General features: G+C 59.8%; 38 protein-coding genes (2 of these 38 running past the window's edge). 17 read left to right on the top strand and 21 right to left on the bottom strand.

The genetic code is table 11. The features are described 5' to 3' along the window. A protein-coding gene (locus ACYYKW_RS10445; protein WP_394506525.1) for an MDR family MFS transporter crosses the window boundary here: on the bottom strand, window positions 1-642 show its 5' end (the start). 876 nt of this gene lie to the left of the window's left edge; 642 of the gene's 1,518 nt are visible here — the first part of the coding sequence; it begins with the start codon at window positions 640-642; its stop codon lies off the left edge, out of view. A 76-nt stretch (window positions 643-718) separates the two neighbouring features. Further along, a complete protein-coding gene (pobA, locus tag ACYYKW_RS10440; RefSeq protein ID WP_464990069.1) occupies window positions 719-1,912 on the bottom strand; it encodes a 4-hydroxybenzoate 3-monooxygenase in 1,194 nt (397 codons plus the stop codon). 177 nt (window positions 1,913-2,089) lie between these two features. Here pobA and ACYYKW_RS10435 point away from each other — a divergent pair, with 177 nt between their 5' ends. Continuing rightward, complete coding sequence (locus ACYYKW_RS10435) at window positions 2,090-2,974, top strand: helix-turn-helix domain-containing protein (protein ID WP_090285771.1); 885 nt, start codon at window positions 2,090-2,092, stop codon at window positions 2,972-2,974. Between the two features lie 136 nt (window positions 2,975-3,110). Here ACYYKW_RS10435 and ACYYKW_RS10430 read toward each other — a convergent pair whose 3' ends face one another. Together ACYYKW_RS10430 and ACYYKW_RS10425 are read right to left on the bottom strand one after the other, a co-directional pair. Beyond that, complete coding sequence (locus ACYYKW_RS10430) at window positions 3,111-3,287, bottom strand: hypothetical protein (RefSeq protein WP_016773438.1); 177 nt, start codon at window positions 3,285-3,287, stop codon at window positions 3,111-3,113. A 218-nt stretch (window positions 3,288-3,505) separates the two neighbouring features. After that, window positions 3,506-4,411 (bottom strand): LysR family transcriptional regulator, encoded by a 906-nt coding sequence (locus ACYYKW_RS10425; protein ID WP_231990199.1) that lies wholly within the window; start codon window positions 4,409-4,411, stop codon window positions 3,506-3,508. A 114-nt stretch (window positions 4,412-4,525) separates the two neighbouring features. Here ACYYKW_RS10425 and ACYYKW_RS10420 point away from each other — a divergent pair, with 114 nt between their 5' ends. Both ACYYKW_RS10420 and ACYYKW_RS10415 read left to right on the top strand, forming a co-directional pair. Continuing rightward, on the top strand, window positions 4,526-5,404 hold the full coding sequence (locus ACYYKW_RS10420) for an MBL fold metallo-hydrolase (protein WP_464990068.1): 879 nt from the start codon (window positions 4,526-4,528) through the stop codon (window positions 5,402-5,404). A gap of 45 nt (window positions 5,405-5,449) precedes the next feature. Then, on the top strand, window positions 5,450-6,064 hold the full coding sequence (locus ACYYKW_RS10415; protein WP_093098854.1) for an NAD(P)-dependent oxidoreductase: 615 nt from the start codon (window positions 5,450-5,452) through the stop codon (window positions 6,062-6,064). A 211-nt stretch (window positions 6,065-6,275) separates the two neighbouring features. Here ACYYKW_RS10415 and ACYYKW_RS10410 read toward each other — a convergent pair whose 3' ends face one another. Then, on the bottom strand, window positions 6,276-7,157 hold the full coding sequence (locus ACYYKW_RS10410) for a LysR substrate-binding domain-containing protein (protein ID WP_464990067.1): 882 nt from the start codon (window positions 7,155-7,157) through the stop codon (window positions 6,276-6,278). 227 nt (window positions 7,158-7,384) lie between these two features. On the opposite strand from ACYYKW_RS10410, the gene ACYYKW_RS10405 reads away from it, so the two are divergent. Together ACYYKW_RS10405 and ACYYKW_RS10400 are read left to right on the top strand one after the other, a co-directional pair. Further along, window positions 7,385-9,022: a 5-guanidino-2-oxopentanoate decarboxylase gene (locus tag ACYYKW_RS10405; protein WP_464990066.1), complete on the top strand. Its 1,638-nt coding sequence runs from the start codon at window positions 7,385-7,387 to the stop codon at window positions 9,020-9,022. After that, window positions 9,022-10,470: an aldehyde dehydrogenase family protein gene (locus ACYYKW_RS10400; protein WP_464990070.1), complete on the top strand. Its 1,449-nt coding sequence runs from the start codon at window positions 9,022-9,024 to the stop codon at window positions 10,468-10,470. The genes ACYYKW_RS10405 and ACYYKW_RS10400 overlap by 1 nt, the downstream gene beginning before the upstream one ends. Before the next feature lie 208 nt (window positions 10,471-10,678). Here the strand turns inward: ACYYKW_RS10400 and ACYYKW_RS10395 are convergent, their stop codons facing one another. Further along, a complete protein-coding gene (locus ACYYKW_RS10395; protein WP_090285754.1) occupies window positions 10,679-11,608 on the bottom strand; it encodes an AraC family transcriptional regulator in 930 nt (309 codons plus the stop codon). A 336-nt stretch (window positions 11,609-11,944) separates the two neighbouring features. Between ACYYKW_RS10395 and ACYYKW_RS10390 the strand changes: the two genes are divergently transcribed. Both ACYYKW_RS10390 and ACYYKW_RS10385 read left to right on the top strand, forming a co-directional pair. Then, complete coding sequence (locus ACYYKW_RS10390) at window positions 11,945-12,298, top strand: antibiotic biosynthesis monooxygenase family protein (protein WP_093098867.1); 354 nt, start codon at window positions 11,945-11,947, stop codon at window positions 12,296-12,298. A gap of 43 nt (window positions 12,299-12,341) precedes the next feature. Next, window positions 12,342-12,584: a hypothetical protein gene (locus ACYYKW_RS10385; protein WP_016773447.1), complete on the top strand. Its 243-nt coding sequence runs from the start codon at window positions 12,342-12,344 to the stop codon at window positions 12,582-12,584. A 4-nt stretch (window positions 12,585-12,588) separates the two neighbouring features. On the opposite strand, the gene ACYYKW_RS10380 is transcribed toward ACYYKW_RS10385, so the two are convergent. From ACYYKW_RS10380 to ACYYKW_RS10345, 8 genes are all read right to left on the bottom strand, one after another. After that, the gene (locus ACYYKW_RS10380) at window positions 12,589-13,218 is read right to left on the bottom strand and encodes a flavin reductase family protein (RefSeq protein ID WP_093098870.1); all 630 of its coding nucleotides are present in this window, start codon (window positions 13,216-13,218) and stop codon (window positions 12,589-12,591) included. 238 nt (window positions 13,219-13,456) lie between these two features. After that, window positions 13,457-13,690, bottom strand: a complete 234-nt coding sequence (locus ACYYKW_RS10375; protein WP_336355308.1) for a hypothetical protein — start codon at window positions 13,688-13,690, stop codon at window positions 13,457-13,459. 382 nt (window positions 13,691-14,072) lie between these two features. After that, on the bottom strand, window positions 14,073-15,392 hold the full coding sequence (locus ACYYKW_RS10370; protein ID WP_090285740.1) for an MFS transporter: 1,320 nt from the start codon (window positions 15,390-15,392) through the stop codon (window positions 14,073-14,075). Between the two features lie 382 nt (window positions 15,393-15,774). Then, a complete protein-coding gene (locus ACYYKW_RS10365) occupies window positions 15,775-17,103 on the bottom strand; it encodes a sigma-54-dependent transcriptional regulator (RefSeq protein WP_464990065.1) in 1,329 nt (442 codons plus the stop codon). Then, window positions 17,103-18,863 (bottom strand): ATP-binding protein, encoded by a 1,761-nt coding sequence (locus ACYYKW_RS10360; RefSeq protein WP_464990064.1) that lies wholly within the window; start codon window positions 18,861-18,863, stop codon window positions 17,103-17,105. The genes ACYYKW_RS10365 and ACYYKW_RS10360 overlap by 1 nt, the downstream gene beginning before the upstream one ends. A gap of 88 nt (window positions 18,864-18,951) precedes the next feature. After that, the gene (locus tag ACYYKW_RS10355; RefSeq protein ID WP_464990063.1) at window positions 18,952-21,654 is read right to left on the bottom strand and encodes an RHS repeat domain-containing protein; all 2,703 of its coding nucleotides are present in this window, start codon (window positions 21,652-21,654) and stop codon (window positions 18,952-18,954) included. Further along, window positions 21,651-26,114 (bottom strand): SpvB/TcaC N-terminal domain-containing protein, encoded by a 4,464-nt coding sequence (locus ACYYKW_RS10350; RefSeq protein ID WP_464990062.1) that lies wholly within the window; start codon window positions 26,112-26,114, stop codon window positions 21,651-21,653. Before ACYYKW_RS10350 ends, ACYYKW_RS10355 begins: the two co-directional genes overlap by 4 nt. Before the next feature lie 200 nt (window positions 26,115-26,314). Further along, on the bottom strand, window positions 26,315-27,838 hold the full coding sequence (locus ACYYKW_RS10345; RefSeq protein WP_090285728.1) for a fumarate hydratase: 1,524 nt from the start codon (window positions 27,836-27,838) through the stop codon (window positions 26,315-26,317). Between the two features lie 435 nt (window positions 27,839-28,273). Between ACYYKW_RS10345 and ACYYKW_RS10340 the strand changes: the two genes are divergently transcribed. The 3 genes from ACYYKW_RS10340 to ACYYKW_RS10330 are packed head-to-tail and all read left to right on the top strand — an operon-like array spanning window position 28,274 to window position 31,085. Then, window positions 28,274-29,380 carry a GGDEF domain-containing protein gene (locus ACYYKW_RS10340; RefSeq protein WP_093098887.1) on the top strand — a complete coding sequence of 369 codons (1,107 nt, stop codon included), beginning with the start codon at window positions 28,274-28,276 and terminating at the stop codon, window positions 29,378-29,380. Beyond that, window positions 29,373-30,308, top strand: a complete 936-nt coding sequence (locus ACYYKW_RS10335) for an iron-sulfur-binding ferredoxin reductase (RefSeq protein WP_464990061.1) — start codon at window positions 29,373-29,375, stop codon at window positions 30,306-30,308. Before ACYYKW_RS10340 ends, ACYYKW_RS10335 begins: the two co-directional genes overlap by 8 nt. A 27-nt stretch (window positions 30,309-30,335) precedes the next feature. After that, the gene (locus tag ACYYKW_RS10330; RefSeq protein WP_464990060.1) at window positions 30,336-31,085 is read left to right on the top strand and encodes an enoyl-CoA hydratase-related protein; all 750 of its coding nucleotides are present in this window, start codon (window positions 30,336-30,338) and stop codon (window positions 31,083-31,085) included. Window positions 31,086-31,345: 260 nt separating this feature from the next. Here the strand turns inward: ACYYKW_RS10330 and pyk are convergent, their stop codons facing one another. After that, a complete protein-coding gene (gene pyk, locus ACYYKW_RS10325) occupies window positions 31,346-32,797 on the bottom strand; it encodes a pyruvate kinase (RefSeq protein WP_090285716.1) in 1,452 nt (483 codons plus the stop codon). 172 nt (window positions 32,798-32,969) lie between these two features. Between pyk and ACYYKW_RS10320 the strand changes: the two genes are divergently transcribed. From ACYYKW_RS10320 to ACYYKW_RS10290, 7 genes are all read left to right on the top strand, one after another. Next, window positions 32,970-33,356, top strand: a complete 387-nt coding sequence (locus ACYYKW_RS10320) for a tetratricopeptide repeat protein (RefSeq protein WP_464990059.1) — start codon at window positions 32,970-32,972, stop codon at window positions 33,354-33,356. Window positions 33,357-33,585: 229 nt separating this feature from the next. Continuing rightward, window positions 33,586-33,945 carry a PilZ domain-containing protein gene (locus ACYYKW_RS10315; RefSeq protein ID WP_093106512.1) on the top strand — a complete coding sequence of 120 codons (360 nt, stop codon included), beginning with the start codon at window positions 33,586-33,588 and terminating at the stop codon, window positions 33,943-33,945. A 684-nt stretch (window positions 33,946-34,629) separates the two neighbouring features. After that, the gene (locus ACYYKW_RS10310) at window positions 34,630-38,544 is read left to right on the top strand and encodes a hypothetical protein (protein ID WP_464990058.1); all 3,915 of its coding nucleotides are present in this window, start codon (window positions 34,630-34,632) and stop codon (window positions 38,542-38,544) included. Window positions 38,545-38,771: 227 nt separating this feature from the next. Beyond that, on the top strand, window positions 38,772-43,433 hold the full coding sequence (locus ACYYKW_RS10305) for a Tc toxin subunit A (protein WP_464990057.1): 4,662 nt from the start codon (window positions 38,772-38,774) through the stop codon (window positions 43,431-43,433). An 82-nt stretch (window positions 43,434-43,515) separates the two neighbouring features. Continuing rightward, entirely contained in the window at window positions 43,516-48,018 is a 4,503-nt protein-coding gene (locus ACYYKW_RS10300) for a Tc toxin subunit A-related protein (protein ID WP_464990056.1), read from the top strand. Then, a complete protein-coding gene (locus tag ACYYKW_RS10295; protein ID WP_464990055.1) occupies window positions 48,015-50,840 on the top strand; it encodes a hypothetical protein in 2,826 nt (941 codons plus the stop codon). The genes ACYYKW_RS10300 and ACYYKW_RS10295 overlap by 4 nt, the downstream gene beginning before the upstream one ends. A 45-nt stretch (window positions 50,841-50,885) precedes the next feature. Further along, window positions 50,886-51,611, top strand: a complete 726-nt coding sequence (locus ACYYKW_RS10290) for a hypothetical protein (RefSeq protein WP_464990054.1) — start codon at window positions 50,886-50,888, stop codon at window positions 51,609-51,611. Between the two features lie 40 nt (window positions 51,612-51,651). Here the strand turns inward: ACYYKW_RS10290 and ACYYKW_RS10285 are convergent, their stop codons facing one another. The 6 genes in view from ACYYKW_RS10285 to ACYYKW_RS10260 are tightly spaced (each overlapping or abutting the next) and all read right to left on the bottom strand, a layout consistent with a single transcriptional unit that may run on beyond the window. Then, on the bottom strand, window positions 51,652-52,983 hold the full coding sequence (locus ACYYKW_RS10285; RefSeq protein ID WP_464990053.1) for a DUF58 domain-containing protein: 1,332 nt from the start codon (window positions 52,981-52,983) through the stop codon (window positions 51,652-51,654). Further along, window positions 52,980-53,981: an AAA family ATPase gene (locus ACYYKW_RS10280; protein ID WP_464990052.1), complete on the bottom strand. Its 1,002-nt coding sequence runs from the start codon at window positions 53,979-53,981 to the stop codon at window positions 52,980-52,982. Before ACYYKW_RS10280 ends, ACYYKW_RS10285 begins: the two co-directional genes overlap by 4 nt. Further along, window positions 53,978-55,141, bottom strand: a complete 1,164-nt coding sequence (locus ACYYKW_RS10275; protein ID WP_464990051.1) for a DUF4350 domain-containing protein — start codon at window positions 55,139-55,141, stop codon at window positions 53,978-53,980. The genes ACYYKW_RS10280 and ACYYKW_RS10275 overlap by 4 nt, the downstream gene beginning before the upstream one ends. Next, window positions 55,138-56,685, bottom strand: a complete 1,548-nt coding sequence (locus ACYYKW_RS10270; RefSeq protein WP_464990050.1) for a DUF4129 domain-containing protein — start codon at window positions 56,683-56,685, stop codon at window positions 55,138-55,140. Before ACYYKW_RS10270 ends, ACYYKW_RS10275 begins: the two co-directional genes overlap by 4 nt. Beyond that, on the bottom strand, window positions 56,672-57,649 hold the full coding sequence (locus ACYYKW_RS10265; protein ID WP_464990049.1) for a stage II sporulation protein M: 978 nt from the start codon (window positions 57,647-57,649) through the stop codon (window positions 56,672-56,674). Before ACYYKW_RS10265 ends, ACYYKW_RS10270 begins: the two co-directional genes overlap by 14 nt. Continuing rightward, on the bottom strand, window positions 57,646-57,671 hold the 3' end of the coding sequence (locus ACYYKW_RS10260) for an RDD family protein (RefSeq protein WP_464990048.1). The gene runs 700 nt beyond the window's last position; only the last 26 of its 726 coding nucleotides appear in the window; the start codon falls outside the window, past its right edge; the stop codon is at window positions 57,646-57,648. Before ACYYKW_RS10260 ends, ACYYKW_RS10265 begins: the two co-directional genes overlap by 4 nt.

Raw genomic sequence — 57,671 nt, 5'->3', positions numbered from 1 at the left:
CAGACCGATGATCATCAGCACCGTACCGAGGTAGTCGATCACCGGTTTGCGCTGCGGTATCGGCAAACCGCGCAGGTTGCGCCGTGCCACCCACCAGGCACCGAGGCCCAGCGGCAGGTTGATCAGAAACACCCAGCGCCACGACAGGTATTCGGTCATGTAGCCGCCGAGCACCGGTCCGGCAACACTCGCTACCGCGTACATGCTGCTGAAATAGCCCTGATAACGGCCCCGTTCACGCGGCGGCACGATGTCGCCGATGATCGCCTGACTCACCGAAATCATCCCGCCAGCGCCGATGCCCTGAAGAATGCGCGCCAGCACCAGTTGCTCCATGCTCTGCGCCATGCCGCAGAACAGCGAAGCCAACGTGAACAGGCCCATGCCGAACAGCATCAGTTTGCGCCGCCCGTACAGATCGCCGAGCTTGCCGTAGATCGGCACCGCTACGGTCATCGCCACCATGTAACCGGAAATCACCCAGGCCAGCAGGCTGACGTCCTTGAACTGGGCAGAGATGGCCGGCATCGACACAGCGACGATGGTCTGGTCGAGCGCGCCGAGAAAGATCGCCATCATCAGGGCGACCAGCACGCTGCGAATGGCCGGTTTGGGTATTTCAGGCGGGTTCAGAGTGGTCACGGAAAACCTGCAGGCAATGATTGACCCGCAAGGGCATGGCGAGCGGGGATGCTCGCCAGTGTAAGTCGGTAGGAAGCTATTCGATAGCCTCGTACGCAAGCCCGACGTAATTTTCCGCGATGGTTTTGCGCCCGGCTTCCGAGTCAACGAAATAGTCCAGTTCCGCGGCGCAGATGCGCTGGTTGAACGCGTCGTGATCGTCGAAGCGGTGCAGCATCGAGGTCATCCACCAGGAAAAGCGCTCGGCTTTCCACACGCGGCGCAGGCAGACTTCTGAGTACTTCTCCAGCAAGTCGGTGCGCCCGTCGCGGTAAACCTTGAGCAGAATATTGAACAGCGTGCTGACATCGCTGGCCGCCAGGTTCAGGCCCTTGGCGCCGGTGGGGGGGACGATGTGCGCGGCGTCGCCGACCAGAAACATCCGCCCGTATTGCATCGGCTCGACGACAAAGCTGCGCAGCGGCGCGATGCTTTTTTCGATCGACGGACCAGTGACCAGTTTCTCCGCCAGTGCGCTCGGCAAGCGGTTTTTCAATTCGTCCCAGAAGCGCTCGTCACTCCAGTCCTCGACGTTGTCATCAGCCGGCACCTGCACGTAATAGCGGGTGCGCGTCTGCGAACGCATGCTGCACAAGGCAAAACCGCGTTCGTGACGGGCGTAAACCAGCTCGTCGTGTACCGGCGGGGTGTCGGCAAGAATACCCAGCCAGCCGAACGGATAAACCCGCTCGAAGACCTTCAGGCAATCGGCCGGAATCGATTGCCGGGCGACCCCGTGGAAACCGTCGCAACCGGCGATGTAGTCGCAATCGACGCGCCAGGTTTCGCCATCCTTTTCAAAAGTGACGAACGCTTCGTCGCTTTTCATGCCGTGCGGAACGACATTGCTCGCCTGATAAATCGTCGGCGCGCCGGCCTCCCGACGAGCGGCCATCAGATCGCGGGTGACTTCGGTCTGGCCGTAGATCATCACGCTCTTGCCGCCGGTCAAAGCGTGCAGGTCGATGTGCACCTGGCGTCCGTCGAGGGCCAGTTCGAAACCGCCATGGACCAGTCCTTCGGCGTCCATGCGCTGACTCACCCCGGCCTGACGCAACAGCTCTACCATGCCTTGCTCAAGCACGCCGGCGCGGATGCGCCCGAGCACATAGTCGGGTGTTTGCCGTTCGAGAATAAGGGTGTCGATGCCAGCGTTGTGCAGCAACTGGCCGAGGAGCAAACCGGACGGGCCGGCGCCGATGATCGCGATTTGGGTTTTCAGCGTTTTCATTGTTTTTATGGCTCGCAAGCGTCACGCGGCAAACGCCGGTGAGGGTTTTTTATGGATCGAGTGCTTGCATTTTTCCCTTGCGGGTCTGTCAATTGAAGGTGAAAACTGAGCCGATACCTGTACATTCTGCCAATCGGTGCGATTATCGCCCACAACCCCGAGGCCTGGATTGAAGTGATGAACAAGCCTGAGCTGCCTTCGATTCCCGTGTTCAAGCTCTACGGTGAAAGCCTGGACTGGCCGACCCCTGACTTGCTGCACTGTGAAACCATTTCCTCACGCAGTCGCGAACACGAGTGGGAAATCAAACCCCATCGCCACGCCGATCTGTGCCAGTTGCTATTCGTTTTCAAAGGTCAGGCAGAGCTTGAAATCGAGGGTCAGCGCACGCAATTGCAAACCCCGGCGATCCAGGTCCTGCCACCGCTGTCGGTGCACGGCTTTCGTTTTTCCGAGGACGTTGAGGGCTTCATCGTTACCCTCGCCACACCGCTGATTAACCACTTGCAGGCACAACTGGGCGATTCGGTGCACGCGCTGGCCAGCGCCGAGCATTACCCGGCCGGTGCGGACGGCGACTACCTCAACAGTCTGTTCAGCGCCTTGCAGGCCGAGTACAACAGCCATCAACCCGCGCGGGAAATGCTCATGCATTCGCTGGTCAGCGTGATCATGGTCTGGGTCAGTCGCCAGGCGATCGTGCGTCACAAAGCCAGTCAACGGCCGCAACGTCAGCGCGAATACCTCAATGGCTTTATTCAGTTGGTCGAGGAAACCTATCGCCAGCATGTAAAGGTCGAGGATCTGGCCCATCGCCTGGGCATTTCCGTCTCGCACCTCAACGGCACCTGCCGCGAACTGGCCGGGCAACCGGCGTTGCAGATCATGCACGAGCGCCAGTTACTCGAAGCCAAACGCTTGCTGACCTACACCAGCATGACCATTTACGAGATGTCGGAGCTGTTGGGGTTTTCCGACCCGACCAACTTCACACGCCTGTTCCGGCGCCGGGTGGGGATATCCCCGAAAGCGTTTCGTGATCGGCTGAAGGCCGAGCAGTAATCCTGCCAACATCACCAGACCGTGTGGGAGCTGGGTTGCCAGCGATAGGGGCGGATCAGGCGCCTGCAATGCTGAATGTCAGCCTGCAATCGCTGGCAAGCCAGCTCCCGCAGGGGCTCAATTCAAGCCCGACCCATCAGCGCAATGCATTGAGCGTCGCATTGTGCGGTATGCAGCGCTCGTAATTGCAGCTCGCGTACTCGCGCGGCAGCTGACGCAACTGTTCGACCCGCCAGGCCGCGGTGCCGTACAGCGCCAGCGTGGCGGCGCAGGTGATGAAAATAGCGGCGTATCTTTTTGTTTTGATGTTCATGGCGATGACCTCTGAACGACATACCCTGCGGTATTACTTTCAGCATAGGTCAGCGGCGCGGAGTTGCCAGCGAGTACGCCTGAGGTTTTACCCCGTCATTCAGAACACTGATATCCCCTGTAGGCCTTCGCCTGCTCGCGATAGCGGTGAATCAGTCACTCATTCATCAGATGACAGTCCGCTATCGCGAGCAGGCTCACTCCTACAGGGAATCGGGTTTACAAGCCAGTGTCCCATTGCGGATTTTCGGGAAAGCGTTCCACCAGGAAATCCAGCAGGCTGCGCAGTGCCGCCGGCATGTGTTTGCGTGAGGCGTACACGGCATAGATGTTCATTTGCCGTGGTTCGGCGTGGGGCAGCAGGCGCACCAGTTCGCCGCTGTGAATATGCACCCCTGCCTGATAGGTCGGCAGCATCGCCACTCCGGCGCCGGCCAGTGTCGCGCGCAGCAGGGTGCTGGCCTCGTTGGCGCTGATGTTGCCTTGCACCGGCACCGAAACCGCTTCGCCATCCTCTTCGAAATGCCACAGGCTTTTGCCGAAATACGAATGGGTCAGGCAGTTGTGCCGACTCAACTCCTCGACCTGCACAGGCGCCGGGTGCTCCTGCAGATAAGCCGGCGCCGCGCAGACCACCGAACGGCACACAGTCAGGCGGCGGGCGATCAGGTTGGGATCGAGATCGTTGCTGGTGCGAATCGCCAGGTCGATGCGCTCATCCACGAGGTTCACCGTGCGATCGAGCATTTGCAGATCGATGCTCACCCCCGGATAGCGCTGGACGTAGACCGCCATCGCGTCGGCCAGTTGCGCCTGACCAAACGAGGTGCTCACGCTGATCCGCAGCAGCCCGCGCGGCGCGGCGTCAGGTTCGCTGACGGCGGCCTGCATGTCGCTCGACAGTTCAAGCATTTGCCGACAGCGCGGCAGGATCTCGTTGCCGGCGGCGGTCAGGCTCAATTTGCGCGTGGTGCGGTGCATCAGGCGCGCGCCGACCCAGTCTTCCAGCTCCGCCAGATAGCGCGACACCACCGGCCGCGACAGGTCCAGATGATCGGCCGCCGCCGACTGGCTGCCCAGATCGACCACACTGACGAACACCCGCATTGCTTGTAGCCGATCCATGATTTGCCCGCTTTCAGAAACAAACTATGTTCAAGCATCGCATTTTTTGTACTGAGTCAGGCAACTAAGCTCTGTCCCATCGCCAGCAACGGCATTCGCACAGCGGAGCAACAGATGATCGGCTTCACCTCACTTAAACGCGTTGTACTCGCCACCGCAGTCCTCGGTTTCGCCGCGCACGCAGCGGCGGCCAACCTGACTCTCGACGTCTACAATCCGGGCACCCAGGCTATTTTTCCGGTGACCTCGGTGCTGGTCAGCGGCGAAAAAGAAGCCATTCTCGTCGACGCACAGTTCGGTAAATCCCAGGCGCAACACGTGGTGGAAAAGATCCGCGCCAGTGGCAAGCAACTGACCACGATTTACATCAGCCATGGCGACCCGGATTACTACTTCGGCCTCGACACGCTGACCCAGGCCTTCCCGCAGGCCAAGGTGCTGGCCTCGCAGCCGACCGTCGATCACATCAACCAGACCGTCGCCGGCAAACTGGCGTTCTGGGGGCCGAAAATGGGCGCCGACGTTCCGGCGAAAACTATCGTGCCCGGGGTACTCAAGGGCGACAGCCTGATGCTCGAAGGGCAGAAATTGCAGGTGATCGGCCTGCAAGGCAAACAACCGGATCGCAGCTTCGTGTGGATTCCCTCGCTCAGGGCCGTGGTCGGTGGCGTGGTGGTCGCCGAGAACATTCATGTGTGGATGGCCGACACCCAGACCGCGCAATCCCACGCTGATTGGCTGGACACGCTGGATTCAATCGAAAGCCTGAAACCGGCCACGGTTATCCCGGGCCATTACCTGGGCGACAGCAGTCGTTCGCTGGCCAGCGTCAAGTTCACCGCCGACTACATCAAGGCATTCGACGCCGAAACCGCCAAGGCCAAGGATTCGACGGCACTGATCGCCGGGATGAAGCGACGCTACCCGTCGCTCGGCGAAGAAAGTTCGCTGGAACTCAGCGCCAAAGTCGCCAAGGGCGAAATGGCCTGGTAAGCCGAATCCGCATACGCAGCAATCTCAAGCCAACTGGAGAACATCATGAGCAAAATCGCAATCATCGGTGCCACCGGCCGTGCCGGCAGCCAATTGTTGGAAGAAGCCCTGCGCCGTGGGCACAGCGTTACCGCTATCGCTCGCGATACGTCGAAGATCGGCAGCCGTGCCGGTGTGGTCAGCAAGAATGTCGATGTGCTCGATGCGACGGCGCTGCAGGACGCAGTGGCCGGTCACGATGCGGTGATCACTGCCGCGCATTTCGCCACCGTGCCAGCGACTGCGATCGTCGGGCCGCTGAAAAGCGCTGGGGTGAAACGCCTGCTGGTGGTCGGCGGTGCCGGTTCGCTGTTGTTGCCAGATGACACGCGGGTGATCGACAGCGCAGGGTTTCCGGCCGAGTACAAAACCGAAGCCAGCGCCGGGGCGGCATTTCTTGAGGCGTTGCGTCAGGAGAGTGATCTGGACTGGACGTTCCTGTCGCCGTCGGCGGAATTTGTCGAAGGTGAGCGCACGGGCACGTTTCGTGTCGGCAAGGATCATTTGCTGGTGAGCAGCGAAGGGCGCAGCTGGATCAGTTTTGCCGATTATGCGATTGCGTTGATCGATGAGTTGGAAACGCCGGAGCATGTGCGTCAGCGGTTTACTGTGGGTTATTGACTGAGGTGACGCTGAGAGACTGGTCTGGCTTCAGATCTTTTCCCCCTCACCCCAGCCCTCTCCCCCAAAGGGGGCGAGGGGGAAGGGAGCCGATCTTCATGCTTTTCCAGGCCTGAGTTCGACTCGCTGTTGCAGGTCGGCGCAGCTAGACCAAACAACACGGTCAGTCCCCTCTCCCTCTGGGAGAGGGTTAGGGTGAGGGGAAAAGGCTTCAGCGCAAATGCGCCTGCTCAACCAGCCAAAGCATCAACTCCTCCAGCTGCGGCGACGGCTGCGCTCCGCCAGGCAGCACCACGTAATACGCCAGCCCCGTCTTGACCTTCAACTCAAATGGCATCACCAGCCGCTCGGCACGCAAGTCATCGCCGATCAGCGACCAGTCCCCGATCGCCACGCCCGTGCCATGCGAGGCCATCGACATCGCCTGATCCAGCGTCTCGAAATGCTGGCCGCTGCCCAAGTTGCTCAACAGCAAACCCGCCGCATCGAGCCACACCGACCAGTCGTGAATGTCGTGAGTGGGGTGCAACAACAGATGCTTCTGAAGATCCGACGGCGAATTCAGCGCGGGTGAACCGTTGAGCAGCTGCGGCGAGCAGACCGGTGTCAGTTGTTCGTCGAACAAGTGCAGGGCGCCCGGCGAATGGTCCGGTGGCGGGCCATAGATCACGGCGGCATCGAACTGCTCGCGCTGAAAATCAACACCGTGTTGCAGCGAGGCCGTCAGTTTCACCGGCACGTCCGGACGTTCTTTTTGCCACTGCAGCAGGCGCGGCAGCAGCCAGCGCATCACGCAGCTCGGTGCCTTGAGTTGCAAAGTCTGATGCTTTAGCCCGATCTGCTCGGTCGCTTCGCTGATGAGCCCGAAGACTTTCTCCACCTGCGGCAGCCATTCACGTCCTTCGGCCGTCAGCGTCAGCCCACGGGCCAGACGGATGAACAACGGATAACCGAGCTGTTCTTCCAGCCCGGCGATCTGCCGACTCACCGCACCCTGAGTAATGTGCAACTGCTCGGCGGCGCGGGTGAAGTTGCAGCACTGCGCCGTGATCAGAAACGTATGCAGCGCGGGCAGGGGAGGCAGTCGTTTCATGGGAATCCAAGGTATGACGTGAGGACATGGCTAGTATGACTTTTAATCGATTGTTGCCGCTAGCGGCCGACCGTTCAATGAGCCCCAGTAAACGGCTTTCTGTAGGAGTGAGCCTGCTCGCGATAGCGGTGTGTCCGTCACACAGTTGTTAGCTGACACACCGCTATCGCGAGCAGGCTCACTCCTACAAGGGACCGTGTTTTCAGCGAACAACAAGGGCAATCGACATGGCGACGTGTGGCGAAGTACTGGTCAAGTTACTCGAAGGTTACGGAGTCGAGCAGGTGTTCGGCATTCCCGGCGTGCATACCGTGGAGCTGTATCGCGGGCTGGCCCGTTCGAGCATCAACCATGTCACCCCACGGCATGAGCAGGGCGCCGGTTTCATGGCCGACGGCTATGCACGCACCAGCGGCAAACCGGGGGTGTGTTTCATCATCACCGGCCCGGGCATGACCAACATCACCACGGCGATGGGCCAGGCCTACGCCGACTCGATCCCGATGCTGGTGATCTCCAGCGTGCAGAGTCGCCACCAGTTGGGCGGTGGACGCGGCAAGCTGCACGAATTGCCGAACCAGAGCGCACTGGTCGCTGGCGTTGCTGCGTTCTCTCACACCTTGATGTCGGCCTCGGAATTGCCGGGGGTGCTGGCGCGCGCATTCGCCTTGTTCCAGGCCGGCCGCCCGCGTCCGGTGCACATCGAAATTCCGTTGGACGTGCTGGTCGAAGACGCCGATGAACTGCTCGCCAGCCTGCCGGTACAGATCGATCGCGCCGGTGCCGCGCCGGCCGCCGTCAGCCGCATGACCGAGCTGCTGGCCACGGCGCAACGGCCGCTGATCCTGGCCGGTGGCGGCGCCATCGACGCCGCTGCCGAACTCGGCAAGCTGGCCGAATTGCTCGACGCACCGGTGGCGCTGACCATCAACGCCAAAGGCCTGCTGCCTTCAACGCATCCGCTGTTGATCGGTTCGACGCAAAGCCTGATCGCCACCCGCGCGCTGGTCGCCGATGCCGATGTGGTGCTGGCGATCGGCACCGAACTGGCCGAGACCGATTACGATGTGACCTTCGCCGGCGGTTTCGAGATTCCCGGCAAGCTGCTGCGCATCGACATTGATGCCGATCAGACCGTGCGCAACTATCCGCCGTACGTTGCGCTGGTCGCCGACTCGCGCAACGCCGCGCAAGCCTTGCTCAGCGCTTTGTCGCACAAAGCGTTGGCCGAGCGCCGCAACGATTGGGGCCAGGTGCGCGCGGCGCGTTTGCGTGAAGAGCTGGCAGCGAGTTGGGACACACCGACCCTGGCGCAGACGCGTTTCCTTGAAACCGTACTGCAGGAATTGCCTGACGCGGTATTCGTCGGCGATTCGACGCAACCGGTATACACCGGCAACCTCACCTTCAACCCTGAACGCCCGCGACGCTGGTTCAACTCGTCAACTGGTTACGGGACTCTTGGTTACGCTTTGCCGGCGGCCATTGGTGCCTGGCTCGGTGGGCCACTTGAGAAAGGCATCCGTCCCCCAGTGGTGTGTCTGATCGGCGACGGCGGTCTGCAATTCACCCTGCCGGAACTGGCTAGCGCCGTCGAAGCGCGTACGCCGGTGATCGTCCTGCTGTGGAATAACCAGGGCTACGAAGAGATCAAGAAATACATGGTCAACCGCGCCATCGAGCCGGTCGGTGTCGACATCTACACGCCGGACTTCATCGGGGTGGCCAAAGCCCTCGGCTGTGCCGCCGAAGCGATCAGCTCGGTAGCGCAATTGCGCAGTGCGCTGCGTACGGCTACCGACCGGCAAGGCCCGACCGTGATCGAAATCGACCAGAACCAGTGGATGCAGGCGGTGGCCCAATGATCAATTTTCCAACCACACTCGACGGTCTCTACATCAACGGCCAATGGTCCGCCGGCCGCGAGCACTTACGGGTGATCAACCCGGCAACCGAAGCGCTGCTGACCACGGTCAATGGTGGTGACGAACTCGCGGTCGATCACGCCGTTACCGCGGCGGTAGCGGCATTCAAGGACTGGTCGCAAACCACTGGCGCCGAGCGCGCTGTGATCCTGCGCAACATCGCCAACGGCGTGCGCAACGGTCGCGGGCACTTGATGAACCTGCAATCGAGCAACAACGGCAAGCCGCTGTTCGAAGCGGCGATCGACGTCGACGATGTCATCGCTACGTTCGAGTATTACGCCGATCTGGCCGAAGGCCTCGACGCGCAGCGCGACACCAATGTGCCGCTGCCCAGCGATGATTTCAGTGCACGTCTGCGCCGCGAGCCGTGCGGTGTGGTCGGGCTGATCGTGCCGTGGAATTTCCCCATGGTCACCACCGCCTGGAAACTCGCCCCGGCGCTGGCTGCCGGTTGCTGCGTGGTGCTCAAACCCTCGGAGGTCACGCCGCTGCCGGAGCTGGAGCTGGCGGCGATCATCGCCGAGTCCGGCTTGCCCAACGGCGTATTCAATCTGGTTTGCGGCACCGGCCTGGCCGTCGGCGCGCCGCTGTCAGCGGATCCGCGCATTGCCAAAATCTCGTTTACTGGCAGCAACGCGGTCGGCGTGCAGGTAATGCAACGCGCGGCGGAAACGGTGAAGGGCGTGAGCCTGGAGCTGGGCGGAAAATCTTCGCTGCTGGTGCTCGAAGACGCTGATCTGGAGCTGGCGGTGGAGCTGGCCTGTGGTGGCGGTTTCTTTAATGCCGGGCAGATGTGCTCGGCCACCAGTCGCGTGCTGGTCGCCGATGAACTGGCCGATGAATTTCTCGAGCGTTTGCAGCAGCGTGCGCAAGCGATTCGCGTGGCCGACCCGTTCGAGGCGGATGTGGAAATGGGCGCGCTGGTCAATCAGGCGCAATACCAGCGCGTGCTCGGGCACATCGATCGCGGCCTCAGCGCCGGAGCCAAGCTGGTATGCGGTGGCAATCGTCCGGCGCACCTGCCGCGCGGGTTTTTTTTGCAGCCGACGGTGTTCACCGAAGTGCCCCTCGACAGTGCGCTGTGGTGCGAAGAGATTTTCGGCCCGGTGTTGTGCGTGCGCAGTTTCAGCAGCGAAGACGAGGCGATTGCGCTGGCCAACGACAGCCCGTTCGGCTTGGTCGCCAGTGTGGTGACGCGTAACGCCGAGGCCGCCGAACGGGTGGCCAACGCCTTGCAGGCCGGGCTGGTGTGGCTCAACGCGCCGCAGGTGATTTTCCCGCAGACGGCGTGGGGTGGTTACAAGCAGAGCAGCATCGGCCGGGAGTTGGGACCGTGGGGGTTGGCGGCGTTTCAGGAGATCAAGCACGTGGTCCGGGCGGTGTAGGAGCCTACCCTCACCCCAGCCCTCTCCCGGGGGGAGAGGGAGCCGACGCAGGTGTCTGGCGCTATACATCGACCTGAAAAACCGGGTCGATTATGGATGCGCCAAAATACTTTCAGGTCGGTGTACATCTGCAATACCCCCCAATCAGTCCCCTCTCCCCCTGGGAGAGGGCTAGGCGGGCGGCGTTCCGATGAGGGCTCTTGAAGGTTCACACCGAAAGCCGCAACCGCGCCAGATCCCGCAACGGCGGCGCGCCAAACAGGCGGCTGTACTCGCGGCTGAACTGCGACGGGCTTTCATAGCCCACGCGATACCCCGCCGCCGACGCCTCCAGCCCTTCAGTCAACATCAAGCGCCGCGCTTCCTGCAAACGCAACTGCTTCTGATACTGCAACGGACTCATCGCCGTCATCGCCTTGAAACGGTGATGCAAGGTCGAGACGCTGAGGTTCACTTCTTTGGCCAGGTCATCGATGCGCAGCGGCTGCTCGAAGTTGCCGTTGAGCCATTTGATCGCTTGGCTGATGCGATGGCTCTGGCTGTTGGCAATCGCGATTTCGTACAAGCGATGGCCCTGCGGGCTGCGCAATAGACGGTAGAGAATCTCGCGACGAATCAGCGGCGCGAGCATGGCGATGTCTTTCGGTGCATCGAGCAGTCGGGCCAGACGCAGCACCGCGTCGAGCATCGAACTGTCGATGCGCTCTACGTACAGGCCACGTCCGGTCGGGCGGGTCGGTACGCCCATCGGGCCGGCATCGGCGATCAGCGCGGTGATTTCGGTCGGGTCGATATCCAGGCGCACGGCGAGGATCGGTTCGTCCGGCGAGACATTGACCACGCGCCCGCTCAGCGGCATCGAAACCGATACCACCAGATAATTCAGCGGGTCGTAATTGAAGAATTCGTCGGCCAGCCGCACCTCTTTGCGCCCCTGCGCCATGATGCACAGCGCCGGTTGCGCGAGCACCGGGGCGAAGTCGTGGGATTTGGTGTGACGCGACATGAACAGCGAGCCAATGGCGGTCTGGTAGCTGCCATCGTCGCTGGTGTTGCGGCGGATGATCGCCGCCAGCTCCGCGCGCTGTTTTTCCATGTCAGCGGTGGGTTCGGCTTGAAAACGATCGAATGACGTCATGCGCGGCATCCTCGGCAGGTGAGGTGGAATGCAGCAGAGCATAAGTTTGTGCAAGCGCGAGCGGTAGACACATTCTGTCAAATGCTTGCCTGATTCTGCCGGCACTTGCCTGGCTGCCCAGCCACAGCAGGACGCAGCCCGGCAAACTTGCTTGATACGCCGTATGACAAGCCTGTTACACGGATTTACAGCTTGTTACAGGTGCAGCGCGCAGCCACGCAGGATTGGGCAACTCGTCGACAGGAATCGACTAACGGCGCAAATGGCTCGGCGCTTAATCTTTGCTTCAGTCGCAGCCCGTCCCTGGCTGCTACGCGATTTCATGGAGGGTTGATCATGTCCAAGCAGATGCCTGTCAGTCATATGGCCTTCGTTCGTGCTCAAGCCGGGCGTTCGGCGGAACTCGGTGTGCGCCTGAGCGCGTTGATCGAAGTCTCACGATCGGCACCCGGTTGCCTGAGTTTTTCCTTGCAACAATCGCAGTGCGATCCAGAGCTGTGGCTGGTGTCCGGGTTCTGGAGCAGTCAGCCGATGATGACCGCCTATTTCAATAGCCCATCGATGGAAGTCTTCGCCGAGCTGGTGCAGGACCTGGTGGTCAACAGCCTCGATTTTCACACCTTCCGCGACGTCTCGGCTGCACAAGCCCTGCGCCAGTGCCCGGCGCCGGTACACAAACTCGTCGGTTGAGGGTTTAATGGCCGGCTTATCTGTCTGAGCCGGGATGTGTGACATGGCACGTAAAGAGTTCGAACGCTTCGAAGCGGTTTCCGCAGTGGTCCCCGTCGAGTTGGGCGGCAACAAGGGTTATTACGCGGCAATCGCGGTCAAGGCCCTGGTCGATGGCGGTGCGCCACGCTTTCACAAACTGCTCGATGAGCAAGTGTTCCCCGGTGCCATTGCCGCCGACGACGCCGCGATCAATGAGCTGGACAAACTCAAGGGCGTCACTGATGACGCCGAGTTGATCTGGTAAGCGCTTACTTGCCCGCGCCCGGACGCCACATCTTGAACAGCGCCTCCGGCCCCAACTGGAAATAGTCCGCCGGCCCGCCGCCGCGCAGAATCGGTTGCGCTGCGGCGGTGTCGTAGATGCCGTCTTTCAGCAACCACTTGGCGATGTGCACGGCGACCACTTCGCCGAGGATCAGCCAGCTCGGCACCGTTTCGCCATCGGCGCGCTGCAGCTGAATGATCTGCGTGACCTTGCACTCGAAGGACACCGGACTTTCCGCCACGCGCGGCACGGCGATCACCTTCGACGCTACGGTCGTCAACCCCGCCAGTTCGAACTCGTTCACCTCAGGCGCGACCATCGCGCAGCTCTGGTTCATCTGCTCGGCCAATGGACGCGTGGCGAGGTTCCAGGCGAATTCGCCGGTCTGCTCGATGTTGTTCAGGCTGTCTTTGCGACCGACGCTGGAAAAGCCAATGATCGGCGGAATGTAGTTGAACGCATTGAAGAAACTGTACGGCGCCAGGTTGAGCTGACCTTCGGCATTCTGCGAGGAGATCCAGCCGATGGGCCGCGGACCGACGATGGCGTTGAACGGATCGTGGGGCAGGCCGTGGCCGTTGGCGGGTTCGTAGAAGTGGATGTCATCGGGCATGGCGGGCGGTCCTGCGAAGTGTTTTTCGAGCGCTACATAGTGCAAGCCCACGTCGCAGATTTCCAGCCAGATGCAAATCCCTGTGGGAGTTAGCCTGCTGGCGATAGCGGTGTATCAGTCACCAGATGCATCGGCTTGCTTATAGCTTTCGCGAGCAGGCTCGCACACAGGGTATGTTTGCAATACCCGGAAATGAGCAAGCCCGGGCGAGGCCGGGCTATGTGAGGACTGCTGATAATCAGCTGATTGCGTCTGCAGTACCGGTTTTGTCGAAACCATCGGCGGCGACGGTTTTACCGATGTTGGTTTTATCGAAACCGTCAGCGGCATAGGTGCCGGAGTGGCTGGTTTCGACGGCTGCGGTGGCGCCGGAAATGAAGTCGGCGGATTTGGTTCTGTCCGAACCATCGGCAGCGAAGGTGTTGGCAGCCAGTACGGACAGGGTCAGGGCGAGCATCAGTCGGGTTTTCATGGCGGTTACTCCGGATGGGTTGGCGTGTGTGTCCTGCATGGGTTTTATGCTACGCCAATTAATTTGATTGATAAGCGCAAATTAATGCTAAAAACCATCTATTAACTTGATGTTAAGAGCGGCGCATGTTTTTCGCTTTTGTCTCAGGAGCGAGCCTCGCGCAGGTCATCGATCAGGTAGGGGCAGGATGTGGTGGCGGGATTAATTAGCGATTAATCGATTTCAGGGGGAGGTTGATTCTTAAGCCTGTAGATCGTGGAGCCCTATCGCGAGCAGGCTCACTCCTTCAAGGGATTGGTGTCGACCACCGATCCAGTGTGGGAGCGAGCCTGCTCGCGATGGGGCCATCAACGCCACCGTTGCAGTGGCGCTGTTAACCCGATCAGTCAGTCACAATCCGCGAATGCTTCTGGGTGTCCTTCATGGTGATGTACACCAGCAACGACACGGCAATGCACGCGGTCACGTACCAGTAGTAACCGGTTTCCATGCCGATGCTCTTGAACCACAGCGCGATGTATTCGGCGGTGCCGCCGAAGATCGACACGGTCAATGCGTACGGCAGGCCGACACCCAGGGCGCGGATCTCGGTCGGGAACAGTTCGGCTTTGACCACCGCGTTGATCGAGGTGTAGCCGCTGACGATGATCAACGCTGCCATGATCAGGAAGAACGCGCCCCACCAGGTCTGGATGGTGTGCAGGGTCATCAGGATCGGCACGGTGAAGATCGTCCCCAGGACACCAAACGCGATCAGGATCGGACGACGACCGATCTTGTCCGACAGGCCACCGATGATCGGTTGCAGGCACATGAACAGAAACAGCGTGGCGGCGGAAATGGTGGTCGAGTCGGAAATGCTCATGCCCACCGTGTTGACCAGGTACTTCTGCATGTAGGTGGTGTAGGTGTAGAACGCCAAGGTGCCGCCCATGGTCAGGCCGACCACGGTCAACAGCTCTTTGGGATGGCGCATCAAGGTGCGCATGGCGCTTTCTTTGGACTTCTCTTTTTTGGTGAACGACTCGGTTTCTTCCATGCCGCGACGCAGGTAGAGGGCAACCACGGCACACAACGCGCCGATGGCGAACGGGATGCGCCAGCCCCACGCATACAGCTGCTCAGTGGTCAGCGTATTTTGCAGCACGATGAGTACGCCCAGCGCGATGAGCTGGCCGGAGATCAGGGTCACGTACTGGAAGCTGGAGAAGAAGCCGCGACGTTCTTTGGTGGCCATTTCCGAGAGGTAAGTGGCCGAGGTGCCGTATTCGCCACCGACCGACAGGCCTTGCAGCAGACGGGCGAACACCAGCAGGATCGGCGCGCCGATGCCGATGGTTTCGTAGTTCGGGCTCAGCGCAATCAGCAGCGAGCCGAAGCACATCAGGTACACCGAGGCCATCAGGGCTTTCTTGCGGCCGACCTTATCGGCGTACATGCCCATCAGCCAGCCACCGATCGGACGCATCAGAAAGCCGACGGCGAAGATCGCTGCAGTGTTCATCAATTGCGCAGTGGTGGAACCGGCGGGAAAGAAGGTTTTCGCGAAGTACAGCGAGAAGGCGGCATACACGTACCAGTCGTACCACTCGACCATGTTGCCGACGGAACCGCTGAAGATCGATTTGATCCGGCTGGCGGTGGTTCTCGTTTTGACCGGCGCAGCCGCCGACCCAAGTGGCAGGGCGTTGGAGTTATCCATTGAAGGATCCTTCGTTTAATTGTTTTTGTGGAGCGCGTCGAAACGCAGCCTGCCGGGGCTATAGCAGGAGCTGTGCCAACGGGGTGAGGGCCGGATTAGAGGGGCTGGCGGGAGCGGGTGAGCGGTATATCGCCGAAGGATTTGGTTTGATGAGCGGATTTCCGCTTATTGAGGCGCAAACCAAAGCCCCTCACCCTAGCCCTCTCCCGGAGGGAGAGGGGACTGACCGAGGTGTCTTGGAAGTAACGCCGACCTCGGATACCGAGCCGAGCTCAGGTTTTGAATAACATAAAGATCGGCTCCCTTTCCCCTCTACCCCTTGGGGGAGAGGGCTGGGGTGAGGGGGATGGTTGTCAGCCACACAGATAATCCCGAGCCAGCCTCACTCCGCCAGAAACATCTCCCGACTCAGCCCATGTCGCTGCATCTTTTCATTGAACGTGCGGCGCGGCAGTTGCAGCTCTTCAAGCACCGCTTTCACGTCACCTTTGTGCCGCGTCAGCGCCGCGCGCAGGCACTGCGCCTCGAACGCTTCCTGCTGGGCCGCCAGCGATTGCCCCGGCTCGACGCCCGGCACCGGCTCGTCCAGCCCCAGCACTTGCCGCTCGGCAACGTTGGCCAGTTCGCGCACGTTACCCGGCCAGTCATGGCTGAGCAGGTGACTCAGCTGCGCGCCGCTCAACGGCGTAAAGGTGCGACCAAGGCGCTCGGCGGCCTGGCGGGCGAAGGTGTCGAACAGCAGCGGAATGTCTTCGCGGCGCTCGCGCAAGGGCGGCAAGCGCAGTTCGGCAACGTTCAGGCGATAGGCCAGATCTTCGCGAAAGCGCCCGGCACGGGCCTCGTCGAGCAGATCGGGTTTGGTCGCCGCGACGATACGCAAATCAACGCGGATGCTCTGGTTCGAGCCGAGCCGTTCCAGCTTCTGCTCCTGCAACACCCGCAGCAGCTTCACCTGCTGGGCCAGGGGCATGCTTTCGATCTCGTCGAGAAACAGCGTGCCGCCATCGGCATATTCGAGTTTGCCGATGCGCTTGCCGGACGCACCGGTGAAGGCGCCGCTCTCATGGCCGAACAACTCGGCTTCGAACAGTTGCTCGGGAATCGCCGCGCAGTTCAGCGCCACGAAAGGTTTGCCGGCGCGCGGGCCGAAATCATGCAGGCAGCGCGCAACCAGTTCCTTGCCGCTGCCGGTTTCGCCACGGATCAGCACATTGACCGGCAGCGCCGCCAGATCCAGCACTTGCCGGCGCAAGGTCTGCAAACCACGGGAGACGCCGAGCAAGGTCGCATCGAGTCTGGCGCGATTGTCGGCCTGCGTATGCAGGGCGCGGTTCTCCAGTACCAGACGGCGTTTGTCCAGCGCACGGCGCAAGCTGCCCAGCAGGCTCTCCGGGCTGAACGGTTTTTCCAGAAAGTCATAGGCACCGTCGCGCATGGCCTCGACGGCCATCGGCACATCGCCGTGGCCGGTGAGCAGAATCACCGGCAGATCGGCATCGCGTTTCTGAACGTCGGCCAATAACGCCAAGCCACCCATGCCGGGCATGCGCACATCGCTGAGGATCACCCCGGCAAAATGCGCGGGCAGGGCAGCGAGGCATTCTTCGGCGCGGCTGAACAACTGCACCTCGAACCCCGACAGGCTCAGCCACTGTTCGACGGCGCAGCGAATGCTGCTTTCATCGTCGACCACCATCACCGAATTGAGCATCAGATGTGTGCCTCCTGATCGATCGGCAAGGTCAGGCTGAACACCGCGCCAGCGTCGCCATTCTCGGCGCTCAGGCGCCCGCCGGATTCATGCACGATGGCGAACGATACCGCCAGGCCAAGGCCCAGGCCATCACCTACAGGTTTGGTGGTGAAGAACGGGTCGAATATCTGCGCCAGATGTTCTTCGGCAATCCCGCCGCCATTGTCGCTGACGCTCAGGTGCCAGAGTTGCTCATCGGCCTGCAGACGGATTTCCAGTCGCTTGCAGGTTTTGCCGTGCATCGCATCCAGTGCGTTGCGCAGCAGGTTGATCAATACCTGTTCGAGGCGAATCGCATCACCGCGCACCCACGCCGGGCGGGTCAGGTGCAGCACCAGGCTGACCTGTTCGTCTCGCAGCCGCGCATCGAGCAATTGCAAGGCTTGATCGACCACCGTCGCCAGGTCGAGACGTTCGCGTAAGCCGCTGGGGCTCTTGCGCGCGAACGTCTTGAGGTGGCCGGTGAGCGCGGCCATGCGCGTGAGCATGTCGTCCACCGGTTTCAGCGCTTTGTAGGCATCGTCGACGCGACCATGTTCGAGCAGCAGGCGCAGCGTCGCCAGTTGCATGCGCTGAGCGGTAAGCGGTTGATTGATTTCATGGGCGAGTGCTGCGGACATCTGCCCGAGCGCGGCGAGTTTGGCCGATTGCACCAGACCTTCCTGGGCGGTGCGCAGATCGCGGGTGCGCTCCTCCACCAACCGTTCCAGTTCTTCGCGGTTGCGCTGGCGGACTTTCGACAGCCGCCAGCGCTGATTGAGGAACAGCAACAGAAACACCACCGCCAGCCACACCCCGGCAGCGGCCAGCCCGGCATTGCGCAGATCTTCGAACGCCACTTGCGGACGGCGCAGCAAGTGCAGGGTCCAGCCTTCGGCGGTCAGCGGCAGCGACTCCCACAGATAATCGGCCGTGCCATCCGGGCCTTCGACGCGGCGCAGGTCGCTGTTGTCATCGAAACGGCGCAGCGCCAGGTGTGTCAGCGGCAGCAACGTCTGTTTGTCGTACTGCCGCGTGGCCTTGATTTCGGCCATGTCGCTGGCACTCAACGGTCGCAGCGCGCGATAGCGCCAGCCCGGCTGATTGGCGATGAAAATGATCCCGCGTGCATCGCTGACCAACAGCGTGTCGCTGCCCTGGCGCCACTCGCGCTCCAGCTCGGGGAATTCCAGCTTGACCACCATTGCGCCGAGAAACTCGTCCCTCTCGCCTAGCACCGCGCTGGAGAGAAAATATCCGGGAATCCCGCTGGTCACGCCCACCGCATAGAAACGCCCGCTGCCTTGGGTACGGGTCTGGCTGAAATACGGACGGAAACCGTAGTTATGGCCGACGTAACTGCTGGGCAACCGCCAGTTGCTCGCCGCCACAGCCAGACCGCTGCGATCGAGCAATTCCAGGGTCGAGGACTGTGCCGCACCGTTGATCTTTTCCAGTTTCAGGTTCAGCGCTGCTTGTTCGTCGGCATCGACCGGGCCGGCCAGTGCCGCACGCAGTTGCGGGTCCAGCGCCAGCACGGCGGGCAGGGCGCGATAGCGATCAATCAGGGTGTGCAGTGAGTTGGCGTACAACCCCAGTTGCTGGTTGGCGCGCGCGGCGTCTTCTTCCAGTGCCTGACGCTCGGCATGGCGCATCGCAAAGGTCGCGGCCACGACCGTGCCAGTGATGATCAACAGGGAATACAACGACAGACGCAGGGTACGGGAAGTCGGCAGCATGCTGGGCGCAAACGGTCAGAAAAGTCAGGCCGAGACCATAGCATGGCCCCGGCCTGAAACGATAAGCACCGTAGCGCGTTACCTCTTTCTAAACCCACGCTTCCTGCGAAGTCCGGCGGATAAGAGCGAGATTGGTTCGCCTACGCACGATGGACCGTGTACTGCTGGAAGACGTCGAACTTCTGGGGGGCGAGTTGGGACTATCTACGGGTGGTGGCCGCATCCGCCCAATTTTTTCGAGCATGCCCATGCTTCGCCAGGTGACCCCGGCCAGCTCTTCCGCCTCCAGTACCTGCGTACGCAAAGCGTCCAGTGCCTGATCCGTCGGGTCGGCCACTAACTGATAATCGTTGATCCGCTTTTCTGCGGCGTTCATCAATTTCCCACCCCGCTTTTCATTTTCTGCCTGGAGCTTGGGGCTTCTCCACTCATCAATGTATCCGCCCGCCACTGGCCCTAGAATCGTGCCGGCAGCGACCGCTACCAAATTGGCGACGTTGGTGACAATGCTGTAAAAGCTGTGGGCAGCCTGCGTTACATCGCGGGGCGGCAATTGTCCATCGCTACCTGGGTCCCATGTGGCGGGGGGAGACCAGTTGGGGTTGAACATTGTGGCGTCTCGTACGATTTCCACGGTGATAGTCAAAACGGCGCTGATAATCAATGCGTTGGGTACGGACACTCCGCCCGCAGGCACCAGCGTTAGCCCAACCCTGGAGTTGGCGAATGACAGCGCTGCCGCCTTGGCCCGCTCGCTCCATGTAAGTTCGGGGTCAGGGGGAAGGCGCCCGGGGGGATTGGCCTGGGGATCGGGTACCAGGCCTGGTGTTCCGACTCCTGCCGAAGACGATCGGCGCGAGGAGCCGGGAGTAGAGATGGCAATGCTGGTTTGTGAAGCACTGCCGGTTTGTGCCTGCGTCGTGGTCGCCCCTTGTTGGTCGACAAAGTTGATCGGGTTGTTATGGGTCATGCAATACAGATTCAAGCCATCTGCGATTCCGTGTCGGTCCGGTTGCGTCCAGCGACCCAGCCACGGCGCATAATAGCGCTCGCCATAATAGTAGAGCCCGCTGCGATCCAGTTCCTTGCCGCTGTAGCGGATGGTTTTGTAATCGACCTCTATATCGGTGAGCGACAGGAAACAGGCAGTCGCGCCGAATGGAAAGAATTGCTCGTGGCTGATCATCTGCCCGAGTTGATCAAGTTCGATCAGGCATGAATTCAGGTGATCGTTCAGGCCGTATCGCAATTGCGTAGTGCCAATGCTTGCCGGATCGTTTTCCCAGTAAAGACAGCGCACCGTGCCCGCCCCGGTGGTGACGGTGATGGCATGCAGCTCTTCACCATTGTCCTTGCTGGAGATATCCAGCCCCGGCAGGTAACGTACCTGGTGAAAGTGGCTGGTGTTGTTGCCGTAGTGTTCGTAGCGTTTGCACACTCTCATGCCCTCGCTGTACCAGCATTTCTCCACGTCTTCCCGATCGCCGGGACGCGAGATCATGACCACCGATTGCAACTCATCGCGGCTGTTCCACCGCAACGGCTGGCCTGGCAATCGTTCCAGCAGGTTGCCGTGCGGGTCAAACAACCGGCTGAAGTCCGGAGGGGGATCGTCGGCTTCCTGCGATATGCCTCGATTGCTGTGGGGATCGATCACGATATGTCGGGTATGGCTTGCCCCCTCGCGCACTTGAATGATTTTGATCAGATTGCCGCCGTGGTCATATTCGTAGTTCTGGAGGTAGTTACGCAGGTCTGCGGGGTCGCAGGATTGCGCACGGACCGGTTGTGGCAGTGCGGCGGCACTGCAACCGGTAGCGCTGCTCAGTTGATACAGCGAATCGTAGGTGAAGGTACGCGTGCCGTCGCAGCGCTGATTGGCGAAAAAAACCGGCTTGACAGCGGCATCGAAGATCCGGGTGATCATTCCCATCGGATCGTAGCTGTACTCAAGGTCCTGGATGAACGGTTCGCTGCCTTTGTGTGCCCATTGCCTGACGAGGAGGGCATTGGCCGGGTCGTAATCCCAATGAACGCTGACGCCGTTGCCATTTTGTTGCGTGACAAGCTGTCCGCCGGCGTTGTATTGCGCGTCGATAAGCACCCCCCGTTCGACCCCGTTTTTCAGGATCAGAGAGGTGGCTTTGAGTTGCCCGGCCAGATCATAAAGCATCGTCTGTTGATGCTGGCCGGCATCCGTCAGCGCTGTGACCGCACCCAGCGGATCAAAGGTGCGTTGGCTGGTGAACGATTTCTCATCGTGAAAGGTTCGGGTTTCTCGCTGGGAGTGTCCGGCAAGGCTGTAGCTGTGCACTTCCATGCAGCCTGAGGGATCAGTCAGTCGCTGTTGTCGTCCGCGCAGGTTGTTGCCGGCATCCGCCGAGGCATCGGCATATTCGAATACTTCATCGTCCTGGGGGGTGGCTGTGTTGTTGACACTCAGCAGGCGCAGTTGCCGGTCGTAAGTCATGAGCCAGACCGCACCGCGATCATCCCAGCGCTGCAAGGTCTGACCTGCCAGCCCCGGCAGGCTCAAACGCATACCGGCATCGACGCTGTCTGTTCTCAATGGCTGATCCGCCAATGAGTAGACAGTCGCCAGACAGGGGCCGGCAAGACGTGGATCCCATTGGGCAACGCTGCGTCCGGCCAGATCCTGTTTCATGCGCGTGATCCGGGTCATTGGCAGGTCATCGGCATTCTTGCGCCAGTAGTCGACCCGCCGCACAGTCAGCCCACGACTGTCGGTGGCTGTCAGGGTTGGCGTACGATGATGGACGTGACTGTTCATGACAGTTCTTCTGCGGTGTCGTTGAAATCCTCACTGATGAGATACCAAGGGTGACGAGTCTGGCGGGAAAAGTAGCCTTTGGCGTTGACCAGCTTGACCGGGCGCCCCAGCGCGTCATGGAACAGTTGATCGAACAACCCGAGCTGGCGCAGCGATTGATCATTGACGTAGCGGTGGGTGTTGGCGAAAAACGGCCGGTATTGGCGCTGCGGCAGACCTTTGTTGTTGTATTCGACGCGTTCACTGATACGCCATCGTGTCTGCGTCGGCTGCTCACCTTCTTCGATGAGCAGTTCACCATCCTCAGCCACCACATAAGCCAGCCCCGGGCCGACCTTTTGCTGGGTTTGCAATACCCGAGCAAAGCCATCGAAGCAGGTTTTGACGATCTGGATCTGTGCCTTGACGGTGTCGTAAGGGTAGCGGTCGGCGGTGAGCATCACGATGTGTACCGGTTCTCGGTAAGCCAGTTCAATGGCTGCGCGCAATTGCTGGTCTTCAGGCGTCAGGACGTGGTTTTGCCCAAGCCGGCGACGTGCGCTGGCACGGATTTGCCCGCCAGGCAAAAGGTCGCCTTGCTTGATCGCCCGGGCCTGAAGCGTGGAGGCAGGTATCAGGCCCATCCAGCTGAACAGGTTTTTGTGCAGGGTACTCGCTGCGTGTCCTACGGTATCTTCCGGATACAGAATGGCGTGTTCCGGACTGGGGTCCGGCAAGGTCCAGTCATCGGTCAGCTTGTCGAAGCCGGCAGGTTTGCCATTCTCGGTACCGTGAAAGCTGATGACCAGCGGCTGACCGGAAGGCTCGTAGATGACTTCTTCAGTGTTGTCATTGGCGTCCGTGATCCGCTTGGGTTTGAGGGCGTGGTAATCGAACTCTGCCACCTGGACGGCACAACCGTCGGGCAATTCCATGCGCAAGACGGTCAGGTAGTGTGGATCGTATTCGGCTTTGGTCACGCCATGGCTTGGCGTTTCGTTGAAATCGAGCACTTTGTAGAACGCTTGCAAATCGCCGTACCGAGCCAGATTGAACCGCGACGACCAAAGGTTTTGTTCCTCGCGCAGCATCGCTTCGAACAGCAGCGGCATGGGTGAGTAACCAATTGCGCGGAGGGCCTCGCGGATGTCCAGATCCGGCACAATGCTGTAAGCGTCCAGCGCGGTCTTGTCCAGTAAGGCAAGTTCCAAAGAATGCAACAGAGCTTCGAATCCGGCGACGCCGTCCTCCAGTTCAATACCCTCTGTGTCCACGTAGCGCTGTATCGATTGGGAAGTCAGTACCCGTTCGATGGCCCATTCTGGCGAATCCTCAAGCTCTCTCAACGATTCGAAAGATACCTGTGCCGGGGTCAGCTCGCCGGGGCGCGTACCTTTGGCCAATTTAAACGCATTGGTCCGTTCCTGATACGGCGAGCCCAATCGCCATTGCTGTGGCTCAGTCAGGTTGATCGGACGCGTACAGGTTTCACGCAGACAAAAGTAATGCTGCTCCTCGTCTTGGGCGTCGCGCCACCACTGATTCAGATGGTCTTCGGAGAAGGGGGGCGGGCTCTGGGCGGTCAACCTGCGCGCATAGTTCACGGTAAATGCGTGAGTCGCGGCGCCATAGGCATCCCAGCGCAGGGTGACATCGTGGCGGCACAGCGGGTCATTGATAAAACCATCGTACTGATAACTGATTGCTTCGACCTGAAAGGGCAGCAGAACAGCTGCTGCATATTGGCCCTTCGGCCGCACCTCGCGAATCAGATAGCGCTTTTCCTCTACCGAGTAGAGGGCGGCTGCATCAGAGACTTGTGCATCTGGCCGGTAGGCAAAGGTCTCTGTTCGGGCAACCGAGCCGACCAATGCCTGCGCAATTCGATAGCGAGTCTCGGAGTCTTCGGGAGTGACGGGCTCATCGATTTCACCTTCGGGGTGGTAACGACTGAACAGGGTTTCGCCCAACGGGCAGGCGTCCACGTCCGCGCTGAAATAATCGTCGCCGGAGCGATTCATTTCCTGCCCGTTGTGAAACCAGGTGCATGTTTGCATCGGCTCGTTGAAGCCAGGCTCTGAAGGATCGGTTCCAATCTCGCAGTCAAGTCGCTGTGAATAGCCGAACCCGCGAAATTCCCGTCCGATGCCGTCGTAAAACCCTTCGCACCAGGTAAATGACTGGGTCAAGCGGTTGCCGGTGATCTCGTCGTACTGCTCCTGCTTTTTTACTACGGCCAGCGGAAACGGCAGATGACATACCGGTGCACGCTCAAGCGCCAGCAGCCGCTCCTTTTCATCCAGCCATTCCTGAGCCGAGCTGCGATAAGTCACGCTGCTGGAGCAACCCATGTTGTTGTTACTGTTGACCAGCAGATAGGGCTTGGCCGCAACAAAATCGTAGCGCCAATGCCGAGGCTTGATATGCGGTACCGTCAGAATCAGGCTGGCGCAACCAAGGCCTTGCAGATCGGCGAAACTGACCTGGCACGAACGGTCATAGCGCACCTCTTCGGGCCACGGCACGCTGACGGGAGTCTGTTGCAGACCGTTGCCGCCGTGGTTCAGGTAAATGTCGAAGCCTTCGGATTGCAGATAGATCAACGCCGGCGCGCCGGAACCATTGAGGTCGGCCAGACGCACTCGCGAGGCGTCGAATTCTTCATAGGTGAATGGCAGGGCACTGATCTTGCGACCTTTACCGAATTTACCGTGACCAAGATTCGGCCAGCAGCGGACCTCGTCATGGCGGATGCGGCACAGCTCAGGCATGTCGCTGCCGAGCAGGTTACCCAGAAGCACCAGTTCGGTTTGCGAGTTGCTGAAAACCGGCAGACGGTCGTCATCGTATTCATGGGGTATTTCTTGTGCGGCAGCGAAGCCTTTTTTCCGCAGGCTGGCATAGAGACGCACACGGTCGGGGCTGATGGTGGCCGCTGACATCAGGCCGTCGCCGCAAAAATCGCCCATGATCAAGCCCAGATTCTGGTGTTCCACGGAAAACTTATCGAACGCGCTGAACAGTTCGAATTGTCGCTGCGCATTCAGCGCATGGAACCCGCAGTAACCCGATCGGGCGGTGATCAGGTCCAGGCGCCCGTCGCCGGTCAGATCAAGCAGTTGTGCCACGGCGCGGTTACGATCTGCCACCGGGATCTTGTCCAGCAAAGCCCAGGGGCCGTAACCGATCAGTTCAGTGCCAGGCGCTGCGCGCAGCGGTTCACGGTAGTACCAGGCGTTGTCGTAGCGGCAGAGAAAGCCCGGCACGCCCTCCCCATACAGATCGACGCATTGATAGAACCCGTTGTCTTCGATGCCCGGTTGAGTCTCGTTTTCCAACAGGCGTGCAGGTGTCTTGTTGATCTCGAAGGGCGAGTATTCGAACTCTACCGGCGGTGATTGCTCGACATTGCCTTGCGCATCGAAGGCCTGATAGAGCGCCGCGGTGATCTGGCTGTAGGTGCTCTGCGCAATTTTTTGGATTGGTCGATATTCCAGCAGCAGGCGACGGGCAAGTTTCGCCTCTGCCGCCAGGCCCTCGGGGAAGTGATGAAACATCAACACTTGCTGGCACAGCCTGCGAGTGCTCAATTCAAAACCCTGACCATAGGTGAAAAACGGATCAGGTCGCAGCTGCCAGCGGTTCACTTCATCGTAGCTCGGAACCTCCGTCAGCGAAGTGCTGCGCTCGCCGTAATCGAACACCAGTTGAAAATGCCATGGCAGATCCGTCGGCCGCTCGGTGTCCCAGCAATAGAGGCGGTCGCTCGCCGTGGCATTGCCGTAACACACCCGGCGCAGATAACGCTGGGCGCGGTAGTCGTGAATGGGGTCTTGCTCGTCAGGCTGATCGTCCGGCTTGTACTCGTAGCAGATGTGTTCGCCATGGGCGTTCATGCTTTCACACAGCAGCCAGCTACTGATGCGCGATTCGTCGTCGGGGTCGGCACGGCGTGAGGCGGTGGTTTTGCCGTAGACATGCAACGTGCCGTCGGCCACATGCACCAGCCAGAAGGGCGCTCCCCCGTCAACCGGATGCCAGCATTCGCGCAGGGAGAAATCACTCTCAATCTGCGCCCGGTAAGACAGCACATTGTGCTCGGCAACAGGGACGCCGAGGTAACTGTTTTCGCTGCGCCACTTCAGGTTGCCGTTGTCATCCAGCTCCGGCATCCAGACTTCACCGTCATGACCGATGATTTCATCGTGCCCGGTGTAGCGCGGTACGCCCCTGTTGGTGCGTCGGCTGATCTGGCTCAGGCCCGCCAGGTTCCAACCGAGGCCAAATGCGCTGTTACCGCTCTGGCTGCTGCCCGACAGTGTCAGGTGCGGATCACACCCGCGCCCGGCCGACGCCGGAACGGGCAATTCGATACCTGTGGTGCCGGTCGGGCCAACGGCGCTCCAGCTCTTGCCGATGGTGGCGATCGATGAGCTTCGGGCGATGGAAGGAGCAGTGATCTCGAGGTCTTGATCGGCCATGGTCGAATCCATTCGCGCTAAGTAGGACGTATGGATAGACGCTAACAGGAGTGAGCGGTAAACGGACCTGTCAGATCTGACAGGTGCGCAAGACTGTTTTGTATGCTTGGCCCACGTTTTTATCGCCAAATGCAAGCACAAGCAAAAACGGCCGGGTCATCACTGTGGATGAACCGGCCGTTTTCATTCAGGCAAAGCGCTTATTGCACTTCGACTGCCAGACTTTCGCTGATCTTCTGTTGCCAGATCGCAGGACCGGTGATGTGTACCGACTCGCCTTTGCTGTCAACCGCGACGGTGACCGGCATGTCCTTGACCTCGAACTCGTAGATCGCCTCCATGCCCAGCTCGGCAAACGCCAGCACCTTCGACTTCTTGATCGCTTGGGCGACCAGGTAAGCGGCGCCGCCAACAGCCATCAGGTACACGGCTTTGTTGTCCTTGATCGCCTCGATTGCGGTCGGGCCGCGCTCGGATTTGCCGATCATGCCCAACAGGCCGGTCTGCTCGAGGATCTGGCGGGTGAACTTGTCCATCCGCGTCGCGGTGGTCGGGCCAGCCGGGCCGACCACTTCGTCACCGACCGGATCGACCGGGCCGACGTAGTAGATGAAGCGACCCTTGAGATCCACCGGCAGGGTTTCACCTTTGTTGAGCATCTCGACCATGCGCTTGTGCGCCGCATCGCGACCGGTGAGCATCTTGCCGTTGAGCAGCACGGTTTCGCCCGGTTTCCAGCTCTGCACGTCTTCCGGGGTCAGGGTGTCGAGGTTGACGCGACGGGCTGACGGGCCGGCTTCCCAGACGATTTCCGGGTAGGCGTCGAGTGGTGGCGCCTCCAGCGAGGCCGGGCCGGAACCGTCGAGCACAAAGTGCGCGTGACGGGTGGCGGCGCAGTTGGGGATCATGCACACCGGCAAGGAGGCGGCGTGGGTCGGGTAATCCATGATCTTCACGTCGAGCACGGTGGTCAGGCCACCGAGGCCCTGGGCGCCGATACCCAACTGGTTGACCTTCTCGAACAGCTCCAGACGCATTTCTTCGATGCGGTTCTGCGGGCCACGGGCCTTCAGCTCATGAATGTCGATGGATTCCATCAACACTTCCTTGGCCATCACCGCGGCTTTCTCGGCGGTGCCGCCGATGCCGATGCCGAGCATGCCCGGTGGGCACCAGCCGGCGCCCATGGTCGGAACGGTCTTGAGTACCCAGTCGACGATCGAGTCGGACGGGTTGAGCATGGCCATTTTCGACTTGTTCTCGGAACCGCCGCCCTTGGCCGCCACGTCCACTTCCACGGTGTTACCCGGAACGATGGAGTAGTGAATCACCGCCGGGGTGTTGTCCCTGGTGTTCTTGCGAGCACCCGCCGGGTCAGCGAGGATCGAGGCCCGCAGGACGTTTTCCGGCAGGTTGTAGGCGCGACGCACGCCTTCGTTGATCATGTCGTCCAGGCCCATGGTGGCGCCATCCCAGCGCACGTCCATGCCGACACGGACGAACACGGTGACGATACCGGTGTCCTGGCAGATCGGGCGGTGGCCGGTGGCGCACATGCGCGAGTTGATCAGGATCTGCGCCATCGAATCACGGGCCGCTGGCGATTCTTCGCGCAGGTAGGCTTCGTGCATCGCCTGGATGAAATCCACGGGGTGGTAATAGGAAATGAACTGCAGGGCGTCGGCAACGCTCTGAATCAGGTCGTCTTGCTTGATCACGGTCATGAGTCGCGCTCCTCTAAAACACGATGGGGCAGCTACAAGCTTCTAGCTTCGAGCGGCAAGTTAAGCATTACGCGGACAGCTTGAGCTTGCCGCTTCAGGCTTGCGGCTTGTAGCTGTCCCTTTGTGGCGCGACGCTAAAAAGGCGCGGCAGTATACCGCGCATCAAAGGGGCGTACACGCGTCTGCGGTCATTCTCGGCGGCAGCTTCAAGCTTCAAGCGTCAAGCAGCAAGTCGAAGCAGTCCGCGGACAGCTTTAGCTTGCCGCTTGAAGCTCGCGGCTTGTAGCTGCCCGTCTGGGCCAGGCGGGCCACACTTTTGACGCCATTTTCCCGGCCCGAAAATCGGTGGTCATTTAGCGACCGGGCCTCTAAAGTGGCAACCGGTCTGTAGAGTAGGACACTCGGTCAGCTTCTTATCGCACGGTGAGTCAACGATTGACCCATAACGCCATTCAACGTCTTTTGCTCAAACGCTTCGCCCTCGCTGCAGCCACCTACGGATTGGCTTTACTGCTGCTGTGGCTGGCGTTTTTTACTGGTCACTACGAGCAATCCCTCAACGCCGTGAGCATCGGCAGCGCCCTGGTGGTCATCAGCCAGGCGGTGCTGTTCGCCTTGTTCTGGAGCGGGCGCAACCTGCGTTTCGCCGACCCCAGCCTGACCGAAGCGCAAGTGCTGCTCGGGCTCGGCTGGCAGACCTGGCTGATCGCCCATCTGGACGAAGCGCGCGGCGTCTTTCTGGTGTTTTACGTGATGATCCTGTTGTTCGGGCTGTTCCACCTCAGTCGACGAGCGTTCGTCCGTTGTGCCTTGCTGGTGTTCTTCAGTTTCAGTGCGATCACCCTGTGGGACGGCTACCAGTTGCGCCTGCGCGAGCCGGCGCTTGCTGCGTTGCAGGTGTGCGTGCTGGCGCTGGTGCTGGCGTGGCTGGTGCTGTATGCGCGCTTCGTTCAGGTTTCGCGGCAACGCCAGCGCCAGCGCCGGTTTGCCTTGCAGGCGCATCAGGACACCCTGCGCGGGATGATGCGCCAGCTTGAGGATCTGGTCGCCACCGATGAGCTGACCGGGCTGTTCAACCGTCGGCACTTCCTGCGCCTGGCCTCGCGCGAACTCAATGCAATGGACAGCGATGTCGTGCATGGCCTGGCGCTGATCGACCTTGACCATTTCAAACGCATCAACGACCTGCACGGCCACGCAGCGGGCGATCAGGTGCTGCAGGCCTTCGCCGGTGTCGCCCAGGCGTGTCTGCGCGACGGCGATGTGCTGGCGCGTTATGGTGGTGAGGAATTCGTCGTGTTGCTGCCCGATTGTGACGCCGAGCGGCTGACCGCGTGCTGCGAGCGTCTGCGTATCGCCTTTACCGATGTGGAACTGGTGGGCTTGAATGTGCGCAATCTGAGTCTGTCGGCCGGCATGACCCTGCTCGGCCTCGGCGATGATCTGGACGACGCCTTGCAGCGCGCCGATCAGGCGCTTTACCGAGCCAAGCGCGACGGGCGCAATCGCTGTGCGGCAGCGTGGGAGAACGTCGATGCCTGAACTTCGCGTCGGTGAGCGGCACTGGTCGGTGGCGGCGGGCAGCAACCTGCTCGATGCGCTCAACCAGAACGGCGTCGCCGTGCCCTATAGTTGTCGCGCCGGCAGTTGCCACGCCTGTCTGGTGCAATGCGTGCAAGGCCTGCCCGCCGATAACCGCCCGGACGCCTTGAGCGCCGAGCAGCGTCAGGATGGTTGGCGCCTGGCCTGCCAGTGTCAGGTGATCGAGGACATGGAGGTACACACCTTCGACCCGATTACCGACGGTCGCCCGGCCGAGGTCGAAGCGCTGGACTGGCTCAGCGATAGCGTCCTGCGGCTGCGCCTGACCGCGCAACAGCCACTGCGCTATAGCGCCGGGCAACATCTGGTGTTGTGGATCGGGCAGATTGCGCGGCCCTATTCGCTGGCCAGCCTGCCGCAGGAAGACCGTTTTCTCGAGTTCCACCTCGATTGCCGCCAGGCCGGCGAGTTCAGTGATGCTGCACGAAAGCTTCAGATCGGCGACCCGCTTCGCCTCGGCGAATTGCGCGGCGGCGCCTTGCACTACGACCCGGACTGGCACGACCGACCTTTGTGGCTGCTGGCCGCCGGCACCGGTCTGGGCCCGTTGTTCGGTGTGCTGCGCGAAGCCTTGCGGCAGGATCACCAAGGCGCCATCCGCGTCATTCATCTGGCCCATGACCAGCGCGAACACTATCTGGCCAAACCCCTGGCGGCACTGGCTGCGCAGCGCGAAAGCCTCAGCGTCGAGCTGTGGACGGCGGCCGAGTCAGCCGCCGCTTTGGCGCAACTGCGCCTTGTTTCCCGACAAACCCTGGCTTTAGTCTGCGGCTCGACCGCCAGTGTCGACGCCTTCGCCAGGCGTCTATACCTGGCCGGACTGCCGCGCAACCAACTGCTGGCCGACGTATTTTTGAGCCGGGGTTGAGCGCTGATTTCAGACGCGAGACACGCCATGACCGAAGCCATCCTGTTGCAACGCGAACGCGGTTTGCTGAGCCTGCGGCTCAATCGCCCGGACAAGAAAAACGCCCTGACCCGCGCCATGTACAGCCGCCTCGCCGAGGCATTGCAACAGGCCGACAGCGATCCCGACATCAATGCCGTGCTGATCAGCGGCAGCGCCGAATGCTTCACCGCCGGCAACGACATTGCCGACTTCATCCAGCAACCGCCGAGCGACCTCGACAGCCCGGTGTTCCACTTCATGCTCAATCTGCTCGAATGCCGCAAACCAGTGATCGCCGCCGTGGCCGGTGCCGCGGTGGGTATCGGCACGACCCTGCTGCTGCACTGCGATCTGGTCTATGTGAGCCGCGATGCACGCTTGCGCATGCCGTTCGTCAATCTGGGGCTGTGCCCGGAGTTTGGCTCCAGCCTGATCCTGCCGCGGTTGCTCGGGCAGGCCAGAGCGGCAGAGCTGTTGTTGCTCGGCGAAGGCTTCAGCGGGGAACAAGCGGCGGCCTGGGGCATTGCCACCGAGGCGCTGGACAGTGGCGAAGCGGCGTTGAGCAAGGCGCGGGAAGTGGCGTTGCGCTTCGACGAACTGCCGGTGGAAGCGGTGCGTATCAGCAAGCAATTGATGCGAGCGGCGGATCGTCAGGTGCTGCGAAAGGTAATCGAGGAGGAGGGCGCGTTGTTTACTCAGCGGCTGCGCTCGCCGGAAGCGTTGGCGGCTTTGAGCGGATTTATCAAACGGCATTGAAAAGCCAACCCTCACCCCAGCCCTCTACCGAGGGAGAGGGGGCCGACCGAGCTGTAATGCGTTATACATCGACCTGAAAGAATGGGTTGATTATGGATTCGGCGCAGAGCGATCAGGTCGCTGCAGTCCTGCAATATCCCCCAATCAGTTCCCTCTCCCCCTGGGAGAGGGCTAGGGTGAGGGGCTTTTGCTTTAGCGCTGGCAATTAAAAAGCCCCGCCATTCACATGGCGAGGCTTTCGTTTTTCAACTGCTGATCACTCAGACCTGCGGATCACCGACATGCAGAATCTTCATGCCGTTGGTGCCGCCGGTGGTGTGGTAGCTGTCGCCCTTGGTCAGGATGACCCAGTCGCCTTTTTCCACGACGCCGCGCTTGGTCAGTTCGTCGATGGCTTTCTGGCTGACTTCGTGCGGTTCCAGTGAGGCTGGATCGAACGGGATGGTGTAGACGCCGCGGAACATGGCCGCGCGAGCCTGGGCTTCGCGGTGCGGGGTGAACGCGTAGATCGGCACCGAGGAGCGGATACGCGACATGATCAGCGGGGTGAAGCCACTTTCGGTCAGGGCGATGATCGCTTTGACGCCCGGGAAGTGGTTGGCGGTGTACATGGTCGCCAGCGCGATGCTTTCGTCGCAGCGGGTGAATTCCTTGCCGATGCGGTGGCTGGAGGTCTTGCCGGTCGGGTGCTTTTCAGCGCCGACGCAGATGCGCGCCATCGCTTGCACGGCTTCCAGCGGGTACAAGCCAGCCGCGGATTCTGCGGACAACATCACGGCGTCGGTGTAGTCGAGCACGGCGTTAGCCACGTCGGACACTTCGGCGCGGGTCGGCATCGGGTTCTGGATCATCGACTCCATCATCTGGGTCGCGACGATCACCGCCTTGTTGTGGCGGCGTGCATGCAGAATGATTTTCTTCTGAATGCCCACCAGCTCGGCGTCGCCGATTTCCACACCGAGGTCACCACGGGCAACCATCACCGCGTCGGAAGCCTTGATCAGGCCATCGAGGGTTTCGTCATCGGCCACGGCTTCGGCGCGTTCGATCTTCGCCACCAGCCAGGCAGTGCCGCCGGCCTCGTCGCGCAGTTGACGGGCGTATTCCATGTCGGCGGCGTCACGCGGAAAGGACACGGCGAGGTAGTCGACTTCCATTTCCGCAGCGAGCTTGATGTCGGCCTTGTCTTTTTCAGTCAGGGCCGGCGCAGTCAGGCCGCCACCGCGACGGTTGATGCCTTTGTGGTCCGACAGCGGGCCGCCAATGGTCACGGTGCAATGCAATGCGTCGTCAGTCTGGGTATCAACGCGCATCACCACGCGGCCGTCGTCGAGCAGCAGCTCGTCACCCACGCCGCAGTCCTTGACCAGATCCGGGTAGTCGATGCCGACCACTTGCTGGTTGCCTTCGGTCAACGGATGGCTGGTGGAGAAGGTGAACTTGTCACCGATCTTCAGCTCGATCTTCTTGTTGGCGAATTTGGCGATACGGATTTTCGGGCCTTGCAGGTCACCGAGCAGGGCGACAAAGCGGCCGTGCTTGGCAGCCAGGTCACGCACCAGCTTCGCGCGAGCCTTGTGCTCGTCGGGGGTGCCGTGGGAGAAGTTCAGACGGGCGACGTCCAGACCAGCCAGAATCAGCTGTTCGAGAACTTCCGGCGAGTTACTGGCCGGGCCAAGGGTAGCGACGATTTTGGTACGACGGACGGACATGCAAAGACTCCTGAGTTCAAGCGCCAGCGAAGGCTACTATGCTCGAAGGGTGTAGTCATTGTTCGTTTGCACTACTTATCGTTTTCTTTATTGAACGCGGCAACTTCGGGACAAACGCGCCTGAAGATTTCCGACGGTGGGTCGATACAGAGCACAAGACAGGAGAACCCCCATGCGATTGTTGCCCATTGCCGCCCTTGCCCTCAGCGTCCTCGCCGTCACGGGCTGCACCCGTTGGTCGATGAACCATCATTTGAACAACGCCTACAACGCCTATGATCGTGGCAATTGCGAGCAGGTCATGCTCGAGCTGTCCAAGGTCGAACGCGCCAGCCGCGCCCGCCCGTACGTGTGGCCGGAAGTGTCGATGATGCGCGGCCAGTGCCTGGAACGGCAAAAGCTCTACATTGACGCGGTGCAGACCTACCAGTTCATCATCGCTTCGTACCCCAACAGCGAATACGCCTACCGCGCCCGCGCGCGCCTGGAAACCTTGCAGAGCCTGGGCCATTACCCGACGCGCAGCGCTGCTGCCGTGGTGCGCCCGACGCGTTTCTGACGACAGGGATACCGTACAAAATCTGGCCGTGTGTACAAGCTCAGCTATAGTCAGATAACCCGGATCCAGCATACAAGCAGAGATCCGGAGCAACACCTGCAACTGGTCAGCGGTAAGGTGACGGCGACTTGGCGACCGGCACACCGGAAGCGGGGAGAGCGGCCCGAGTACGGGACGTTCCGAAGCAAAGGTGCGGCTCCGTGATGGAGCCTTGCATGGCGAACTGCGCATGTTTACCGACCGCCGGATCGAACGGCATCAGCTGCCGTACTTCCTCAGGGTATTCAACACCGTCACCGACAAACCCATTGGCTTTCTGGGCAACCTGTCCCAGGACGGGCTGATGTTGATCAGCCAGTTGCCGATGATGGTGGGCGCCGATTTCAATCTGCGCCTGAAAATCCCCATGGATGGGAACCGTCAGCAGGTGATCGATCTCAATGCCTGCTGCCTGTGGTGCCACGAAGATGCAACCCCCCAGCACTATGACGCCGGCTTCAGCCTGCAACGGGCACCGCCGGAGTATGGACAATTGGTCGAGGCACTGAAGCAGTACTTCAGTTTTCAGCCGTTGCCTGCTTCGGCCTGAATGGGCTGCGGCGCTTTCATTATTGCTTCGCGAGCAGGTTCGCTCCCACAGGGGACTGCGTTGAACATAAAGGTTTTGATGGAGCGGTCCTGGGATGAGCGCAGCGGTTCGATGTCGGGCTTGAAGTAATGGTCGAGAGCCTTTTCGGCGGCGGCGTGGAGCTTTTTTGCTTGAGGGTGGCACAGGGAAAACCGGGTCGGTTTGGTGGATTGGGTGTGGCTGAACAAATTTCGTGATTAGGGCTACCACCGTCTCGCGACTAAACCAGGGGTGGCGGCTGGACGCAGGTTAGTCGACCGGGGGATCACGAAAAACCGGCGCGCCCGAAGGCACCCTGCAAACAACCACCATCGAGCGCGGGGTTAAGAAACATCCGACTGGATGCCGCTTATGCACCTTCATATACCTACCCGGGCGACTACACCTGATCGCTGAATCGGCAGCGATGCGGATCAAGTTACGGGGCAACGCCAAGGTGCAAGCCGGCGGATTCTGGGTGATGTGTAGGCAGAGGCGCAAGCCGCTGTAGCCGAGGGATGACAGTGTTGAATGCTTCTGAAATACACCTTTACCTCGCTCTACCATTCGTCTGGACTGTCAGATCTAACAGGTAGGCAGGGTTGTCTCGGTAGGGCTTAAATGTCTTCGAATCAATAGCGGTTGCTCGCACTGGAGGCATCAATCATGACGGATCTACCCAGTACTGACGGGACTATTTGGCCTCGAAATATTCATACTCCCGGTGGTAGGGAGCTACTGAAAAGTGGGGCGTATCAGGTTACTGACGAAATGGCAGGACATATCGCCTCCGTTGAATTCCATTTAAAGAAAGTAAACGTACCTGGTAACGCCGGCGAATATCATCACCCTTGCATAAACGGTTGGGTTCGTTTCGATATGCACATAGCGACTGGCGAATATTTTTTTCATTACATCCGTTGGGGTACAGACGGCAACTCTACAGATTGGTTCCAGACGGACCGGTTCTATGTCAGTGCGCCGCTGACGTTCAACCCGCCATCATCGCCAGTGTGGGGTAACACGCCAATTTTTACAGGATACGCAACACCGTACGGTCATATACAAATCGTCCAGGCGAGCAGTGAGCAAGCGTTGAGCGCTCAAACAACCGTGGGAGCTGGAGGTAATTGGTCCGTCGCGCTTGATGGCTCAGTAGCCCCCGCAATCTACACGGCAAAGATTAAACACTGGATGACCGGCTACTCGGCGATATACTCCGATACCTTTACCTTCCACTTGCTGTATCCATTACCTAACATTGTACTTCCAGGCATCAATGGTGTGGTCGATTCAAGGCCGGTTGTTTCAGGGACGGGTGAGCCACACGCAACGGTCTATATTCACAAATCGGGTGATGATACGACGGTTTATGGCACCGCAACAGTAGAGGCAAATCGTAACTGGTCGACGTCGCTCAATCGCGACCTGCCGCAAGGCGTCTACAAACTTGCTGCTAAGCAGTACAAGGATAATGGTGAAAGCGGGTGGAATGAGACCACTCTTCCGGTGAAGGTCTTGTGGGCGCCTTCTATAACTGCACCAGCCGCGGGGGAGCAGGAACAAACCTTTACGATGACCGGTGGCAGCGGGTTGGGTAATCAGAATGTTCAGGTCCAAGTCCTGACCGACGCTACCGGCAACCCTTGGGGCTTCGATGCTGTACGGAGTGATGGAAGCTGGAGTGTGGCACTCAGTAACTTACCCCCGGGGCCTCTTTCCCTCACCGCGCAGCAAAAGCTCGGATCTGTCGGTGGGGTAAGAGCCGCCCCGAGGCTGTATAAAATTCGCCCCCCCCAGTTGCCCCCGCTCACCGCCAGCACCACCGGAGAAACCGTTACATTGTCGGGCGCCGGTTACAACGGTGCGAATGTGCTCATGCATGTCCATCGTTCTGGTGACGGCGGAACCGTTTACTTTGAGCCGGCAATCACTGCGGGGAGCTGGTCACAAGTGATCCCGAGCACATTGTTGCCGGGCAATTACTCGTTCACCGGCCAGCAGAGTGTTCCCGACGGCGGCAGTGGTCGTATCCGCAGCTCGGGGTGGGCGACGGCTGTCTCGGTCAGAGTACCAACGCCCGCACCTGCCAACGTGAACGTGACGGTAGAGGGGCAGCGGGCAACCTTCAGTGGTTCCGGGCTGCAGTGGGAAGCGAACACTGTCAAAATTGAAATCTATAATAATGGCGTTGTCCTGGCCAACGTTCCCCAAGCCACGGTCTTGACAAATCTGAGCTGGTCGACGAGCGCGACTGCTGACCTTCCTCCGGGCAATTACACCCAACTGACCGCCCGGCAATGGGTGAATAATATATGGTCTGCCCACAGCGCAACATTCGGCATGACCGTGCCATCGCCGATCCCCGTATTCATCAATCCGCCGTTAAATTCGATTTCGGGTCAGCTTCCGCAGATTTCAGGTACCGCATGGCCGGGGTCGGCGGTTGTCCTGAAAATTCCGGGCAAACCTGATGTACCGCTGACGGCCACCGGCGGCTCGTTTGTCTTGAATGCCAGCTATGAGTGGGCACCGGGGACTTACACCCTCACCGCGAAGGCCACCTTTGGTGGGCAGCTTTCGCCGGAAGCCAGTCGAACGTTCACGGTCAAGACCCCCAAACCGGTGATCACTACGCCGGCCAATGCCGAGGTTGACTTGATTCCGCTGATCCAGGGCACCGGGTATCCGGGCTGTTGGGTGGTCGTTTATCTGGAATCGAACAACAGCGAGATGGGTGCCAGCCCCGTCGATCAGAGTGGTAAATGGGAGTTCCCATTGCTGGAGCAGGTCCCGGGTCCTTTGAAAATCTATGCCCTGCAGAAGGAAGCGCGGGAGAGCACCAACGTTTCCGATCAAAGCCCGACGTTGACTGTGACTGTCCGCGTGCCGAAGCCCGTTATCACAGAACCTGCCGCCAATGGCCGGCCGGCCCGCACAGCATGGTTTCGCGGCACGGCGGGTTATCCCGGCTTCGTCGAGTTGTGGCTCAAAGGTGAGGATGAACCTTTTCTAAAAGACATTGAGGTAAATCAGAACGGGACCTGGGAGGCGAGGGTGACGCTGGATGCTGGAGGGCCTGTCACGATAGAGGCAAGGCTGAAGCAAAAAACCTTCACCAGTGAGCCGACCGAGCGAGTGATCACGGTGGTGCCGGCGGTACCGGTGATCGACACCCCGTTCGAGGGTCAGCCACTGGGTCGGGAGCTGACGATTTCCGGGTATGGCTACCCGGATGATGCCGTTCATGTCCAACGGACTGGCGCCCCTTATGATTTCCCTGATCTGATCGTGAAAAAGGATGGCACCTGGTCCGGCAGCTTCCTGCACGACATGCGTGGCAGCCATGGTATCAAAGCGTTTGCACGGGCGGGGGCAGGGCTGGACTCCGTTAGCTCGCCTGTCCTCAAGTTTTCCTTGCTCGGCGCTGCCCCGCAGATCATCGAACCCCTGCCCGGCGACTGGGTGGGCGTACGGCCGCTGTTCAGTGGTATCGCCACTCCCGGGGCAACCATCACCGTAGCGGCCTGGTTCAACACTGACGAGGTCCTTGCCCCGCCGGTGGAGGCGAATGCTGATGGGCGATGGGCCGTGACGGGTAACAAAGACCTGCCCGTCGGCGCGACGCGGGTGATGGCTCGCGAGACGGTAGCAGGCTTGAGATCAGAGTGGGTCGAGAGCGGGCATTTCATGGTGGAGCGCAAAACATCGCTTGAAGTGCCGACCGTGGATTTCCCGCAGGTGGGGCAAACGGTAGGACGGCGGCCGATGTTCTCCGGTACAGGGGAACCGGGGGCTGAAGTCTTCATCTGCAAGGAGGACGACAGAAACACGGTATTGGGAACGGTCCGCGTGGACCGCAACGGCAACTGGGCTGTACGCTCGCAAATCGAGTTGCCGGTTGCAGCAACGCCCTACACCTATTCAGTTAATCAAACTCGCGATGGTGTGACCTCGGGCTGGATTACGCCTGACCGCACCGTTGTCGTTGCGCAGGTGGCCGCCGGTTTCGAAAAACCGCTCATTGAACAACCGTTGAACAACCCAACGCAGGAACTGGAGCGCTTACCGCTGTTCAGTGGCACCGGCATGCCAGGGGCGGAACTCAAGGTATACCGACATTCAAGTAGCGAAGTCTATGCCACGACGAGGGTCGATGCTTGCGGTCGCTGGTCAGTGCGAAGCCAGGTGGAATTGCCTGTTGTGGATACCGTGTATCAGATTGCCGCCCAGCAAAATATGGATGGAGAGGATTCGGCGTGGTCGGGTACGGTCATTCGTTTCAAGGTTGCGGAAAAAATCGACCTGCCGGTGTTCACTGACCCACAGCAAAAAGCCTACGTTGCACCGCGAGCGGTCATCCGCGGCACGGCATTGCCAGGGGCGCGGGTGAATCTGGTCGAGGCACACAATGCCTACGTAAACTGGGGCAGCGGGATAACCGATGATCTGGGGCAGTGGGTGATCGTGACGCGTGACCTGCCGCTGCGGGAGTTCACCCTGACAGGGAAGGCTGACAAAAACGGTACTTACTCTGGATGGATGACTCCCCTTGAGGTGCAGGTGATTGATGGGGGTTGAGCCGCCACGTGTAAATAGCCCCCTTTTCCGGGGGCTTTTTTTATGCGGTGACGCTAGCCTTCAATAGCAGCCTTCCATAGCAGGAAATTCCGACCAGCGGTTATTAAGCCTGTCAGATCTGACAGTAGACCGCCTCTCCAGCCAAGCGCTAAATAAACCCTATGCAAACATCTCCAGCCTTCGGAAGGGGTTGGATACAGGGTTTTGGCCTGAAGGGAACAAGCGCAATGAATGCACCTCACGACAGCCCGGTACAGCAACTGGTGAAGGCAGTACTTGGAGAGCGGCAAGTATCAGCCGTGTCGCCTCTGGATGACTACCTCGCACAGAACCCCAGCGTTTTTGATTTGATAAAACTGGGGGTTGTCGGGTTACGGAAGCTGGGGCTGAGCCGTGAAGAGTCCCGCGTTCTGATGGAGCGGGGAAATGCGATGGCGCTGTATGTCGCCCGGCTGTTTCGGGAATACAGCCTGCGTGCTGCACCTCGCCTGGATGACGTTGAAGCACTGGTGCCACTGCCCACTTACATGGAACAGTTCAAGCCGGACATCAATGGAGCCGCCGCGCAGGGCAGTCCCGAGCACAGTGCTTCGACCACCGCGTACATGGTCGCCCTCCGTGAATGGGTCAGAGATTACATTGTGCCCCACGGCGATGAGAGTCAGGCTATCGCACTGGGTGAGCGCCGCCCTGATGTGGATGAGTTGCTGATCGATGAAATGGCGATCAATCGCGTGCAATCACGCCTGGAAATCGTCAACTCGGTGCTTGAGGCGCAGATCCTGGAGCGGACGAGTAAAGATTGGCCAACGGTCAAGGCCTACCTGCGTACGATCCGTTTCCATAACGGCCTGCCCTACGACCACGATTGGCAAAGTATTGCCCATGTCGCTGACAAGGCCATCAAGGGTGGAAGATTAGGCGATGTCATTCGTCGGGTAGACCTGGACTATCCCTACTTCAAGAATCCGGGTGGCCGAGGCGCGCGCGCCGATGTGGCGCTGCAACTGAGTATCGGCATCGGGCCGTTACAATTAGCGTTGTTGCTTGAAGACCCGTACTTTCCCTTGAATGCAGCCATGGCCGAGGCGCCTTTGCGCAGAGTCGATCCGCAGACCCGTCTGGTTGATCCCGAACCGGAAAAGTCCTCGGGTTCTTTCTATAAGGACAACTTTGGCGAGCTGGGGAACACCCTTACAAGCGTGCGCTCCTTGTGGATTTTCAAAAACGCAACGCGCCTGGATCAGGGGCAGGTCGATTGCCTGCTCGGCCTTGGCGCCTTTACACCCAAGTTGTCGTCCAACGTCATAATAGGGGGCACCTTTGTGCCAGCCACGGGGGTTGACGCTGGCGCGAGGTATATTCATGGAGGGCAGGCGCCTGCAATCACTCTGCTGAAAGACGAATCGGATGATCTGTTCCGCTTGCAAAACGTAGGCGAAGTCCCTTCAGAAAATCTGCAACATCGTATGGACCGGATCAATCGCAAGTGTCGCCTGGACCGTATGCTTCAGTTACCCAGCTATCAGGTTGATCAACTGCTTATGGCGGCCATGGAGGCCGAGCGTCGCGGTACCGGGGAATCGTCGATCTGGATCAGAGCCAATACCCTGCGCTGCCTGGGGCTGTTCAAAGAGTTGAACAGCGCTTACGACTGCAAGGCTGAAGAATTTGCGGCATTCATCGACGTCTTGTCGGTGTACGGTCAGGATGGGCAACTGTCGCATTTTGATCGCGTTTATAGCCGGGCGAGCGGGTTCAACGATCCGGTGCAAATCGATGATGCCGAGTTTGCGATCGTGCCGCGTACGCAAGCCGAGCAGCAGATTGTGCATCAGATTTGCGGTGCGCTGGAGATCAACTTCGAGACCTATCGTTACCTGGCCACCGTGATTGCCGGGGCGTACGGGCTCAATACTCACCTCAAGCGCAGTCTGGCGATTCTGTCCAGCTTCTGGCGGCTGGTGTGGCTGGCCCGGATGTTCGGGCTGACGCCTGTTGAATCGATTGCGTTGCTGCGAACCCTGAGCGAAGGCGAAGGCCTGGTGGCGCAGTTGGCCGGTGAACCTGCGATATCCGGTCAAGGGTCGACGGATGGGGCGGACGCGCTCAGTGCGATACGCGGATTGATGGGCTGTGCCAACTGGTGCCGAAAGCACGATTTGCCGCCAATGTGGTTGGTACAAAACGTCAACCCGGTCTATGTGCCGACCGTTTGGTCCGAGAGCCAGGAGCAGTTTCTTCGCCAGTTGCGTAGCCAGATCATCTCGGTGCGCGTGGAACAGGCGACGTTGCTGGAGGAGGGCGCGCCGCTGCGTGACGGCAAGGAAGCGCTGATCGATTGGTTGTCGCGGCTGAGTCCACTGGTCGATAGCCACGGCTTGGTCATCGGGCAAGCCGACGAAACCCAGGAGCAGTCTCTGGCCCGTATCACGGCGGTGATCGAAGCCTTGCTGAAGGAGCTTTTTCCTTTAGAGGGTGCCCCTTTCCTGGAGCCTCTGCTGGACCTGATCCGTACGATTGTGTTGCGCCGCCGAGATGAGCAGCGGGTTGCCGTGGAAGAAAGGCTTTCGGTTTATCTGAAACTCGATTCGTTGCTGGCGGCACAGGTGCTGGCCTGGGCGCAGGGACACCCCTATGACTTTGTCAAAGAGGCCATGTCGCTACCGCCCCTGGGCATAGCTCGGGAACGGCAGGTGCTCGACCGGCCGGATTCATTCCTGCAAATGCTCACCGAGCTGGAGCGACGAGGGCGAATTGCTGAAAAACTCGAGCTGAGCCCGGCAATGCTCGCCACTCTCCTGACGGGTGAGCAGTACCAGTGGTTCAGTCTGGAAAGTCCCCATGAAATCTCGGTCCGGTCGGTGTACTACCTGGCGTTCTATCGCCACATGATTGCCCAGGCCCGGCAGCCCGAGGAAAAAATGCTCGACTACCTGCTTCAGGTCAACCAGTTGCCCGACGATATGAGCGAGGACGCTCTGCGTCTGACGCGTGATGCCGCCGCTGACAAACTGGCGCGTTTTTTTGGCTGCGGGATCCGGCACGTGCTCGAATGTGTCGAACACCTCAACCGTGAAGTCGAAAGCGGCGACATTCAGCCACTGCCCGTTTTGCGCAATCTGGCGCAGCTTGATTTGCTGGAACGCACTTTGGAGTTGGCACGCAATGGCATGGATGCATCCGCCGCGTTCGAGCTGGGAGCGTTGTATCCGCTGGACACTGAATCAGTCTATGCCTCGGCTGCGCAAAACGCGCTGGAAAGCCTGGCCCGCTTCAACACCGTACGCACGCCTCAGGAATCGGCTGAAGTCGGACAAAGTTTTACCAGCCGCTGCGTGGTGGACAATCCAACCCTGATTGCGAACGTGCCACAGGAAGTCGCGGAGTTCGAAATCACCCTGCTCGATTTTTATGGCGAGCCCCTCAAGGGCGTTGATCTGCACATCGGCACAGATCTTGGCGCGGTGCTGACACCTGTCATCCGAACGGATGAGAAAGGGCGTGCCTGGGCGCAATTACAGGCCGGGGCCCGGATGGGTACCGCCCACTTGCACTACAACGTGCCGCTGTATGAGTCGGTCTACGGACCCTCAGTCGTGATCGATTGTGAGGAGGCCTCTTTGAAGTTCAACTCCGAGTTGAGCTCATTGCTGCCTGATGATCCGGTGTTGGCAGGACGGTTGTGGGAGCAGGAAGTGTACGCCGTGCTGGTCGACGATTACGGCAACCGAGGTGCTCATCGTCAGGTGGCCTGGTCGACGACGCTCGGTGAGATTCGCCCCAGTGAAACCTTTACGGACAAGGAGGGCCGGAGCCGGGTGTGGATCTCCAGTCTGAGTGATGGTGATGCCAAGATAGCCGTTGCCAGGGTAGAGGGCGGTCACAGCATGCAATTCAACGGGGCGATAAAGTTTGATGACATACCGCGGATCTTCGCCGCGCCCGCCGTCACCACGGTGGCATTGTCCGGCCATGAGTTGCACCTGCAGTGCCGGGTCGTAGGGCTTGACGATCTGCCCCTCGAGGGCGAGTCCGTGCAATGGTGGACGAGTGCCGAACCTGCAAAAATCCCGGTGCCCAGTGATGTCGACGGCATCTCCAGGTTCTCGGTGGCAAAACCTTCTGAAGGCAATCTGACGGTTTACGCACAACTGGGAACAGCCCCCCGTGTCGAGGTCAGCCTGTGGGTGGCCAGTGCTGCAGTGATTCAGAGCTTTTCGCAGATCATTCGCTTCCCTGTGGCCGGGGCAACCCGACCGACCTTGCTGTGGGTGGATGTGAGGGAAGCAAACACTGAGGGCGCGTGGCCGGTGGCGAATTATCCGGTGACATGGACGCGGCCTTCGACTGATCCCGAAACCATTGCGACGGATGCGCAAGGACGATCGGTGTACCCGTTCAAGTCGTCGACTGTGGGTGAGGTCGAGGTGACCGCTACGTTGTCTCTCGACACGGCAATTGATAAAAAATTCGAGCTGAAGGTGATCAAGGCCTTTGCATGGAAAATTGAGCTGATCACCATTGCTGGCAAGACCGAAACCCGGGCGCCGATTATCCCGGGAACAGATGAACTGACCCTGTTCAGGGACGGCCAATACCGCCTTGAAATCTCACCTGTCGATGGCGCGTCACTTCTCGGCAGTGATGGTGCATTCGGCTGGAGCTCCGACTATTCCACTCAGGCCCTGGGGATGTTGTTCAGTCCGCCACTGGCTACGCGCACCGAGTTCACCGCTGAGCCCTTCTGCGTGAATATCCAGACCGCCAACATCCGCAACGGCCGATTCCAGCTAAGTCTGTTTTGCGATCGTTTGAACGAGGCGCTGGTGCTCGAAGGTACCTTGGGCAAACGCCCGGTTACCCCATTGCCATCGTCGACATCATGAATTGAACGGTTGTCCGCAACCCTGGTCCGGCCGTGCCATAGCCCGGTCGGGTGGGTGTTATCCAGTGACAGGGAGAAAACGCATGGAAACGCTGCAAATCAATGAGCTGACGGAACAATACACAAAGGCGATGGTGGAAGCGTTCCTGGGGCAGGAACTGTGGTCAGGGAATGTCACGCTCAAAACAGAGGAAGAGTTGAGCGAATACCTCATGCTCGACACCCAGGACAGCGCGGAACTGGAGGCTACCCGGGTTTCTTCGACCGTACGGTGTTTGCAGAAACATATCCAGTCAGCCTACAGCGGCATGGAGAAGGGTTACGAGAATGCCCCTTTTGAAGACGAGGACTTGCAGTACTGGTATCAAATCCTCAATCGCTACAGCATCTGGTCGGCCAACGTGCTGCTCAAGGATCAGGCGGAAAACTACATCGTTCCATCGCTTCGCCTGAACAAAACCGCCTTGTTCCGGACCCTGGAAAATAGCCTCAATCAGATGCGCCTCAGTAACAAGTCGGTGCATCAGGCGTTGATGGTGTACACCCAGGCTTTCCAGCGCATTTGTGATCTGGACGTGCTGAGCGGTTACATAGACGGGATCGACAATCAGGATGCACGTTATTACCTGGTCGGGCAGGAACGCACAGCGCCGTTCGCCTATTACCTGCGCAGTGTCAAAGTCGAGTTGGATAACAACAGCAAAAAAATCAACCCGGCCGCCTGGGAAGAGTGGCAAAAAATTGAAATCGCCACCGCCGGCAGAGTGCTGGATCTGCGCTGCGTGAACTGGCTGGGACTGCCGGTCATGGTCTGGTGCGAATGGCGCGAACGCCAGGTTGATAGCAATGGTGTAGTGCAAACACCCTGGTCGCTCGAGATCAAACTCGCCTTCAGCTCATTGAATGGTCAATGGTCGGCGCCGCTGTCGCTGCACCAGCGTGACTGCGAGACCGATGTCTCCAATGGCCGGTTGACGGTGGTATCAATGGGAGATGGCGATCCAGAAGATGACCTTCTTGCGGTGTGTTACACCAACCGCCAGGGCCTGGATGAGCAGGCTTCCTTTCATGAAATCGAAATTCATGAAACCCGCGATGCGCTGTTTCGCAAAGTCGCTGATGACACCGCAACCCTGCTGGCGATGACGTTTGGTCGCTTCAGGGATGCCGCCAGCCTGCAGCAAAAAGTGGTACCTGCGGATTACTCGACCGTCACCGTCACCCCTGACGCGCGCGTCGCCGACCAGGCGAAATCAATCAATGAGCATTTGTTTGTGGATGCCATCTTCACGTGCGAGCAAGGGGCGAACAACATTTTCTATGAAGTGTTAAGGGTTCGAGGCCGCTGCGACGCGGTGAAAGAACAGCGGCGACTGCTTGAGCGGCTGTCGATCGGTTGGAGAGCACCTGCCGAATCTTTCGACATCACCATCGTCGACGCCAGTGAGCAGGCATTGCGGATCACGCTGAGCACACGGAACAAGCCCACGCAGACCCATGCGTTGCAGCTGCCCGAAGGCACGGCCAAGGAAACAATCCACACATTCCCCCCCGAAAGCTTCAAGGAAACATCGCCGGGTGACGGTATCTGGTTGGCAGAAGCCGTTGCACAGTTGTCTGACGCCGCGCTCGATTATCTGCTGGGCAGAAGCCGGGACGAGATTATTGCTGGAGCCGGTTTTTCCATCACCGGGCTGGGTAGCACCGTCCTTAACGAAAGGAATCAGGTGGTACCGCGCATTCTGTATGAACCCGTGGATTTCAAGCTCGAATTCCCGGCACGGACGGTGATCGATCCACCTGACTGGCAGGCAACCGGTTTTTTGAATGGTCAATACGCAACTCCCTGGCTGACCTATCGGCGAGAAGTTTTTCCGATTGATGTACCGCTCTCGTTTTTTTTCGGTGATGTGCAGGATACAAACGGATTTGGACGCAGAAGGTTCTCTGTCTGGCTGAATAACAGGCCGCGCCTGTATACGACACCGACACTGGACAAGAGCAGCACCAAGGGCGCGCAATTTCTGAGCTTCAATGATGGCAAACAGACGCTCAAGTACGCGCGGGTCAACTCCACCTTCGGTCCTGTGCTCACCAGCCGTGCAGCCGTCTCGATCAATGCGTTGATGTCCTGGGATACCCAGCATGTCAAAGAGCCGTGCATGCCAGATGGAGGGATCGAGGAGAATGGGCCATTCGATGCCTGCAACGGACGGTACTTCTGGGAGGTTTTTTTCCACACGCCGGATCTGGTTGGAGCCCGTTTGTCGGCAGAGGGCCGCCATCAAGAAGCGCAGCAGTGGTTTGAATATGTGTTCAACCCGTTGGCACGCGAAGTCAAGCCTGTGGAAAATCCGCAGCCGGAAGATCCTGAGGTCATAGCAGCACCGGCGTATTGGCGTTGCCGGCCCCTGCAGAACACGAACGTTGAATGTTCGTATGAAAGTGCGGCACCGTCCGATCCGGATGCGATCGGCTACTGCGCGCCGGTTCACTTCAAGGCTGCCATTTTTCTGCGGTATGTGGAAAACCTGATCGAATGGGGTGACGCACTTTATCGTCATCTGGATTACGACAGCATGGTTCACGCGGCGCTCAACTACAACAGAGCCCGGACATTGATCGGCGAAGAACCCGTCACGCAAACGGCCAGCACCTGGACGCCCAGAAAATTAAGCGAACTATTGAGCAGTGTCAGTGGCCGCGATCAGCTCAAGGCATTTGAAGCCAGACTCCAATTGAACCCGGACGAAGTGCCCACAGCAATGGCGACCACACCGCGTTTCGATCTGTTGGGGGCGGAGGTGTTTCGCCCCGGGATCAATCCGCGACCCAAAGCGCTGTGGGACCTGCTTGACTCGCGGTTGAACAACTTGCGCAACAATCGTTCGATCGATGGGCATCGACTGTCGATTCCGCTGTTCAGCCCGACTATGGATCCGCTGGAGTTGCTGCGTGCCCAGGCTAATTCCCACATGGGCAGTGCGCGCAATCCCGGCGGCCAGGTGCAGGTGGTGCCGTACAAATGGCAGACCGTCTACAACCTGGCACTGCAGGGTGTGGAGTTTCTGATCCAGCAAGAGGATCAGCTCCGGTCATGGCTGGAAATGCGTGATCGGGGAGAACTCGAGGAGTTGCAGCAAAGCCACATGATCGAGTTGGCTGACTATGCCCGTTCGATCCAGGAGGCAACGATCGCTCAACATGAGGCGGCGGCAGCGTCGTTACGCCAGAGTGAGAGTCTGATCAAGGCCCGTGCACGGCATTACGAAGGACTGGTTGAGGAAGGCGTGTCCAAGGCCGAGAACCTCGCATTGGAAACATTCAGAAGAAGTCGATATACCGCTGAGAGCGCGGGTACACTCCGTACTATCGGGGCGGGGATGGACTTGTTGCCCAATGTCTTCGGAACATCCAATGGCGGGTTTAGATTGGCGGCTGTTCCCTACGCCCTTGCTGAGGTATGCCAACTGACAGCTGATTTCAGGATGCGCGAAGCCGAAGAAATCAGCACCATCGAGCAGTATCGGCGGCGCCAACAGGACTGGGCGCTGGCCCGCGATCAAGCCAATGCCGAAGCTCGAGTAGTGGGCGAGCAACTGGTGGCCCAGGAACATGCGATCAGCGCGGCGCGGGCCAGTCTGCAACAGACCGAGATCGCCAATACCCAGGCCAAAGCCGTGTACGCGTTCTACAAGAACCGCAGTACCGGCCGGGAATTGAGCAACTGGGTCGTGGGGCAGGTGAAGGCGTTGATCTACCAGGTCTACGATGTGGTTACCGGCTTGTGCCTGTGTGCCGAAACCTGTTGGCAGTATGAAATGGCCGACTACAAAAGCCGGTTTATCCGTCCGGATGTGTGGATGGATACGTATCACGGCTTCACCACCGGCCAGTCATTGAAACTGGATCTGCTGAGGATGGCCGCTGCGCGTATCAAGCGCGATGAGCGACGGCTGCAGCTGGTCAAGACGGTTTCCCTCAAGAGCCTGTGCCCGGATAAGTGGGGCGAGTTCACAGACTCGGGCAAGCTGGAATTCGACCTCACCGAAGCGCTCTTCAATGCGGACTATCCGGGGCACTATTGCCGTCAGGTCAAGGCATTGTCGCTGACCTTTCCGGGGCTGCTGGGGCCGTACCAGAACATTTGTGCGACGCTGAGGCAAGAAAGCAGTTCGACGATTCTTGAGCCCGACGTCACGGCCGTCAGACAACTGCACGGCTTTTCCATTAGCGATGCGCTACCAGGCTCCATTGTGCACAACCTGCGCCCTTACCAGCAGATCGGGTTGTCCCTGGGGATGGAGGATGACGGCATGGCCATCCAGGACGCCGATGACCGTTACCGTTCTTTTGAGGGTACTGGCGCCCATGCCAGGTACTCACTGGCACTGCCGAGGCCTGAAAGTCCGCTACAAGCGAGCTTTTTAGGCTCATTGACGGACGTCATTTTGACGCTGGTTTATCAGGCGCGGGATGGCGGGCAGGCTTTCGCCACAGAAGTTGAAAAGCTTCTTGATTCAAACGAGGAAATCAGTCCGTCTGGCAGGGCCACGACCCAGCAGGCCCGCAGGGTGCAGCCATGAACGAAGACAATGTTTTTGCCAGCCTTAACTTTATCGTCAACGGCGATTTCACCATGGGTCTGGACGGCTGGACCGTCAATGACCGACAGAAGGTCACCTGGCAAAGTGGACAATGGCAAGGCGCAACAGTGGGTTACATGCACGCCGTCAATCTGGGGGAGGGCAAGCAGACCATTATCCTTGCTGAACGGCCGCGCCCGGCGCCCGGCCGTGCGGATTACAAATTGATGTTCCACTACGAAGCGATTCAAGGCGCCGCCGGTACGTTACGGATCGATCGCGGTTTGGGCGGGCAAGTGGATCTCGCCCTCATTCCCTCGCGCGAGGCAGATTCGGAACCGATTCCGGAGCCCGGCGAAGAGCTGCAGGATCTCAATCTTGTCCCGTACCAATATAAAGACCCGATTACCGTCAACCCCGAGGAAACAAACGTCACATTTACGCTGATGAGTCCGGACAATGGCGGACCTGGCAGGCCCGGGGCCGTGCGGCTGGCTTTCATGCGTGTGGAGTTGCATCTGGAGCCTTTGAAACTCCAGGGACACACTATCGATGAGAAGCCGCAGCCTGTCGGTGAGACGTTGCGGCTGTGCTTTGGTGCAACGCATGCCCTTGAGTTGCAGCCAGAGCTCGACAGTGTCTGGAATGCAACAAGGGCAGGAATGTTGGTGAACGGTGCAATATCTGATCCTGACGATGTACTGGAGGTGAGTCCGCCTTGGGGGATGGTGCAGGCAATCGAGATGCCATGGCGGATCACCTGTGCCGGGATCAACGATGATCGGGAAATCGAGCGTACCCTGGACGTACGGAGCGAGTACACCGCCGATCTCTATTCGTTGAAGACGCTCTGTGGGCATTTCCAGCTTGATGTCATTGCGCTGCAGGAAGCCGCCTACTATCCCGTCATCGCTCTCGATCAAGGCGTTGAATTGCGCGTGCGAGTGCAATCCCATTACACCGAAACGCCATTGGCTGGCCGCGAGGTCACCTGGACCCTTAAAGGCGCCAGTCCTGCGGATGAAAACGTCCTGCACAGGGATTTTTCGGACGCCGAGGGCGAAGTGAGTTTTTTCTGGAAGCCGGACACTGCGGGTGCATTCGATATCGAAGCATCTGTGGACAGTTACTATGAAAAAGAGCAAGCCCGGCGAGTTTTCGCGGTGCGCGCATTGCAAGAAGACCCATGGTTGAGCGCAACATTTTCGCTGGGTAGTTCCGGGCGTGAATGGGTTTGGGGGAGCGACACGGGGTATCCCTGCCGAGGTGCAATGCACGAGGTGGTACTGGCCTTTGCGCAGGGCCATGCGTTCGCGGAAACCGAACTGGCGCTGCATTGGAAGGGTGAGTACACCCCAGAGGGTCTGGGCATGACGTTTGCGCCCGAACTTGACAGCCTCAATCCGGTTGTCAAGCAGGGCGGGAAGTGGGAAATGACCTGCGGAAATCTCGCGGACAGCCTGTTCAATTTCGAGGTCAGCTGTTCGAGGCTATTGCAGTCATCGCCATTGCAGGAGCTACACCTTGCCCACAACTCGCTGGAGCTCGGTGAAGTGAAGCAGCCCTCCAGATTTCCTGTCGTGGGCGGTGTCAAGGTGTCGCTCCAGATACAGGTTCTGTCAAAGGTTCCCGGAGTTGGCGCCGTGACCGGAGTTGACGTGGTATGGAGTCTCAGCAATGAGCCGGATCAGACCTTTCCAACGGGCAGCGAGGGGTGGTCTCAATACGAATTCAATCCTGAGGAGGAGGGTTGTTTCACCGTCTCGGCCAAATTCGCCAGTCCTTATGAGGGGCCGGATGTCGAGCACACATTTGAACTCGAAGTTCTGCCGGAAAATCCACTGGCCAGTTTGACGAAAGTGACAATGGCTGGCGAGGAGGCAGGGACGGTAGGGCTTCTCTGTTTTCGTAATAGCGAATCGGTAGAGTTGCGGGTTGACCCGGTTGGGTCGACCTTGTTGGGTGAAGAGTTCTATCTGAACGTGGCTGACTACGCAGCAGCGGATCTGGCCTTCGAGTTCGATCCCCCGCTGGATATCCCGCGCAAGATGATCGAGGAGGGTTTGAGCTGGCAGGTCAGTTCCAGCTCCGAAACCAGTGCGCGGTTCCTGCTGTCGGTGTGCCATGCCCAACTGCCGGCCTACGATTTACCGGGTAGATTATTGTCCACGACCCTGGAGCATGAGGGCACGATCCTGTTTGACGACGCGGGTGTGGACGTCGCAAGTACAGTCTTCCCTTGTCTGGGTGCTGAGCACGTCCTGCGCTTCGAGCCAGTGCACGACAGTCTGTTGCTCGGGCTCGAACTGGCCGCGAAATGGGTTGACCAGCGGGGGCAGGCTTTGAATGTGAAACTTGCTCCTGAGACGCCTCGAGCTCTGCAGAATGACGGCCTGGACTGGTCGCTTGACGCTCGCGACAGTACCCAGAGCGGAACATTGGCACTGGCATTTGAACTGCCTCAAGCGCGCTTCACATTTCCTTCGATAGCCATGTCGTTAGGGCACAACCGGATCGAGATCACCGAAAGTCGGGCGCCAACGTTTGATCCGTTTGTAGGCCAAACCCTGCCATTGGAAATCAAGAGCCAGTCGTTCTATACCCGGGAATCAATGCCTGGGCTTGAAGTGAGCTTCTTGCACGGTGACGACTGTACAAACGTTGCGACCTTGACCACGGGGTGGGCGAAGTTTTTTTTCGAGGCCACTGAACCGGGTTACGTCACCGTGGTTGCTACAGTGCCAAGCCCTTACGACGGTGCTGATGCCCCTTCATGTGTCTTTAACGTCACCGTACTGGCCGGCGCCGCAGCATCCGATTGATCCACGGCATTGCCGACCCCAATACCTTTAGCAGGGAGTTCAATCATGGCCTTACCAAAAAAAACGATCATCAGGGATCTGGAAATTGCCGAGGTCCGTGAGCCTGGGTTTGATCCGGTGGTGGGCGAACGCGTCTGGATTGCCCTCAGGGTTCGCTCGGCGAGCACACAGCGGGTAGCGTCAGATGTCGAGGTGACGTTCACTGCCGGGCAAAGTCCCGTAAACGTGATCACCGATGGTGAGGGATGGGCTTTTTTTGTCTACGAAGCCGAGCAGGCGCGGGACGTCGAGGTGATCGCTACCCTGCTGAGTGTCGAGGGTGAACCCGGGACAGCGCCCAGCCACAGCTTCCGTTTCAAGTCATTGGCCGCAAGTGGCTGGGAAGGTGCCATGATTCAGCTAAACGATGAAGTTTCAGAGATTTGGGGCGTGCCCACCCTGTTTCCTCGGATTACCCAGGCTCACACCATCCGGTTGATGGTCGACGACCCCGGTAGCCCTTTGCTCGGTCGGGAGATTTGCCTCGGTTTGAAGGGAAACTCTTCGCCTGAGGTGTTGGGGATCACGACGCAGCCTGCGCTGGGCGAATCCCGAATCCTGACTGCAGAGGGCTTGATTTGGCATTGCAACGGGACGTTTAGGGGGGCTTACAACCTGCAACTTGAGGCATCCCGGCTGCTCAAACAATCGCCGCTGAATGCGATTTCATTGGGTCCCGTGCCTCCTGGAGGGCTACCGGCCGATACTGTCTTCAGGGCGGGAGAACAGTGAACTTCCTGATTGAGTAAACCGAGGCAGGCCTGATCGAGGGTCAGAACGCTCCGGCTCTCTTCCAGCTCAAGTACCGCGTCACCAGTTCGGTGCCCAATTCTCCAGGCCGGACTTTCAGCATCGCAATGCCATGAGCACTCAAGCGCTCATGGCATTGCGCACTTGCGTTCAAGTAATCCACCGCGCCGCAATAGGTCAGTGCTTCATCCTGATTCTGCACAGGGCGATGGCGTATTTCATCGAGCACATTCTCCTGAAGGCTCGCCAGAAGCACGCGATGATGCAGGTTCAGGCTTTTGACGGCGGCCAGCAATTGCTCATCGTCTTCGTCGCGCAGATTGGTCATCAGTATGACCAGTGCCCGGCGCTTCTGTCTGGCCAGCAATTGGTTCGCTGCGGCTTGGTAGTCGGCGGTTCGTCGGCTGTTATCGACGTCGTAGACGGTATTGAGCAACGTCGTGAGGTGTTCAGTGCCCTTGACCGGGGCGAGGTAACGCGGATGTTCGCTGGCAAAGGTACTGAGGCCAACAGCGTCACCCTGACGCAACGCCACATAGCTGAGCAGCAGACAGGCATTCAACGCATGGTCGAAATGCGAGAGCTCACCGTCCTGACTGCGCATGCGCCGGCCGCAGTCGAGCATGAAAATGATCTGCTGATCACGTTCGTCCTGATACTCGCGAGCGATCGGCGTGCGTTGGCGGGCGGTGGCTTTCCAGTCGATCTGGCGCAGGCTGTCGCCTTCGCGAAATTCGCGCAGTTGGTGAAACTCCAGGCCTTGGCCGCGGCGTTGCCGTTGGCGTACACCGAGCTGGCTGAGCCAGTTGTCCACGGCCACCAGTTCTCCGCCGTAGAGCCGGGCGAAGTCTGGATAGACGCGGGTCTGGTCGCTGATATCGAGCAGGCGCTTGCCTGTCCATAATCCCAACGGACTCGGCAGATTGATTTCGCAGCGTTCAAAAATGAAATGCCCGCGCTTCAACGGACGCAGGCGGTAGTTGATCTGGCTGAATCGGCCGGGTTGCAGCTCAACCGCCAGCGGCAAATGGTCGAAGTTCAGGCCATCCGGGATATGGTCGAAGAGGTGAATGCTCAGCGGCGCGCCGAAGTCATGTTCAACCTTGAGCGGTACTTCGGCCCAACGCCCGAGCGCGAGACTGCCCGGCATTTGCCTGCTGATCCGGACCTGCGGCAGGCGCTTGAGGCGCAGCGCATCCAGCAGCGCCAGAGCCAACAGCGCCAGCAGCAAGCCCCAGTTGATCGAGATCAGGCTCGCCGGGACGGAGGCTTCCAGGGCCTGCAATGTGCCCAGCGCGATGCCAATGACCAGCAGCGCTGCGACCCAGCCCAGCAGCAGTCGTGAAGGTTTCACAGGCGCGGCGCCGGCACTTGGTCGAGCAATTGCGTCAGCACCTGATCGACCTGCAGGCCTTCGATATCCAGCTCCGGCGCAATGCGCACGCGATGGCGCAGCACAGCCAGAGCACAACCTTTGATGTCATCAGGAATCACGAACTCGCCACCGCGCAACAGGGCGCGTGCGCGGGCGCAACGTACCAGCGCAATCGACGCGCGCGGCCCGGCGCCGAGGGTCAGCCCCGGCCAGGTGCGCGTGCTGCGCGCCAGTCGCACGGCGTAATCGAGGACCTGATCGTCCAGCGGCAAATCACTGGCGATGCGCTGCAAGGCTTGCACGTCCTTGGCCTGCAGCACGGAGCGCAGCGGTTGCACGTCGAGCATATCAGCGCGGGTCGAGCGGCTGACCTGACGGACCATGTCCAGTTCCTGCTCGGCGTCGGGATAGTCCATGCGTACCTTGAGCATGAACCGGTCGAGTTCGGCTTCCGGCAGGGGATAGGTGCCTTCCTGCTCAATCGGGTTTTGCGTGGCCAACACCATGAACGGTTGCGCAATCGGCAGGGCGCGACCTTCGAGGGTGACTTGCCGTTCCTGCATCGCTTCGAGCAACGCCGCCTGGGTTTTCGCCGGAGCCCGATTGATCTCGTCGGCCAGCAACAGGTTGGTGAACAACGGGCCTTTGCGCAGCTTGAACTGCTCGGTTTGCAGGTCGTACACAGCATGGCCGGTGACGTCGCTGGGCATCAGGTCGGGGGTGAATTGAATGCGCGCGAACTCGCCGCCGAAGCAGCGGGCCAGAGCGCGCACCAGCAGGGTCTTGCCCAGACCGGGCACGCCTTCGAGCAGCACATGGCCGCCGGCAATCAATGCGGTCAGAACGTCATCGATTACTTGATGCTGACCGATCAGCGCTTTGCGCAATTCGCCGCGCACCGCCTGTGCCAACTGGCTGGCACGCTGGCGTTGCTGCGCGGCGTGGCTGGCGCTGCCGGGCTCGATCTGTTCAGTCATAGCGTGTTCCTCAAGGTTTGCAGGTGGGCGACCCGGCGGCAGAAGTCAGCGCTGGACAGCCGCCGCTTCGGTGTCGGGCTCAGGGCCTGGCTGATGGCGCGGGTGGGTTGCCGGGTCAGGCGCGACAAGGCCAGCCATTGTTCAGCAACGTTCAATTGGTCGAAGCCGGGATGGCGGCGGCGCGCGCGGCGCAGCACGTCTTGTTGCAAGGCTTGCAGCAGCGCCTGCTGGCCGTTGTGGCGCAGCAGGAAATCGGCACAGGCGCGCAAATGCTCCTGCAACTGTCGACGCCCGCTCGAGGCTGGCGCCTGAACCGGGCCATGACGCATGCCGACGTGCCATAACCACAGAACGATCAAGACGAGCAGGGCGACGAGTGCTTGCGGAAAGAAGCGCCAAAGCAAGGTCAGCAAACCGTCGTGTTCGCTGTTGTAGATCAGCGTGACGTCGGTGTCGGCGCTCAGATACCAGAGCAGCCAGGCGTTGTCGTAATCGGCGATGGCGGCGGTTTTCCACAGCTCGGCGTCGGTCACCACGGTGATCGAGCCGAGGCCGTGAGGCAATTGCATCATGTGCGTCGCCTTGGCGCTGTTGGCCCAGGCTTGCGCGAGATTTTTCGGATCGTCGAGGTGGAAGTCGGTATCGAAGCTGGCGTAGGCCGGTGCGTCTTCGTCTTCAAGATAGAGTTTGGTCAGGTGCGGGAAACGGTCGGGTTCAACGTCTGCGGGTACGTCTTTCAGATCCTTGCTGAGGGACTGATGCAATTGCACCCGATCGAGCAGCAGGTCGTTGCTCTGTTTGCTCTGTTCGTCCCAAAGCGATTCGGCGACGAACACCAGGCGCCCGCCGGCGCGGGTCCAGTTCAATACCTGATCGACCTGACGCGGCGTCATCCGCGAGCGATCGTTGAGCAACAGCAGCGTATGTTGGTGCGGGTCGATGTCGGGAAGTACGGCGAGGCTTTCAGCGTGGCTGATATTGAGGCCACGTTCACGCAAAAACAGTTCGGCCGCGAGATACGGATTGGCTTGCGCAGCGGGCGAGGGGCCGTGATCGATCTCTTCCTGATACGGCGTGGCTTTGATGTACAGAAAAACGACCAACGCGCTCAGTAAAGCGACGAGCAGCACGCCTACCCAGCCCAATGTGCGGCGACTCAACGGGCCGTCTCCTTGCCGAACAGAGCGCGCCAGCCATCGCACAATTCCTGCCGCGCAGACGCTGTCGGCACCCGATGTCCGTAAGCCATGTTCTGCCAGTGAGCAGTCAGGCTGCGGCTGAAGGCGAGCAATTGCGGACGCTGCAATTGCTCGACTTGTGCCAGTACCTGATTTTCGGTGTCGGCGGCTTTCAGTTGCAGATCAAAGTCGTGTAGCAGGTGACTGAGCAAGCCGCGATAGAGCAGGCTCAACGCGGCGCGCGGTTGGCTTTGCCAGAGTTGTTCAGCGCTGGCGGCGATGTCGTCGGGCAGACTGTCGCGGTGCACATCCAGACCGAAGGCCTGCTGTGGCACTGTGCGTTTGGGCCTGGCTGGCAGGCGCGGGCGACGGCTGACAAAAGCTTGCAGAAAGTCGCGATAGCGCCAGACCAGCCAGCCGCTCAGCGCAATGACCGTAGCCCATAACAACACCTCAATGAGTTTTGCCAAACCATTAAGGTGCTGCCCGTCGAGCCAGCCCAGCAGGGTTTTCAGCCACTGCGGTGCCTCGCCGAATTCCGAGCCTTTGGCCGGTGCCGCCGGGTCGTTGCCGAAGCGATAGCGGGTGACGGATTCCTTGTGCTTGAACGGCGGTTGTTCGAGTAATGCCTTTATGCTTTCTTGCGAGGCTTGACTGGTCAGCGGCTGATTCAACAGGCGTGGAGCCTGCGGATCGTCATCCGGCGCGGTAGCCCAGACTGACGGCACATTTGGCAACACCAGACACACCGCCAACAACAGCCCCAACACCGAATGGCTCAGCCGCTGGCGCAGACGGCGAAATACCAGTTCGATATCCCACGCCTCCAGTTGCGTGCGCCGGTTCAGGTACAGGCTGAAGCCGCACGCGACATACACCGGCCCCCACACCACCAGTATCAGTGCATAGAAGGCATTGGTCAGGTGTTCCAGCCAGCGCCATTGATGATCCGCTGCAAGGATCAGCGCCTGCCAGTCCCAATCGGTTTCTATCTGCTGCGGCAGCAACAGATAGAACAGCACCATCAGGCCGATCCACAACGCCGTTTCCAGATGCATGCCAATGATCGTCAGCCATTGCGCGGCGCCGGCGTTGCGTTGCAGCAGCACTTGCAGGCGTTGTTGGCGGGCGCTGCCGTCGAGGCCTTCGAGTTGCAGCACCGGCAGCAGGAAACTGCGGCTCAGACTCAGTCGACGCCAGGTCAGGCTGGCCAGCAGTTGCGGCTTGAGCAGGCGCGGCCATTCACGCAACGCCTGGCGCAGCGTCGGCGTTTCGCCGAACAGCGCTTTGGAAAGGATGTACAGCGGCAATCTTTCGTAGGCGGGCTTCAGCCACCAGAAGATGAACACTGCCAGCGATGGCGAATCCCACAGCAACAGGCTGAGCAGGACGAACAGCGGCAACGTGATGATCGCCCAACTGGTCATCAGCAAACGCCGATGCTGCTGACTCATGAGCACGCCCAGGTCCATGGCTTCCCACGTGGGGCGAGGGCGGATTTCAACGCTGGCGTCACTCAGGCGCATGACGGGTCCTCCCGGCAAACGTCAAGTAAACCGCGACCAATGCCCACAGCCCGGCACCGACCAGATATTTGGTCGCCGGCGTGACGCTGGTTTTAGAAGACCAATAGGCTTCGATGAAGGCTGCGATCAACAGGAACAGCATCACGCCGCACACCAACAACACGCTTTTGCGCGCCGCGCGTTGCAGCGCTTCGCCGCGACTCAGGCGCCCAGGGGCGATCAAGGCCCATCCGAGTCGCAGGCCCGCCGCGCCAGCCAGGGCAATGGCGGTGAGTTCGAAAGCACCGTGGGCGATGACGAACGACCAGAAGGTCTGGCCGTAACCGATGTCGCTCAGGTGCCCGGCCACCGCCCCGATGACCATGCCGTTATAGAAGAGGAAAAACGCACTCCCCACGCCGAAAAACAGACCGCTGGCGAAGGTCTGAAAGGCAATGCCGATGTTGTGCATCACGTAATAACCGAACATCACCCAGTCTTCGCTGGCCGCGCGTTCCACGGGGCGGCCGAGGTGACCGGCGACCGGATCGTACATGCCTTGCATTTCGCGCACCTGATCGGCGGGAATCAGGCTGTAGATCAACTCTGGAAACGCATAAACCAGCACACCGACGGCGATCAGACTGCCGAAAAACAGCAGGCCGGCAGCCAGTACGAAGCGCCATTCTGCACGCACCAGTCGCGGGAAGTCGGCAAGGACAAAGCTCAGCAGATTGGCGCCGAGATGGCTGCGATGGCGGTAGAGCTGTTGATGCCCGCGCAGGACTTGCTGCTGCAACGAGTCGATGAGAAAGCTGCTGTAGCCGCGCTCTTGCGCCAGCGCCAAATGTTGGCAAAGCCTGCGGTAGGCCTTGGGGAAACCGCTGACTTGCGTGGTGTCCTTGCCATGCTCGAGGCGTTCAAGTGCCATGGCAAAACGCTCCCACTCGGCCTTGTGGCGGCTTTCGAAAAGGCTTTGCTTCATGTCGGGCCCAACAAGCCACGGG

Source organism: Pseudomonas sp. 15C (genome assembly GCF_055484735.1).
This window is presented reverse-complemented; position numbering and strand designations above follow the sequence as displayed.

Bases quoted from the DNA above. Each gene is read 5' to 3' on its own strand.
- pobA (WP_464990069.1), bottom strand. From the start codon at position 1,912: ATGAAAACGCTGAAAACCCAAATCGCGATCATCGGCGCCGGCCCGTCC.
- ACYYKW_RS10435 (WP_090285771.1), top strand. From the start codon at position 2,090: ATGAACAAGCCTGAGCTGCCTTCGATTCCCGTGTTCAAGCTCTACGGT.
- ACYYKW_RS10430 (WP_016773438.1), bottom strand. From the start codon at position 3,287: ATGAACATCAAAACAAAAAGATACGCCGCTATTTTCATCACCTGCGCC.
- ACYYKW_RS10425 (WP_231990199.1), bottom strand. From the start codon at position 4,411: ATGGATCGGCTACAAGCAATGCGGGTGTTCGTCAGTGTGGTCGATCTG.
- ACYYKW_RS10420 (WP_464990068.1), top strand. From the start codon at position 4,526: ATGATCGGCTTCACCTCACTTAAACGCGTTGTACTCGCCACCGCAGTC.
- ACYYKW_RS10415 (WP_093098854.1), top strand. From the start codon at position 5,450: ATGAGCAAAATCGCAATCATCGGTGCCACCGGCCGTGCCGGCAGCCAA.
- ACYYKW_RS10410 (WP_464990067.1), bottom strand. From the start codon at position 7,157: ATGAAACGACTGCCTCCCCTGCCCGCGCTGCATACGTTTCTGATCACG.
- ACYYKW_RS10405 (WP_464990066.1), top strand. From the start codon at position 7,385: ATGGCGACGTGTGGCGAAGTACTGGTCAAGTTACTCGAAGGTTACGGA.
- ACYYKW_RS10395 (WP_090285754.1), bottom strand. From the start codon at position 11,608: ATGACGTCATTCGATCGTTTTCAAGCCGAACCCACCGCTGACATGGAA.
- ACYYKW_RS10390 (WP_093098867.1), top strand. From the start codon at position 11,945: ATGTCCAAGCAGATGCCTGTCAGTCATATGGCCTTCGTTCGTGCTCAA.
- ACYYKW_RS10385 (WP_016773447.1), top strand. From the start codon at position 12,342: ATGGCACGTAAAGAGTTCGAACGCTTCGAAGCGGTTTCCGCAGTGGTC.
- ACYYKW_RS10380 (WP_093098870.1), bottom strand. From the start codon at position 13,218: ATGCCCGATGACATCCACTTCTACGAACCCGCCAACGGCCACGGCCTG.
- ACYYKW_RS10375 (WP_336355308.1), bottom strand. From the start codon at position 13,690: ATGAAAACCCGACTGATGCTCGCCCTGACCCTGTCCGTACTGGCTGCC.
- ACYYKW_RS10370 (WP_090285740.1), bottom strand. From the start codon at position 15,392: ATGGATAACTCCAACGCCCTGCCACTTGGGTCGGCGGCTGCGCCGGTC.
- ACYYKW_RS10365 (WP_464990065.1), bottom strand. From the start codon at position 17,103: ATGCTCAATTCGGTGATGGTGGTCGACGATGAAAGCAGCATTCGCTGC.
- ACYYKW_RS10360 (WP_464990064.1), bottom strand. From the start codon at position 18,863: ATGCTGCCGACTTCCCGTACCCTGCGTCTGTCGTTGTATTCCCTGTTG.
- ACYYKW_RS10355 (WP_464990063.1), bottom strand. From the start codon at position 21,654: ATGAACAGTCACGTCCATCATCGTACGCCAACCCTGACAGCCACCGAC.
- ACYYKW_RS10350 (WP_464990062.1), bottom strand. From the start codon at position 26,114: ATGGCCGATCAAGACCTCGAGATCACTGCTCCTTCCATCGCCCGAAGC.
- ACYYKW_RS10345 (WP_090285728.1), bottom strand. From the start codon at position 27,838: ATGACCGTGATCAAGCAAGACGACCTGATTCAGAGCGTTGCCGACGCC.
- ACYYKW_RS10335 (WP_464990061.1), top strand. From the start codon at position 29,373: ATGCCTGAACTTCGCGTCGGTGAGCGGCACTGGTCGGTGGCGGCGGGC.
- ACYYKW_RS10330 (WP_464990060.1), top strand. From the start codon at position 30,336: ATGACCGAAGCCATCCTGTTGCAACGCGAACGCGGTTTGCTGAGCCTG.
- pyk (WP_090285716.1), bottom strand. From the start codon at position 32,797: ATGTCCGTCCGTCGTACCAAAATCGTCGCTACCCTTGGCCCGGCCAGT.
- ACYYKW_RS10320 (WP_464990059.1), top strand. From the start codon at position 32,970: ATGCGATTGTTGCCCATTGCCGCCCTTGCCCTCAGCGTCCTCGCCGTC.
- ACYYKW_RS10315 (WP_093106512.1), top strand. From the start codon at position 33,586: ATGTTTACCGACCGCCGGATCGAACGGCATCAGCTGCCGTACTTCCTC.
- ACYYKW_RS10310 (WP_464990058.1), top strand. From the start codon at position 34,630: ATGACGGATCTACCCAGTACTGACGGGACTATTTGGCCTCGAAATATT.
- ACYYKW_RS10305 (WP_464990057.1), top strand. From the start codon at position 38,772: ATGAATGCACCTCACGACAGCCCGGTACAGCAACTGGTGAAGGCAGTA.
- ACYYKW_RS10300 (WP_464990056.1), top strand. From the start codon at position 43,516: ATGGAAACGCTGCAAATCAATGAGCTGACGGAACAATACACAAAGGCG.
- ACYYKW_RS10295 (WP_464990055.1), top strand. From the start codon at position 48,015: ATGAACGAAGACAATGTTTTTGCCAGCCTTAACTTTATCGTCAACGGC.
- ACYYKW_RS10290 (WP_464990054.1), top strand. From the start codon at position 50,886: ATGGCCTTACCAAAAAAAACGATCATCAGGGATCTGGAAATTGCCGAG.
- ACYYKW_RS10280 (WP_464990052.1), bottom strand. From the start codon at position 53,981: ATGACTGAACAGATCGAGCCCGGCAGCGCCAGCCACGCCGCGCAGCAA.
- ACYYKW_RS10270 (WP_464990050.1), bottom strand. From the start codon at position 56,685: ATGCGCCTGAGTGACGCCAGCGTTGAAATCCGCCCTCGCCCCACGTGG.
- ACYYKW_RS10265 (WP_464990049.1), bottom strand. From the start codon at position 57,649: ATGAAGCAAAGCCTTTTCGAAAGCCGCCACAAGGCCGAGTGGGAGCGT.